This window comes from Streptomyces sp. NPDC029014 (assembly GCF_055564695.1).
Map to the genome: position 1 here is coordinate 1 of NZ_JBVHVT010000054.1, position 57,671 is coordinate 57,671.

The following is a 57,671-nucleotide window of genomic DNA, read 5'->3' on the forward strand; positions in this document are numbered from 1 at the left end:
GCCACCGCGTACACCGCCCGGTGCGGGGGCGGGCAGCCGTCCTGGCAGGCGCCGGCCGTCCAGTACGCCGACTACGCGCTGTGGCAGCGGCAGCTGCTCGGCGACCCCGCCGACCCCGACAGCCTCGCCGCCCGCCAACTCGCGTACTGGACCAAGAGCCTCACCGGCGCCCCCGAGGAACTCCGGCTCCCCTACGGCCGGTCCGGTTGCTCCGCCGTCTCCCACTGCGGCGACCACATCAGGGTGAGCATCGACGCCGCGTTGCACGCGCAGCTGGCCGAACTGGCCCGCACCACCGGGACCAGCATGTTCATGGTGCTGCACGCCGCCCTCGCCGCCGTGTTCACCGAGCTGGGCGCCGGTACCGACATCGTCGTCGGCATCCCCGTCGCCGGACGCACCGACCAGGCCCTCGACGACCTCGTGGGCTTCGTCGCCAACCTCCTGGTGCTGCGGACGGACACCTCCGGCGACCCCGCCTTCGGCGAGCTCCTGGAACAGGTCCGCGAGACCGCCCTCGGCGCCTACGCCCACCAGGACCTGCACTTCCTCCAGCTGGCGGAGGCGCTCGGCGCCCCCGGCGCCCTCTACCACGTCATGCTCATCCTGCAGAACACCCCCCAGGGCCACTTCGACCCGCCCGGACTGCACGTGAGCGAAGTCGACGTGGGGACCGGAACGGCCCATGACCCGCTCTGCATCGGCCTGACCGAACGAGAAGGGGCGGACGGGAGCCCGGCCGGCATGGACGGCCTGTTCCGCTTCAACACCGACCTGTTCGACCGGCGGACGATCAGCGACCTCTTCGCCCGCTGGGTGCGGCTGCTGGCCGCGGTCGCACGCTCCCCCCACCTGCCGATGAGCCGTCTCGACCACCGCTCGGCGCCGCTGCGCCCCCTCCCCTCCGAAAACCGGTGACCGCCGCCATGTCCCTGCTGGCACCCCTGCCCATCGCCGCCCCCGCCGCCACGGCCACGCCACGCCCTCCCGACGTCCGGGGAATGCTCCGCGCCCGATCAGTGATCCCCGGCAGACAGCGCTGGGACTTCCCGGAGGTCACGGGCAGGCCCTCCCTCGCCCGCCTGATCGAAGACCTCCTCGCCGCGGACGACGGGATCACCGGAGCACAGGTGAACCCGGTCACCGGCCGGCTGCTGGTGGTGCACGACCCCGGCATCGCCGCCCGGCACATCGCCCTGCGCGTGCACGTGGCCGTCGCCCGCGGCCTGATGCGGGCCGAGGCGCACGCCGCCCGCGGCTCCTCACACGACGGCACGGCGGGCCGGCCGGGGCCGGACGGACGCGCAGCGCCGGCCCGGCGCCGCGTCCCCTCCACGGTCGTGACCAAGGGCGCCGCCCTCGCGACCGTCGCCAGCGTCGCAGCCTTCGCCACGGCCGGGCTGAAGCTGCTCGCCCACCCCGTGGTCAGCCTGGGACTGGCCGCCACGGCGACGGCGATCGTGGTCAGACGGGCATGGCGGCAGTTCGACCGCGCACCACGACCGGAGGGCGCACCGGCGCGTGAGCGTCCGCTGCGGCGCATCATCGGCAAGCACAAGCGGCAGCTCCGCGCGGCGACGTTCCTCTCCGTACTGGCCCAGTTCGCGGAGATGGCGATGTACGCCCTGGTCCCCTCGATCATCCTGGTCCTGGCCCGGGGCGGAAGCACGACCCTGGCGCAGTGGGGCTTGGCGAGCACCGCGGCCCAGCTGTCGGCCCTCGCCGGCGCCGCCGGGCTGGCCTGCGCCGCCATGGCCGCCCTGGGCTACCAGGCCGACGTCAGCTGGCGACGGCTGGGGCAGGCCGTGGAGGACGACTGGCGCACGCGCACCTACGATCACGTACAGCGCCTGGCGCCGGCCGATCTGGAGAACGAGCGCACCAGCCGGATCACCTCGGTGCTGACCGAGGACATCGGCCAGATGGGCTCCTTCGTCAGCACCAACCTGCACGAGGTCGTCCAGCTCGCGACCAGTTTCGCGTTGCTCGTCCCCGTCTACCTGCTGCTCGCCCCGAAGATCGCCTGGGTCGCCTTCGCCCCGGTCCCGCTCGTCACCTGGCTGTCCTTCCGGTTCCACAAGCGCGCGATCGCCGACCACGGTGCCTCCGGCGAGCGGCGCGCCCGGCTGAACGGCCGCATGGCCGAGAACCTCCAGGCCCACACCACCATCAAGGCCGCCTGCGCCGAGGACCACGAGCGGGGGCGCGTCGCCGAGCTGAGCCGTGACTACCGCGAGCTCAACCGGTGCACCGACCGCAGCGCGGCGGCCCGCACCCAGGTCCTGCGGCTGTCCGCCTGCTCGGCGCTGGTCGGAACCCTCCTGCTGGGAGGCAAGGCCGTGCTGTCGGGCACGCTGTCCGGCGTGGCGTTCGGCCCGCTGATCGAAATGCCGGGCAACGCCCTCGCGAAGCTGAACCGCCTCGGCAGCGTCACCGACCAGTACCAGCGCACCCTCACGGCCCTGGACCGCGTGCAGTACCTGCACGACCTGCCGCAGGAGCGCGCCGCCGACGGAGGCCGCCCACTGCCCGCACAGCAGGTCAAGGGGAAGATCGAGCTGCGGAAGGTCGCGTTCGCCTACCCGGGACGCCCCCCGGCGCTGCGCGGCACCTCCCTGACCGTCGGCGCCGGCCAGACCATCGGCATCGTCGGCACGACCGGCGCGGGCAAGACCACCATCGCCAAACTGCTGATGCGGTTCCGCCACCCCAGCCAGGGCGGGGTACTGCTCGACGGCGCGGACGTCCGCACCCTCGCACTGCCCGATCTGCGCCGCACGATCGGCTACGTCTCCCAGGAGCCGTTCCTGTTCGACGCCACGATCGCGGAGAACATCCGCTACGGCACGTTCGACGCCACCGACGAGCAGCTCGCCGCCGCCGCCCGCACCGCAGGGGCGCACGACTTCATCGACGCACTGCCCCACGGCTACGACACTCCGGTCGGCGAACGCGGTGCCGCACTGTCCGGCGGGCAGCGCCAGCGCATCGCGCTGGCCCGGGCCGTCCTGCGCGACCCCCCGGTCGTGATCCTCGACGAGGCCACGTCCGCGGTCGACAACGAGACCGAGGCCGCCATCCAGGACGCCCTCCAGAAGTTCGGGGCCAACCGCACCCTGATCATCATCGCGCACCGGCTGTCCACCGTCCGGGGCTCCGACCGGATCTACGTCCTGGGCGCGGGCGGCCGGGTGACCGAGCAGGGGACCCACGGCGAACTCCTGGCGCGCGACGGCACGTACGCCGGCCTCTGGAGGCTCCAGGCCGGCCGGCTCGTATCCGCCTGACGCAAGACGTACCCCCATCGAACGGATGACCATGACCGCCGTGCACACCCACGAACCCCCACGGGCCGCCACGAGCTGGGACCCGCAGCTGTACCTGCGGTTCCCGGAACACCGGCTGCGGCCCGCACTGGAGCTGCTGGACCGGGTCCGGTTCGACGCTCCCCCCTCCGTCGTCTACGACATCGGGTGCGGTCCCGGCACCATCACCCGACTCCTGACCGAACGCTTCCCCGGCGCCGAGGTGCACGGTGTCGACAGCTCCGCGGACATGCTGCGGACGGCTGCCGAAACGGCGCCCGCGGCGTTCCTGCACCAGGAGGACATCGGCTCGTGGCGCCCCGGGCGCCGTCCCGACCTGCTGTTCGCCAACTCCCTGTTCCACCTGGTTCCCGACCACGGCGCCGTCCTGCGGCGCCTGGCCGGCGACCTCGCCCCCCGCGGTGCACTGGCCCTGCAGATGCCGGTCTTCCACCACGCGCCGTGGTTCCGCCTGATCCTGGAGACGCTGGAGGACGGCGGCCCGGGAGGAGCGCCGCTGGGTCCGCCCGGGCTGCGCGCGGCGCTCTCCCGGGTCCACACCCTGGACGCGGCGGGCTACTACGGCCTGCTCGCGGGTCCCGGCGTCGAACCGGACGTCTGGAGCACGGAGTACCTGCACGTGCTGAGCGGCCCCGACCCGGTGTGGAGCTGGGTCGAGGCCGCCGGTCTGCGGCCCGTCATCGACGGGTTGTCCGCCGCGGAGTTCGGTGCCTTCCGCAGCTCCTACCTGGACCGGTTGCGCGCGGCGTACCCGTCACTCCCCGACGGGCGCACGCTCTTCCCGTTCCGGCGCCTCTTCGTCGTCGCCCACCGTCACTGAACGGCGGGGACACCAGGACCGTCCGGGCCCAGGGCCCGGGAAACGGCGGCCTCCAGGCTCCGCGCCACCGTGTCCAGGGCCCCTGACCCGAGCTCCTTCATGAGGCACAGCCGCAGCACCTGCTCCCGTTCTCCGGGCCGGGAGCGGCCGGTGAGGGTGTTCCCGGAGACGTAGAGGCTGGTCAGCGGTGCCGAGGCGGCCTCGGCGAGGATCGATTCGAGCACCCGGCGGCCGGCGGCGTCCGCCGGGGCCCGGCTCCCGCTCCCGCCCCCGTCGGCGTCCACCGGACCGACCGCCAGGTTGATCATGTTCAGGTCCGGTGGGAAACAGCTGACGATCCGGGGGTCCGCGGCGGCCGTCCCGGAGGGCCGGGGCCGACGGGCCGGTGCGAACCGCTCGTGCAGGCGCTGCGCCGTTGCGATGCAGCCGCCCAGCAGGCGGCCGTAGCCGTCGGCGTGCAGCCCGATCTGCCGGTGCGCCGCCCAGACGGCCGCCGCCGCGGCTCCGGGGCGCGCCCCTTCGAGCGTGTGCGGACCGAAGGGGAGACGGCTGTCGTCCCCGTGGCCGAAGTACGCCGATTCCCGGGCCACGAGGGCGACGGCCCGCCGGTCGCGCAGCACCAGGCTGCCCGCGGGGTACGGGGTGTGTCCGCTCTTGTGCGGGTCCACGGTGACCGAGTCGGCCCCGGGGAGCGCCCGGAAGGCCGCGTGGACCTCCGGTTTCATGCGGGCGCCGCTGCCGTCCAGCGGCCGGTCGTCGTAGGGCGCCATCCCGCCGTCGGGTTCCAGCCACAGGCTGCGGCAGTACCCGCCGAAGGCGGCGTCGACGTGGACGTAGAACGACGCCCCGAAGCGCCGCTCGCACTCGGCCCGCAGCCGCAGAACGGCGTCCAGGTCGTCGACGGCGCCCTCTCCGCTGCTCCCGCACATGGCGATCACCGCCAGGATCGGCCGGCCCCGCTCCAGCAGGTCCCGCACGCGCCGACCGAGCGCGTGCACGTCCAGCCGGTGCTCCGGCGTCAGCCCCACCGGCTCCACGTCCTGCGGTCCCAGCCCGAGCAGGTCGGCGCACTTGTCCCAGGCGTAGTGGGCGCTGCGGGCGAGCAGGAGCGTGCCGGCGGTGTCCGCCTCACGCCGCCGTGCGGCGGCCAGCCGCGCGACCTCGGACAGGAGCCCGCGCCCGGCCAGGGCCTCGACGAGGTCGAGGACCCGGGGGACCGGCATGTTGGCCAGGACGACCGGGGGCACCCCGGCGACGAGGTCGCGGGCGGCGGGGTGGGCCGCCACCGCGGCGGGCACGCTGCGCAGGTTCCGCGCGATCCACACGGCCTCGTAGTTGGCGGCGTGACCGCCGGAGGACAGGTGCGCCCAACCGGTGCCCGGGGCGTACCCGATCAGACGGCACAGGTCCTCGGACACCTCGTGTTCGAGCTCCGTGGTGACCGGGGCGACTTCCGGTGTGACGTTGTTGGGGTTGTAGAGCATCGCGCAGAGGTGGGCCAGACTCGCCGCCACCGGGAGGTCCGTGGTCATGTGGGCCAGGTACAGCGGTGAGGGGAACGGGGTCGACTCCCGCGCGAGCCGCCCCGAGAGCTCGCGCACCAGGTCGCCGACCGTCTTCATGTTCTCGGGCGGCCCGGCGGAGCCGTGCCCGCCGGACCTGCCGTCGGGCACGGGCGGAGCCGGTGCGGCCGCTTGCGCACACCGGGTGTGCCAGCGGTAGTAGTCGTCGGTGACGTGCCGCAGCAGTTCGATGAACGTGTGGCGGTTGTCCGGGTGCGGGAACAAGCCCGCGTTGTCCGGGTGCGGGAACAGGCCCGCATCCGCGTGGGCGTGCCGCATCGGCTCCCCTCCGTCCGGATCGGCGGCTCAGCGCACCATGTGGGCGGCGATGCGGTCGAAGAGCAGGTCGAGCTGGTCCCACGCCTGGCCGCAGACCTGCCGCAGCCGGGCGTACTGCTCGGCGGACAGCCCGCGGAGGTGCTCGCGGCCGAGCTCCCGGTGGTCCTCGTCCACCTCCGAGTGCAGGTCGAAGTAGGAGCTGTCGGCCGCGGACTCCTCGGTGAAGGCCGCCCCGGTGCGCTCGCCGAACACCGCGCAGGACGACTCGATGACCATGTGGACGACCACGATCTTCGCCGCCTCGTCCGCGCCGTGCATCTGCATCACGAACCAGTTGCCGACGGCTTCCAGCATGGGGTCGTAGACCGTCTCGCTGATGCCGTTCTGCTCCTTCAGCAGCACGTCGTGGCCGAACTCCTCCCGCAGGTGGCCCGCGTACACCTCGCGCAGCTGCGGGTCGGAGCAGACCGCCTGCCGGGCGTAGAGCATGCGCTGGAAGTACACCGCCCAGACGTAGAGCGCGGAAACGAAGCGGTCGCGCATCTCGGGGTCCGCCCCCACCCGACCGCTGTCGAACAGGTCGAACATGTGGTGCTTGCCGAACGCGTCCAGCCGCTCTGCGTTGTACTGCTCCAGCTCGACCAGGGACGCGGCGGCGCCGGTGAACTCGACGCGCGGCGCCGACTCCTCCTCGTAGAGCCCGCTGCCCTCGAACTGCACCGACAGCCCCTGGAACTCCTCACCCGGCCTGGTGACGAAACCGTGCCGGGCGCCCGGGGGGACCACGACGGTGTCCCCCTCGGCGAGCTCCTCCTCCTGGTCCCCGAGGAGGCGCACCGAGCCCTTGCAGACCAGGATCATCGACTTGGTCGGATGCTGGTGGACGTCCAGCTGTTCGCCGTCGGCCAGGCGCACCCAGGCCAGCGACAACCGGCCCGCCTCCGGGACGAAGCCGGCCAGGAGGTCGTTGCGCCGGAAGTCGCGCTGCTCCCCGAGGTGGTGGGACTTCCCGTCGACCATGACGGAGGAGATCGCCCGGATGTCCTTGCGCCGGACGGTCACGACGTCGGTGTCCAGCTGTGGCCTGTCGATGGTGAGCGCGTCGGTCATTTTCTGCCTGCTTTCCTGTGGAGGGGGACAGGGGAATCAGAGGTGGGAATGTCGGTCGCTGCGCCGGACGGCGGAAAGTAGCAGAGCGTTTTCCTGCGGTGTTCCGACGGAGATCCGAAGGAATCCGCGCCAGCCTTCCGGCTCGGCGTGCACGGCGATGCGGGAGGCCTGCAGTTCCGCCAGGACGGCGTCCTGGTCGGCCACCCGGACGGTCACGAATCCGGCGTCGGCGAAAACGTCCCGTACACCCGGACAGTCGGCGAGCTCTTTCGCCAGCCGGTCGCGTTCCGTCACGCAGGAGGCCACCCGCGATACGAGCTGCGCGTGGTCGGCCAATTCTGCGGCGGCGGCCTCGGCCACCGGGCCGGGCACGGGAAACGGCGGCCGGACCCGGCGCACCGCCCCGACGAGGTCCGGTGCCCCGAGGACCGCTCCGAGCCGCAGCCCCGCCATGCCCAGCGCCTTCGACATGGACCTCACCGAGACCAGACCCGGACGGGAACCCAGCCGGTGGGCGAGCGAGGGCCGGCCGGTGAACTCGGCGTAGGTCTCGTCGACGATCACGATGCCGTCGAACCGGTCCAGCAGGAGGGCCAGGTCAGCGGCGTCCAGGCAGGTGCTGGTGGGGTTGTTGGGGTTGCAGAGGTAGATCCCCTTGACCGGGAGCGACAGCAGCCGATCGACGTCCAGCCGGTCGTAGCGCACACCACCCAGCGGCACCCGGTACCGCGTCACGCCGTGCAGCGCCGCGAACTGCTCGAAGGAGCCGAAGCTCGGCCACATGACCGCCACGGCGTCCCTGCCCGGCTCGAACAGCGCCCGCAGGAGGAGGTCCAGTGCCTCCGTGGCCCCACGGGTGATGGCGACGTCCGGCTGCAGGGGTCGACCGCCGCCGTCCTCCGCGCGGGGCGGGGACGGATCGAGGACCTCGAGCGCCGCCAGGTAGAGGGGTGCGAGGAAATCCGGCGAGTGTTCGGGATAACGGCGGTACCGCCCGGCGAAGGGGTTCTCGTTGGAGCGGAGGTCGACGAATCCGAGACTTTCCGGCCTGGGGCCGGACGGACCCAGTAACCCCATGGAAAGGACGGACTCCCTTGCCTGCCTGAGCATTCTACGAGGCATGGGGCAACCTATCTCGCATCACAGTGACGTCATGCTTCCCGATGGAGGAGGAATGGGGTGAGCAATTCCGTGCACGAATCCACGGTGGGACACCCCGCGGCGGGGGTGTTGCGCACAGTGTTACGGGTCGACGCCGAATTGTGCAACCTTCGCCCAACGCCCCTGCGCGGCCGCGAATATCCTAAAATCCTCCAGGATTTCATTTCGTGTGACGGGGAAAACGTTTCGGTCGACGGAATGCATTCCATGCATTCGGAAACGGCGCCGCAAAGGGAGTGCGTCGTGCCGGGCCGGAGCCGGCGGCCGGCGGCCGGCCCGCGCGGCTCCGCCGGGGCCGGGACGGGCTGCGGCGGTGGGCCCTCCCCGGCAGCACCTACCCTTGTTCCATGACCAGCAGCAGCGACCGGAGCACGGCAGTGGACGTCAAGGGAACATACGAGGTGCGCACCTACGGGTGCCAGATGAACGTGCACGACTCCGAGCGACTCTCCGGACTGCTGGAAGAGGCGGGCTACACCCGGGCCCCGGAGGGCTCGGACGGCGACGCAGACGTCGTGGTGTTCAACACCTGCGCCGTCCGGGAGAACGCCGACAACAAGCTCTACGGCAACCTCGGCCGGCTCGCCCCGATGAAGACCAAGCGCCCCGGCATGCAGATCGCCGTCGGCGGCTGCCTGGCGCAGAAGGACCGCGACACGATCGTCAAGAAGGCCCCGTGGGTCGACGTCGTCTTCGGTACCCACAACATCGGCAAGCTGCCCGTCCTGCTGGAGCGCGCCCGCATCCAGGAAGAGGCGCAGATCGAGATCGCCGAGTCGCTGGAGGCCTTCCCCTCCACGCTGCCGACCCGCCGCGAGTCCGCCTACGCCGCCTGGGTCTCGATCTCCGTCGGCTGCAACAACACCTGCACCTTCTGCATCGTCCCGGCCCTGCGCGGCAAGGAAGAGGACCGCCGCCCCGGCGACATCCTCGCCGAGATCGAGGCCCTGGTCGGCGAGGGCGTCTCCGAGATCACCCTGCTCGGCCAGAACGTCAACGCGTACGGATCCGACCTGGGCGACCGCGAGGCGTTCTCCAAGCTGCTGCGCGCCTGCGGGCAGATCGAGGGCCTGGAGCGGGTCCGCTTCACCTCCCCGCACCCGCGCGACTTCACGGACGACGTGATCGCGGCCATGGCCGAGACCCCGAACGTGATGCCGCAGCTGCACATGCCGCTCCAGTCCGGCTCGGACCGGGTCCTGAAGGCGATGCGCCGCTCGTACCGCCAGGAGCGCTTCCTCGGCATCATCGAGAAGGTCCGCGCCGCCATCCCGCACGCCGCGATCTCCACCGACATCATCGTGGGCTTCCCCGGCGAGACCGAGGAGGACTTCGAGCAGACCATGCACACGGTCCGCGAGGCGCGTTTCGCCAGCGCCTTCACCTTCCAGTACTCCAAGCGCCCCGGGACCCCGGCCGCCGACATGGAGGGACAGATCCCCAAGGAGGTCGTCCAGGACCGCTACATGCGCCTGGTGGCCCTCCAGGAGGAGATCTCCTGGGAGGAGAACAAGAAGCAGGTCGGCCGCACCCTGGAGGTCATGGTCGCGGAGGGCGAGGGCCGCAAGGACGGCGCCACGCACCGCCTGTCCGGCCGCGCCCCCGACAACCGCCTGGTCCACTTCACGAAGCCCGACGAGGACGTCCGCCCCGGCGACGTCGTCACCGTGGAGATCACCTACGCGGCCCCGCACCACCTCCTCGCCGAGGGCCCCACGCAGTCCGTGCGGCGCACCCGCGCCGGCGACGCCTGGGAGAAGCGCAACGCCGCCCCGGCGCAGCCGCAGGGCGTCATGCTCGGCATCCCCACGCTGGGCGTCCCCGCCCCGCTGCCGGCGTCGGCCCCGTCCTGCGGCGTCACCGGCTGAGCCCGTCTGCGCGGCAGCCGCCGGCAGCCGTCCCGCCGGGCCGTGGCGGGGCGCTGCCGACGGCTGGTGCCGTGCCGCACGTCGCGGGGTGGTGAACCTTTCCGGTCACAGCACTAGGCTGCGGATCATGCTCGTAGCCGCCGCCGTCTGCCCCGCCCCGCCGCTCCTCGTGCCCGAGGTCGCCGCGGGGGCCGCCGCCGAACTCGGCGACGCCCGCACCGCCTGTTCCGACGCCCTCGCGGTGCTCGCCGCATCCCGCCCCGACCTGCTCGTCGTCGTGGGCGCCGCCGCCGAGGAAGCGGAAGCCGGGGCCTACCGGCAGGGTGCCCGCGGCAGCTTCCGGCGCTTCGGCGTCGGGGTCGACGTACGCCTCGGAGACGGGGGACGGGACGGTGCTGCGGGCGCGCGGCAGCTGCCGCCGGCCCTGGCCGTCGGGGCCTGGCTCCTCGACCACGCACGCTGGGGCGCCGCTCCCCTGGAAGGGCTCGCCGTGCCCGAGGCCCTCGACACCGCCCGCTGCCTCGACGCGGGCCGTGAACTCGCCGCGCGCGCCGACCGCGTCGCCCTCCTCGTCATGGGTGACGGCAGCGCCTGCCGGACCGTGAAGGCCCCCGGCTACCTGGACGAGCGCGCCGCCCCCTTCGACGCCGGCGCCGCGCGCGCCCTCGCCGACGCCGACACCGCCGCGCTCGCCGCCCTCGACGCCGGCCTCGCCCGCGAACTCCAGGCCGCCGGCCGGGCCCCCTGGCAGGTGCTGGCCGGCGCGGCCGAGGGCGCCGGCCTGGGCGGGCGGCTGCTGTACGAGGACGCCCCGTACGGCGTCGGCTACTTCGTCGCCACCTGGTCCTAGCGGCCGCACCCGGCGCGGCCAGGCCGCGGCCGGGCCGCGCCGAACGCGGGGAAGGGGCGCCGGGCCCGTCGGCCCGCGCCCCTCACCGGGACCGCGGTCAGGAGGCGGGCGGCGGCGTCTGCCCGCCGGGGGCGTCCTTGTGCGCGATCTTGCCCAGGGCTTCCTTCGCCTTGCCCGTCCCGGACGCGAGCTTGTCGCTGTACTTGCCGTGCGTCTTCGAGTCCACGGCCTTCGCGACCTTGTCCAGACCCTCGCCGATCCTGCCCTCGTTCTTGTGGGCGAGGTCGCCGACCTTCTCCTTCGCCGGAGCGAGCTTGGCCTTCAGTGTGTCCAGCAGGCCCATGGATCACCTTCCCGTGGCGGTTGAAAAACCGGTCAAACACCCCCATCTTCATTGCTTCCAACGCTACTCGTGCGGGTGAAGTTCCGCCCGGACCGGCCGGGCCCGCGCCGGGCCCGGCCGCCCCGCGCCGGGCGCACTCCCGGCGGCAGCATGCCGCGGGAACGACCCCGCCCCCGCCCCGTCACGTAACCCGATCGGGTAGGAGCCGGACGGTTTGCGAGACTGGGGCGGTGAGCAAAGCAGCCCCCACCCCGCCGGTCATCGCCGTCGTCGGCCCCACCGCGGCCGGAAAGTCCGACCTGGGCGTGGCCCTGGCCCGCCATTTCGACGGCGAAGTCATCAACGCCGACTCCATGCAGCTCTACCGCGGGATGGACATCGGCACCGCCAAACTGACGGAAGAAGAACGCGGCGGGGTCCCGCACCACCTCCTGGACATCTGGGACGTGACCGAGACGGCGAGCGTCGCCGAATACCAGCGCCTGGCCCGCACCGAGATCGACGAGCTGCTCGCCCAGGGCCGCACCCCCGTCCTCGTCGGCGGATCCGGGCTGTACGTCCGCGGCGCCCTCGACGCCATGGAGTTCCCCGGCACCGACCCCGACGTCCGCGCCCGGCTGGAGGAGGAACTCGCCGAGCGCGGCCCCGGCGTCCTGCACGCCCGGCTCGCCGCCGCCGACCCGGCCGCGGCGCAGGCGATCCTGCCGAGCAACGGCCGCCGCATCGTCCGCGCCCTGGAGGTCATCGAGATCACCGGGAAGCCGTTCACCGCCAACCTGCCCGGCCACGAGTCCGTGTACGACACCGTCCAGATCGGCGTCGACGTGGCCCGCCCGGAGCTCGACGAGCGGATCGCGCGGCGCGTGGACCGGATGTGGGAGGACGGGCTCGTCGACGAGGTCCGGACCCTGGAGGCCCGCGGCCTGCGCGACGGGATCACCGCCTCCAGGGCGCTGGGCTACCAGCAGGTGCTGGCCGCCCTGGCCGGGGAGTGCACCGAGGACGAGGCCAGGGCCGAGACGGTCCGGGCCACCAAGCGGTTCGCCCGCCGTCAGGACTCCTGGTTCCGCCGCGACCCCCGCGTCCACTGGCTCAGCGGAGCCGTCGCGGACCGCCGGGAACTCCCCGGACTCGCGCAGTCGTTGGTCGAACGAGCGGTTACAGCCTGATCACGTGATGGCATCGGGACGCCCCGCGCGCGCGTTCGGAGCCCCGGGCCGTGCCATCATCAAATTCCGCGGGTGTGGTCACCGGCGGTGAACGGCAACGTGCGAAGTCCGAGTGGGGAGGGCGCGTGGCGATGGAGGCCGGCCCTCGTGACACCGGGCGGGACGGGACGCGGGGGACGACGGACCCGGCGGTCCTCGGCGAACCCGCCGTCCCCGAAGAGCTCGGGCTGCCCGCCGACCCTGCCCGGCTGACCTCCGACGGCCCCGACGTCTCCGGCTCCGCCGAGGGCGAGGACGCCGGCGGCCCCGAGTTCGAGGTCGAGCTGCGCCCGCAGCGCCGGCTGCGGATCTGGCAGATCGCCCCGATCGTGATGCTGGCCGCCGCAGGCTCCCTGATGTTCGCCTTCCCCCTCGCCTTCGAGTTCGGCGACGGCGGAGCCGTGGTCGCCATGCTCGGCTTCCTGATCAGCTGCTGCGCCGCCGGCTGGGGCATGATGGCCGCCCGCCGCGTCGGCTACACCTGGCCCGGGCTCCCGCCCCGGGGCAGCGGCCGCCGCCCCGACTGGCGCATGGCCGCGCTGTACGCCCTGGTCGTGCTGGCCGTCGTAGGCCTCGCGGTCTACCGGGTGGCCCGGCTCCGGTAGCGCCCGGCTCCCGTAGCGCCCGAGCGTCGTGTGGCGCCCGAGCGTCGTGTGGCGCCCGAGCGTCGTGTGGCGGCCGTGCCCGGCGGCCCGTGGGAAACCCCCCTCGGTACGATGGGCACGTGACGCAGACCAGCCTCTCCTTCCTCAAGGGCCACGGCACCGAGAACGACTTCGTGATCGTCCCGGACCCGGACAACACCGTCGACCTGTCCGCCGCAGCCGTCGTGAAGCTGTGCGACCGGCGCGCCGGGATCGGCGCGGACGGAGTGCTGCACGTCGTCCGGTCCGCCGCCCACCCCGAGGCCGCGCACCTGGCCGACGAGGCCGAGTGGTTCATGGACTACCGCAACAGCGACGGCTCCGTCGCCGAGATGTGCGGCAACGGCGTCCGCGTCTTCGCCCGCTACCTGCAGTACGCCGGCCACGTCGAACCCGGCGACCTCGCCGTCGCCACCCGCGGCGGCATCAAGCAGGTGCACCTCGACAAGAGCGGCGACGTCACCGTCTCCATGGGCCGCGCCGCCCTCCCGGAGGAGCAGGTCACCGTCGTCGTCGGCGAGCGCGCCTGGCCCGCCCGCAACGTGAACATGGGCAACCCGCACGCCGTCGCCTTCGTCGACAGCCTCGACCACGCCGGAAGGCTGCTGGACCCGCCCCAGTACAGCCCCGCCGAGGTCTACCCGGCCGGCGTCAACATCGAGTTCGTCATCGACCGCGGCCCCCGGCACGTCGCCATGCGCGTCCACGAGCGCGGCTCCGGCGAGACCCGCTCCTGCGGCACCGGCGCCTGCGCCGTCGCCGTGGCAGCCATCCGCCGCGACGGCGCCGACCCGGCCGTCAGCGGACAGCCCGTCACGTACACCGTGGACCTCCTCGGCGGCACCCTCCTGATCACCGAGCACCCCGACGGCCGGATCGACATGACCGGACCGGCCGTGATCGTGGCTGCGGGGGAGCTGGACCCCGCCTGGCTGACCGAAACGGTCTTCGCCTGAAGATTCCCTCTCATGGGTGATCCGTTTCACGCTCAGCGAGAGGCGGACTGCGCCACGTGGTGGGGCCGGTAGCATCAGACACCGGCCCTGAGGGCTCACCCCATGCCCACCGCAGCCGGTCGAAGCCGCCGGAGGTGCCCATGAGTGCAGAGGCCACGAACCCCGAAGCACGTCCCGAAGCGCGCCCCGAGCTCCGCAGACGGGGCCGGACCCGCATTGACCTGCGCCGACTCGGGCGTGCGGCCCTCCTCGGGCCAACGCCCCGGGACCGGCTGCCCGACGCCATCGGCCATGTGGCCGAGGCGCACCGCGCCCACCATCCCACCGCGGACCTGTCCGTCCTGCGCCGCGCGTACGTGCTCGCGGAGTCCTCGCACCGCGGCCAGATGCGCAAGAGCGGTGAGCCGTACATCACACACCCGCTCGCCGTCACCCTGATCCTCGCCGAACTCGGCGCCGAGACCACCACGTTGACGGCCTCCCTGCTCCACGACACCGTCGAGGACACCGACGTGACCCTCGATCAGGTCCGCGCCGAGTTCGGGGACGAGGTCTGCTTCATCGTCGACGGCGTCACCAAGGTCGAGAAGATCGACTACGGGGCGGCCGCCGAGCCCGAGACCTTCCGCAAGATGCTCGTCGCCACCGGCAACGACGTCCGCGTCATGTCCATCAAACTCGCCGACCGGCTGCACAACATGCGCACCCTCGGCGTGATGCGCCCCGAGAAACAGGCCCGCATCGCCAAGGTCACCCGGGACGTGCTCATCCCGCTCGCCGAACGGCTCGGCGTACAGGCCCTGAAGACCGAACTGGAAGACCTCGTCTTCGCGATCCTGCACCCCGAGGAGTACGAGCGCACCCGCGCCCTCATCGCGGCCCACGCCGGCGAGGCCGACCCGCTGCCCGGCATCGCCGAGTCCGTACGGGCCGTCCTGCGCGACGCCGGCATCGCCGCGGAGGTCCAGGTGCGGCCCCGACACTTCGTCTCCGTCCACCGCGTCGCCCTCAAACGCGGCGAGCTGCGCGGCTCCGACTTCGGCCGCGTCCTCGTCCTCGTCGGGGAGAACGCCGACTGCTACGGGGTGCTGGGGGAACTGCACACCTGCTTCACCCCGGTCATCTCGGAGTTCAAGGACTTCATCGCCGCCCCGAAGTTCAACCTCTACCAGTCCCTGCACACCGCCGTCGCCACCCCCGACGGGTACGTCGCCGAGGTCATCGTCCGCACCCGGCAGATGCACCGCGTCGCCGAAGCCGGGGTGGTCGCACTCGGCAACCCGTACGCCACCGCCGCCGCGGCCGCAGTGGTGGACGGCGGCGACGGCGACGAGGAACGCGTAGACCCCACCCGGCCCGGCTGGCTGGCGCGGCTGCTCGACTGGCAGCGCTCCGCCCCCGACCCCGACGCCTTCTGGAGCGGGCTGCGCGCCGAACTCGCCCAGGACCGGGAGATCACCGTCTTCCGCGCCGACGGCGGCACGCTGGGCCTGCCCGCCGGCGCCACCTGCATCGACGCCGCCTACGCCCAGTACGGGGAGACCGCCCACGGCTGTATCGGCGCCCGGGTCAACGGGCGCCTCGCCTCCCTGGGCACCCGGCTGTCCGACGGGGACACCGTGCAGCTGCTTCTCGCCCAGGACGCCTCCTCCGGTCCCGCCGCCGAATGGCTGGGACACGCCAAGACCCAGGCCGCCCGGATCGCCATCGGCAGCTGGCTCCGGGACCACCCCGACGGGGACACCCCCACCACCACCCCCGCCCGGGCCCCGCTGTCGGTGGTCGGGGCCCGGGGCGGCGGCGGCAACGCGGTGGCCGACCTGCCCGACGCCACCGTGCGGCTCGCCGGCTGCTGCACGCCCGTGCCGCCCGACGAGATCGCCGGCTTCGTCGTCCGGGGCGGGGCCGTCACCGTCCACCGCGTCGAGTGCGCCTCCGTGGCCCAGATGCGCTCGCTGGGCCGCACCTCGGTCGCCGTGCACTGGCGGGCCACCGCGGACTGCCGGGTCACCCTGACCGCGGAATCGTTCGGCCGCCCGCACCTGCTGGCCGACCTGACCGAGGCCATCGCCCGACAAGGGGTCGAGGTCGTCTCGGCGACCGTGGAACCGCCCGTCGAGCAGCGGGTCCGGCACAGCTACACCCTCCAGCTGCCGGACGCGTCCGTGCTGCCGGCGCTGATGCGGGCGATGCGGGACGTGCCGGGGGTCTACGACGTGGCCCGGGCGTAGGGCGGAGCCGGGAGCCGGGAGCCGGGAGCCAGGAGCTGGGGCCGGGGCGGGAGTCGGGGGCAGCGCGGGCCCGGGCCCGACGGGGCGCGACCGCCGGGCGGGGAGTCTGCCGCACGGCGGCCGGGCCGGCGCCGGAAGGTCCCGTTCGGGTGGACCCGTCGCGCGCCGTGCCCGGGCGGGTGGCGGGCGCTGGTATGCGGTGGGGGATGCAGCTCACCTCCCCGCGCCTGCGCGCCGCCCTGCTCGCCGCGGCCTCCCTCGCCCTCACCGCCGCCGCGCTGCCCCCGCCGCCGCTGGGCATCGGCGACGCGCTCTTCCCGCAGCTGGGCAACCCCGGGTACGACGTCCTCGCGTACGACCTGTCCCTCACCTACCGGGACAACTCGACCCCCCTCGACGCGGTCACGAAGATCGACGCCCGCGCCCAGGCGCCGCTGGAGCGGATCAACCTCGACTTCACCCACGGCACGGTCGCCTCCGCCGAGGTCAACGGGCAGCCGGCACGCTTCGAGAGCGCCGGGGAGGACCTCGTGCTCACCCCCGCCGCCCCGGTGGTCCCTGGCGTCCCGCTGCACATCACCGTCAGGCACACCAGCGACCCGCGCGGCATCGCCGACGGCGGCTGGGTGCCCACCGAGGACGGCCTCGCCATGGCCAACCAGGCCGACGCCGCCCACCGCGTCTTCCCGTGCAACGACCACCCCGCCGACAAGGCGTACTTCACCTTCCGGATCAACACCCCGGCCGGGCTCACGGCCGTCGCCAACGGCCTGCCGGGCGCCCTCCCGGCCCGCAGCGCGACGGGCGGGACCACGTGGACGTACCGGACCCTGCACCCCATGGCCACCGAGCTCGCCCAGGTGTCCATCGGCGACTCGGCCGTCGTCGAGCGCAACGGGCCGCACGGACTGCCCCTGCGCGACGTCGTCCCCGCCGCCGACCGAGAACGGCTCGAACCCTGGCTGAAGAAGACTCCAGGACACATCGAGTGGATGGAGAAGCGCGTCGGCCGCTACCCCTTCGAGACGTACGGGGTGCTGATCGCCAAGGCCCGGACCGGCTTCGAGCTGGAGACGCAGACCCTCTCCCTCTTCGAGAGCGGCATCTTCTCCGGCGAGGGCTACCCTGAGTGGTACGTCGAGGCCGTCATGGTCCACGAGCTCGCCCACCAGTGGTTCGGCAACAGCGTCACCCCGCGCACCTGGTCCGACCTCTGGCTCAACGAGGGACACGCCACCTGGTACGAGGCCCTGTACGCCGACGGCCTCGGCACGTACTCCCTGGAGCGGCGCATGCGCGAGGCGTACCAGCGCTCCGACCAGTGGCGCGCGGCCGGCGGGCCCCCGGCGGCGCCCAAGCCGGCCGCCCCCGGTGAGAAGATCGGACTCTTCCGGCCCGCCGTCTACGACGGGGCCGCCCTGATCCTCTACGCGCTGCGGCAGGAGATGGGCGCGGCCGCCTTCGAGCGGCTGGAGCGGCGCTGGGTCACCGAGCACCGGGACTCCGTCGCGGGCACGCAGGACTTCGTCCGCGCGGCCTCCGAGGTGGCCGGACGGGACCTGAAGGCCTTCCTGGAGCCCTGGCTGTACGGAAAGACGACGCCGGCGATGCCCGGCCATCCGGAATGGAGCGGACCGAAAAGCGTGTGACCCGGCGGGAGCGGGCATGTCACCATCGACAGGGCCGCCCGCCGGAGGGAATCTTCCGGTGACGCGACCCGTTGACCGTGACAGTACTGTGTGTCGCGTCGCGCGTGGCACGCACGGTCAGCGGAGCTGCGGCCAGGAGTGATGCCCCGGCCGGGCACTGCAGGCTGGCGGCCACCCGATGCGGGCCGTCTCGACACCGACGTAAGGATCCCATGACCTCCTCTTCTTCCCCTTCCCAGGACGCGCGGGACGCACAGGACGACGTGCGCGCCTCGCAGAGCTTCACCGAGGGCCTCCGGGCCGACGCCCTGATGGAAGAGGACGTCGCCTGGAGCCACGAGATCGACGGAGAGCGCGACGGCGACCAGTTCGACCGCTCGGAGCGCGCCGCACTGCGCCGCGTCGCCGGTCTCTCCACCGAGCTCGAAGACGTCACCGAGGTCGAGTACCGACAGCTGCGCCTCGAGCGCGTCGTGCTCGTCGGCGTGTGGACCTCCGGCACCGTGCAGGACGCCGAGAACTCCCTCGCGGAGCTCGCCGCCCTCGCCGAGACCGCCGGCGCCCTCGTGCTCGACGGCGTGATGCAGCGCCGCGACAAGCCCGACCCGGCCACCTTCATCGGCTCGGGCAAGGCCCAGGAGCTGCGCGACATCGTCCTCGAGAGCGGTGCCGACACCGTCGTCTGCGACGGTGAGCTCAGCCCCGGCCAGCTCATCGCCCTCGAAGACGTCGTCAAGGTCAAGGTCGTCGACCGCACGGCCCTGATCCTCGACATCTTCGCCCAGCACGCCAAGTCCCGAGAGGGCAAGGCACAGGTCGCCCTCGCGCAGATGCAGTACATGCTTCCGCGCCTGCGCGGCTGGGGCCAGTCGCTGTCCCGGCAGATGGGTGGCGGCGGCGGTGGTGGCATGGCCACCCGAGGCCCCGGTGAGACCAAGATCGAGACCGACCGGCGTCGGATCCGCGAGAAGATGGCGAAGATGCGCCGGGAGATCGCGGAGATGAAGACCGGCCGCGACGTCAAGCGGCAGGAGCGACGCCGCAACAAGGTTCCCTCCGTCGCCATCGCCGGCTACACCAACGCCGGCAAGTCCTCGCTGCTCAACCGCCTCACCGGCGCGGGCGTGCTCGTGGAGAACGCCCTGTTCGCCACCCTCGACCCGACCGTGCGCCGGGCCGAGACGCCGAGCGGCCGGGTCTACACCCTGGCCGACACGGTCGGCTTCGTCCGGCACCTGCCCCACCACCTGGTCGAGGCGTTCCGCTCCACGATGGAGGAGGTCGGCGACTCCGACCTCATCCTCCACATCGTGGACGGCTCGCACCCGGCCCCGGAGGAGCAGCTGGCGGCCGTGCGCGAGGTCATCCGCGAGGTCGGCGCGGTCGACGTGCCCGAGATCGTGGTGATCAACAAGGCCGACGCCGCGGACCCGCTGGTCCTCCAGCGACTGCTGCGCATCGAGCGGCACTCCATCGCCGTCTCGGCCCGCACCGGCCAGGGCATCGAGGAACTCCTGCGGCTCATCGACACCGAACTGCCGCGGCCCTCGGTCGAGGTGGAGGCCCTGGTGCCGTACACGCACGGCTCGCTGATCGCCAAGGCGCACGCCGAGGGCGAGGTGATCTCCGAGGAGCACACCCCGGAGGGCACCCTCGTGAAGGTCCGCGTCCACGAGCAGCTGGCGGCGGAGCTGTCCCCGTTCGTCCCCGCGAGCCGCTGACCGCGCGCACCCGCGCTGACACCGGAGCACGCAGCCGGCCCGACATCGGAGCCGGACAGGACCGGGGCCCCTGCACGATCACCGTGCAGGGGCCCCGGTCGTCCCGCGTCACGGGGACGCGCGGACTACTTGAACTTGGCGCTCACCGCGTCGAAGATCCCCTTGGCCTCGGGGCCGAGCCGCGGCCCGGCCAGCCAGCCCGCCTTCGCCGGGCCGATCGAGGTGTTCGAGATCAGCACCAGCTTGCCGTCGCTGCCCGTCGCCACCCAGCCGCCGCCGGAGGAGCCGCCCGTCATCGTGCAGCCGATGCGGTACATCACCGGGTCGTTAGCCTTCAGCGACAGCCGGCCCGGCTTGTCCGTGCACTGGAAGGCCTTCTGTCCGTCGAACGGGGCCGCCGCCGGGTAGCCCGTCGCCGTCATGCCCGCCACCTTCGGCACCGCCGGAGCGTTGAACTCCACCGGGAGCGCACCGCCGACCGTCTCCTCCAGGGACTTGCCGGTGCTCTTCTCCGGGGTCACGTGCAGCACCGCGAAGTCGTACGGGGCACCCGCACCGCCCGTCGGACCGCCCTGCGTGATCCACTGGTCCGAGGTCTGCGCCCAGTCGCTCCACCACACGCCGTACGGGGCCACCTCCTGCCGGGGCGCACCCTTGAGCTGCGCCGACGGCTTGCCCGCGTTGTTGTACGAGGGGACGAAGGCGATGTTGCGGTACCAGCCGCCCGCCTTGCCCGCGTGCACGCAGTGGCCCGCCGTCCACACCATGTTCGACTTGCCCGGGTGGGCCGGGTCCTTGACCACGGTCGCCGAGCACACCATCGAGCCCTCGGGGCCGTCGAAGAAGACCTTGCCGGAGTACGGGACGCTCGAGTGGTACGGCGTCGCGGCCGGCTTCGCCGCGACCGGGGCCGGGGTCGGGTCGGTGACGCCCTGGTCCTTGCCCGCGTCCGGGTCGATGGCCGGCGGCTGCGGGGTCTTGCCGGCCTCGCGCATGCGGTCCGGGTCCCACAGGCCCTCGATGACCGGGTTGATGTAGTCGCCCGCCTCGCGCAGCCAGTCCTCCTTGTTCCAGTTCTTCCACTCACCTCCCCGCCACTTCTCCAGGTCGATGCCGTGCTGCTTGAGTTTTTCCTTGAGCTGGTCGGGGATCTTTATCCCGTCGGCTCCTGCCGGGACGCTCGCCGCCACGGTCGGCTTGGCGTCTCCGCCGGCCTCACCGTCGCCGGGTCCGCAGGCGGCGGCGGTCATCGCGAGTGCCGCCGCGCACAGAATCGCGGTGACCGGTCGGTTCGGTCGCATGTCGTCAATCCCCCTGGTGGTTCCGGGCGTGGGAGGCGGCCGCGGTGGGGTGCGGGCCGCCAAACGTGCAGCACCCCACTATGCCGCTGCTGTTGGGGACGGCACAGCCCGGGCCCGCGGTTCCCGACGGCGCAGCCCCGGGGCCACCGCACGGCGCCGACCCCGTAAGGATCTTGGGCCCGCCCGTGTTCAGCCGCCGTCACCGTCGTTGGTACGTACGGGGGATGGGGCGCCGATCCCCTGTTCGAGGCGCAACCGGGAACAGCAGTCCGTGCGGGAGGTCCGACACTCGTGGCTTTGAGTGAGCATGGCGTGGCGTCGGGCACGCCGGCCGACCCCCCGCCCGTGCCCGCCCGGCCGGGCGCAGCCCCGGTGCAGGTCCCGGAACGAGGGGGAGCGGGGCGTCGCAGTGGCGGTGGTGGCGGTGGTGCGGAGGCGGCCGAGGGCATCCTGCGACGCCAGGCGGTACGGGAGTCGGCCGCCCGGACGTACGCGCACTCCCTGCCGGTCGTCCCGGTCCGCGCCCGCGGCCTCACCATCGAAGGCGCCGACGGACGCCGCTACCTCGACTGCCTGTCCGGCGCGGGCAGCCTCGCCCTCGGCCACAACCACCCGGTGGTCCTCGAAGCCATCCGGGGCGTCCTCGACTCCGGTGCCCCGCTGCACGTGCCGGACCTGGCGACCCCGGTCAAGGACGCCTTCACCAGCGAGCTGTTCGCCACCCTGCCCGCCGAACTGGCCGCCGACGCCCGCATCCAGTTCTGCGGGCCCACCGCCGTGGACGCCGTCGAGGCCGCGCTCAAGCTGGTCCGCACCGCGACCGGACGCTCCGGGCTGCTCGCGTTCACCGGAGCCGACCACGGCACCACCAGCAGGGCCCCCGACGCGCCGGTGACCCGGCTCCCGTACCCCCAGGAATTCCGCTGCCCGTTCGGCGTCGGAGGCGCCGAGGGGGCCCGGCTCGCCGCCCGCTGGACCGAGAGCCTGCTGGACGACCCCAAGGGCGGGGTCCCCGCCCCGGCCGGGATGATCGTCGAGCCGGTGCAGGGCGAGGGCGGCGTCCTGCCGGCCCCGGACCCCTGGCTGCGCCGCATGCGCGAGATCACCGAGGCGCGGGGGATCCCGCTGATCGCGGACGAGGTGCACACCGGTGTCGGCCGGACCGGGGCCTTCTGGGGCGTCGACCACGCGGGGGTCGTCCCGGACGTGATGGTCATGTCCAAGGCGATCGGCGGCAGCCTTCCGCTCGCGGTGCTCGTGTACCGCTCCGGCCTGGACGTCTGGGCGCCCGGCGCCCACGCCGCGACCTTCCGCGGCAACCAGCTGGCCATGGCCGCCGGCACGGCCACCCTGGCCTTCGTACGCCGGAACGGTCTGGCCGAGCGCGCCGGGGCCCTCGGCGCACGGATGCTGACCGCCCTGCGCGGCCTCGCCGCCGACCACCCGTGCGTCGGGGACGTCCGCGGCCGCGGCCTGATGATCGGCGTCGAACTCGTCGACCCGGAAACCCGCGCCGCCGCCCCCGACTTCGCCGCGGCCGTCCGGCAGGAGTGCCTCAGGCGAGGCCTGATCGTCGACCTCGGCGGCCGCCACTCCGGCGTGGTGCGGCTCCTGCCGCCGCTGACCCTCACCGACGAGCAGGCCGGAGCCGTCCTCGACCGCCTCGCCGACGCGATCCCCGCCGCCGCATCCCGCCGCCCCCACTGACCCCGAAGGACCCCCGTGCCCGACCCCACCCCGGCTCCTCCGGAACCCACCGGATCCGATCCCACTCCCGGTCAGCCGCCCACCGCCCAACAGGCCGTACGAGACGCCGCCCCACCGCCAACTCCCGCGCAGCCCACCGAACCCAATCCCGCCCCCGGCCACCCACCCCTGCAGCCCGCCACCCACCCCTTCGCGCCGGCCCCCACCACCCAGCCCGCGCCAGCCCCGGAGCCCCCCAAACCGGCCCCCACGCCCGACCGCCCGCCCCTAACCCACCGGGCCGCGCCACCCTCCGTCCAGCCCGCGCCAACTGCCGCGCAGCCCGTCCCAGCGCCGGAGCCCCCCGGACAGGACTCCACTCCCGTCCGCCCGCCCCTGCTGCCGCTAGGCCACCTGGCTGCGCCACCCTCCGTCCAGCCCGCGCCAAGTGCCGCGCAGCCCGTCCCAGCGCCGGAGCCACCCCAACGGGACTCCACTCCCGTCCGCCCGCCCCTGCCAACCACCCACCTGAGCACCCCGGACCCCGGCCCGGGCGGATCCCCCGCGCGCGGCATTGGCCAGCCCACCGAACACCTGCCAACCCCCCAACAGCCCACGCAGCCACCCAAGGCGACCAAGTCGGGCTCCACGCCGGAGCGGTCGGCGCGAGGCGCTGGCCAGCACACACCGCACCTCCCGACCGCCCACCAGCCCGCCCCGGCGTCCAAGCCGACCGCGCCGAGCCCTACGGCCGGAACCTCATACCTCCCGCACACCACCCCGGCGTTCGAGCCGACCGAGCCGACCGGGCCGAGCCCGGCGGCCCCGGCCCCACACCTCCCGCCCGCCGAGCCTGCGCCGGAGTCCACGTCCGACAGGGACCCCAGGCAGCTTGGGCAGCAGCACCATCCGGCGGTCGGGCAGTCGAAACCGGCAGACGACCCGGCGGATCCGAGCGCCACACCGGCGCTCCCGCACGTGCCGCTCGTGGGCCCGGAGCGCCGGCCAACCGTCGCCGGGGGCGCGGGGCAACCCGGGCAGCTCACCCAGGCGGCGGCCCGGGAACACACGGCGGTGGCCGAGTCGGCAGGGGCGGGGTCCCCGGCCCGGACCTCGCACCCCGCATCCACGGAGCGCCCTCCGGTTGCCCGACCGGCCTACCCGCCCGCCGCGCAGGGCTCCGGACCGGGAGCGCCACACCCGCACCCGCCAGCAGACGTCCCGTTGGACGGCCGAGGCGAGTCCGCCAGCACCGGAACCCCGGCCCACGGCTCCGATCATCCGCCCTCCATCCACGCGGCCCGGCCCCCTGACGCCGGACATCCCGTGGATACCGCGAACCCGGTTGCCGCAGCGGGAGAGCGCGGGCACCACCCCCTTGCCACCCCGTCCCGCACCTTCGCCGGGCACATGCCCGCGCCCGGAGCACCCCACCGGCCCGGAGGAGCCCCGCAGGACGGCCCGGCCAGCTCCGCCGGATCGGGCAGCGGGCCGGAACGTCCGACGGGAGCGTCAGGTGCACCAGCGGCCGACCAGGCGCGCCACCCTGCACCCGCCGCGCCCCGGACCGCGGCTTCGGCAGTCCCAGGCGCGGAGCCGGGGTGCCATGAACCGGCGCAGCACGGCGCGCAGGCCAGCCCTGCAGGCACGTCAACCGAGCTGCATGGCGCAGCAGCCCGGGCAGCAGCCACACCAGGCTCCGCTGGCTCAGGGACCCCGGCGCAGGAGGTTCCGACCGCGGGTCCGCCGGCGTCCGGGCCCGGCGCCCCACCTCCCGAGCCCCAGCGCCCGGTAGCGACCGAGGCTCCGCCAACCGGCCGGGCTACGGGGCCGACGGCCGGCGCCAGGGCCGAGGCCGGCACCGGAAACCCCGCACCGGATCCAGCCCCACTCACCCGCCGCCAGCCGGCGCCGCAGCCCTGCCCGCAGCCGGCGCCCCAGGCATCCCCGGACCCGGCCTCTCTCGCCCACCCGCAGCCGACGCCCCAGGCCTCCCCAGATCCGGCCCCACTTGCCCGCCCGCAGCCGGCGCCCCAGGCCCACCCGCAGCCGGCCTCGCAGTCTTGCCCGGACCCGGCCCCCTCCGCCCACCCGCAGCCGACGCCGCAGACCCGCCCGCGACCCGCCCCGCAGGCCTACCCGGATCCGGCCCCGCCGCCCCGTCCGCAGTCGGGGCGCGGTGGTTCTACCCGGCCGAGCGACGGCGCAGGCAGCGGCTCGGGCGGCGCAGGCAGTGGCAGTTCCACCGGGGGCGGCGCGGCCGGCCCGCACCCGCCGACTCCGCCGCGGCTCCCGGCCGCCGGGGCCTCCGCCGGGGCCTGGGTCCCCCGCCAGAACCACGGCGTGTTCCGCACCCGCGGGGGCTCCGCGGGCCCGGCCGTGCCCGAACCCCTGATGCTGCCCGACCTGCTGGACCACCCCGACCCGGCCACCGCCGCCGAGGCCGCGACGGTGGAGAACCTCTTGCGCTGCTGGGTCCGCGAGAACGGCATCGGCCGCCCCGACGGGCCCGCCGGCACCCTGTTGCGCATCCCCCTTCCCGCGTCCGGCACCGCTCTGCTCGTCGCCGTCCGCTACTGGTCCCCTTCCGGCTGGCACCGCTTCGCGCCCGCCCGGCTCGAAGGCGCCCCCGCCCACGCCCCGGCGTTGGACGCCGTCACCCTCGCCTCGCTCATCTCCCGCGAGGGCAGTCCCGTCGGCCCCTTCGGCCGGGGCGGCACCGACCTCGTCCGCCGGGTCGCCGACTCGGTGCGCTGGACCGCGGAGTTCATCGCCGACCGGCGCGCACGGCCCACTCCGCCCGCCCCCGTCGCCGGTGACCTCTTCCTCACCGCCGAACAGTCCCTCCTCCTCGGCCACCCCCTCCAACCCGATCCGAACAGCCGCGACGGACTCTCCGAAACCGAAGCGCGCCGCTACTCACCCGAACTGCACGGCTCCTTCCCCCTGCACTGGTTCGCCGTAGCCCCCGCCGTCCTTGCCACCGACTCCGCCTGGACCGAGCGCGGCCGCCCGGTGACCGCGGCCCGGCTCCTCGGCCGGCTCGCCGCCGGACTCCCGCTGCCCGACGGCACGACCCCCCTTCCCGTCCACCCCTGGCAGGCCCGCGACCTGCTCCAGCGCCCAGCCGTCGCCGCCCTCCGCGACGCAGGGCTCCTGCACGACCTCGGCCCGCACGGCGAGCCCTGGTACGCCACCTCCTCCCTCCGCACCGTCCACCGCCCCGGCGCCCCCGCGATGCTCAAGCTCTCCCTGGGCCTGCGCATCGCCAACTCCCGCCGGGAGAACCCCCGGAAGGAGTTCCGCCGCGGCATCGAGGTGCACCGGCTGCTCCGCACCGGCCTCACGGAACAGTGGCGGGTGACCCACCCCGGCTTCGACATCGTGCGCGATCCCGCCTGGGCCGCCGTCGACGCCCCGGACGGCAGCCCCGTCCCCGGACTCGACGTCGTACTGCGCCACAACCCCTTCCGCTCCCGTGACGACGTGCTGTCCGTCGCCGCTCTCACCGCGCCCCGCCCCTGGCCGGGCCGGACCACCATGCGGTCACGGCTCGTCGAGACCGTCTCCCGCCTCGCCGCCGCCACCGGACGCCCGAACTCCGCCGTCGCCACAGAGTGGTTCCTGCGCTACCTCGACCACGTCGTCCTGCCCGTCCTCTCCTTCGACGCGCTCGCCGGCATCGTCCTCGAAGCGCACCGGCAGAACACGCTGGTCCGGCTCGACCCGGCCGGCTGGCCCGCCGGCGGCCGCTACCGCGGCAACCAGGGCTACTGCTTCCGCGCCTCCCGCCGCGCCGAACTCGAACGCCGGGTCCCCGGCATCGGCACCGGCGGCGACACCTTCGTCTCCGACGCCGTCGCCGACGAACGCTTCACCCAGTGCTTGGGCATCGACAACGTGCTCGGCCTGATCGGGGCCTTCGGCTCCCAGGGGCTCGCCGACGAACGCGTCCTGCTGGCCGCTTTCCGCCGCTTCCTGGGGAAGGCCTCCGGCCTCGGCCCGCTGCCCGCGCGGCTGCTCGACTCACCCACCCTGCGCTGTGAGGCGAACCTGCTGACCCGCCGGGGCAACCTCGACGAGCTCGTCGGCCCCATCGACTCCCGTTCCGTCTACGTCACCATCACCAACCCCCTCCACGATTGAGCCCAATGGCCTCCACCGAAACCCGAACCGAAACCCGAGCCGACGCCCGAACCGAAACGCCCGTCCTCGCCGGGCCCACCACCACCGCGCACTCCGCCGCCTCCCGCTTCGCGGTGCGGCGGCTGCCGTTGCTCGCTGAAGCCGAGCTGCTCGACTCCCCGACCGGATGGGGCAGCGTCACCACGCCGGCGGGGGCCTTCCGCCTGGAATCCGTCCGCCTCGGTAGTGACCTGGAGCTGCTCACCCGGTGGATGAACGACCCCGAGGCCGCCGCCCACTGGGCGCTCGCCGGGCCCACCTCCGTCACTGCCGCACATCTGCGGGCCCAGCTCGACGGCGACGGGAGCAGCACCCCTTGCATCGGCTACCTCGACGATGTACCGATGAGCTACTGGGAGGTCTACCGGGCCGACCTCGCCCCGCTCGCTCGCCACTACCGGGCGCGCTCTCACGACACGGGTATCCACCTGCTCATCGGGGACGGCACGAACCGCGGCCGCGGTCTGGGAGCGACCCTCCTGCGCGCCGTCGCCAACTGGGTGCTCGACAACCGCCCGCGATGCACCCGCGTCATCGCCGAACCGGACGTTCGCAGCACCCCCTCCGTGTCGGCCTTCCTGGCCTCCGGTTTCCGCTGTTCCACCGAGATCGACCTCCCTGGGAAGCGCGCCGTCCTGATGATCCGGGAGCGGGCGCTGCGCAACCTCATCTAGCGGCGCCCTCGTGCTCCTCTGCAGTCCTTTCACCCCGAAAAACTCTGCGCTGCGCAGCAAGGTTCCCGTGGGTCGGAGGTTCACCCGAGAGAGTGAGGAAGCCGCTCACCAGCCCCCGACCTTCGCCCCCGACGTTCACCGCCGCGTCCTCTGCCATCCCGCCGCCCCGTGGATCCGGCAGGCCCTTGTATCGGCCATGCGTCCTCGCCGTGGCCGTCACTGTCGGTGGCGCCCCGTAGGGTGGTAGGTGCTATGACGAAGCCCTCCCTCACCGACCTGCTGCACGCCGCCGTCTCCGCCGTCGGCGGCACGGAGCGGCCCGGCCAGGTCGCCATGGCCGAAGCCGTCGCCGAAGCGATCGACGACAACACGCACCGGCTCATCCAGGCCGGCACCGGCACCGGCAAGTCCCTCGGCTATCTGGTGCCGGCCCTCGCTCACGGCGAGCGCGTGGTCGTCGCCACGGCCACCCTGGCGCTCCAGCGGCAGCTGGTCGAGCGCGATCTGCCGCGGACGGTGGAGGCGCTGCACCCGCAGCTGCGCCGCCGCCCCCAGTTCGCCATGCTCAAGGGCCGCTCCAACTACCTGTGCCTGCACCGGCTGCACGAGGGCGCGCCGCAGGACGAGGAGGAGGGCCTCTTCGATCAGTTCGAGGCCGCCGCCCCCACCAGCAAGCTCGGACAGGACCTGCTGCGCCTGCGCGACTGGGCCGACGAGACGGAGACGGGCGACCGCGACGACCTGACGCCCGGCGTCTCCGACCGTGCATGGAGCCAGGTCTCGGTCTCCTCCCGCGAGTGCCTCGGGGCGTCGAAGTGCGCGTACGGCGCCGAGTGCTTCGCCGAGGCCGCCCGCGAGCGGGCCAAGCTCGCCGACGTGGTGGTCACCAACCACGCGCTGCTGGCCATCGACGCGATCGAGGGCGCCCCCGTCCTGCCGCAGCACGAGGTGCTGATCGTGGACGAGGCCCACGAGCTGGTCTCCCGCGTGACCGGGGTCGCCACCGGCGAGCTCACTCCCGGCCAGGTCAACCGCGCCGTGAAGCGTGCCGCGAAGCTGGTCGACGAGAAGACCGCCGATTCCCTGCAGACCGCTTCGGAGACCTTCGAGCGGGTCATGGAGCTGGCCCTCCCCGGCCGGCTGGAGGAGATCCCGGAGGACCTCGGATACGCGCTGACCGCCCTGCGGGACGCCGCGCGCAACGTGATCTCCGCGATCGGAGCGACCAGGGACAAGTCCGTCCACGACGAGGACGCGGTCCGCAAGCAGGCCCTCGCCTCCGTGGAGAACGTCCACGCGGTGGCGGAGCGGATCATCGCCGGCTCCGAGTACGACGTCGTCTGGTACGAGCGCCACGACCGCTTCGGCGCCACCCTCCGCGTGGCCCCCATGTCGGTCTCCGGGCTGCTGCGCGAGAAGTTGTTCGAGGACCGCTCCGTGGTCCTGACCTCCGCGACCCTCAAGCTCGGCGGGGACTTCAACGGGGTCGCGGCCTCCCTCGGGCTGTCCCCCGAGGGCGTGGAGGGCGACGATGCTCCGGTCTGGAAGGGTCTGGACGTCGGCTCGCCGTTCGACTACCCGAAGCAGGGCATCCTCTACGTGGCCAAGCACCTGGCGACGCCCGGCCGCGAGGGCACCCGCGGCGACATGATGGACGAGTTGGCCGAGCTGATCGAGGCGGCCGGCGGCCGCACCCTCGGCCTGTTCTCCTCCATGCGCGGCGCCAAGGCGGCCGCCGAGGAGCTCCGCGGCCGGCTCGACCACCCGATCCTGCTGCAGGGAGAGGAAACCCTGGGCGAGCTGATCAAGACGTTCGCCGCCGACCCGAAGACCTGCCTGTTCGGGACGCTGTCCCTGTGGCAGGGCGTGGACGTGCCCGGCCCGAGCTGCCAGCTCGTGATCATGGATCGGATTCCGTTCCCGCGCCCCGACGACCCGCTGATGAGCGCCCGGCAGAAGTCGGTCGAGGAGCACGGGGGCAACGGGTTCATGGCGGTCGCCGCCACCCACGCCGCGCTGCTGATGGCCCAGGGCGCGGGCCGGCTCGTGCGGGCGTCCGGTGACCGGGGCATCGTCGCGGTCCTGGACCCCCGGCTGGCCACGGCCCGCTACGGCAGCTTTTTGAAGGCCTCGCTGCCGGATTTCTGGTACACCACGGACCGCAACCAGGTCCGCCGCTCCCTGGCAGCCATCGACGCGGCCGCCAAGGCGGACGGGAAGTAGACGACGGCCGCCCGACGGAGGGGGCGGCGAAGCGGCCGGACACGACGAAGCCGTCGGCGCCCCACCCGAACCCGAAACGAACTCGAATCGGGCCGAGGGTCGGGGTGTCGACGGCCGTGAGCTCGGCGGCTGCAAGCGCAGCGCGTCCGAAGGCTCTGCGCCGGCAAGGGGTCCGAGACAGCTCCCGGCAAGGGGTCCGAGACAGCTCCCGGCAAGGGATGCGAGACAGCTCCGGGACCGGCGCAGTGAGTCCCGGAGCTGGACAGGGGGCGCGGGGGGCTCAGACCCGGCGCAGGACGGCGACGACCTTGCCGAGGATGGTGGCCTCGTCGCCGGGGATCGGCTGGTACGCCGCGTTGTGCGGGAGGAGCCAGACATGGCCGTCCTCGCGCTTGAACCGCTTGACCGTGGCCTCGCCGTCGAGCATCGCGGCGACGATGTCGCCGTTCTCGGCGACCGGCTGGCGGCGGACGGTGACCCAGTCGCCGTCGCAGATGGCGGCTTCGATCATCGAGTCGCCGACGACCTTGAGGACGAACAGCTCACCGTCCCCGACGAGCTGGCGGGGGAGGGGGAACACGTCCTCCACCGACTCCTCGGCGAGGATCGGGCCGCCGGCCGCGATCCGTCCGACCAGGGGAACGTACGAGGCGGCGGGCTTGCCGGTGGTGTCGGTGGGCTGCGAGCTGGGCTGGTCGGAGGCGCGGACCTCGTACGCCCGGGGCCGGTGCGGGTCGCGGCGCAGGAACCCCTTGCGCTCCAGGGCCATCAGCTGGTGGGCGACGGACGAGGTGCTGGACAGGCCCACTGCCTGGCCGATCTCCCGCATCGACGGCGGGTAGCCCCGCCGCTGCACGGAGTCGCGGATGACTTCGATGACCCGCCGCTGCCGGTCCGTGAGCCCGGAGCTGTCGGCGCGGATGCCTGGGGGGCGCCCTGGCAGCGAGCGTGCGGGCCGGACGGACTCCGCCTCCGGGTTCAGGCTTGCTTCGTTCATGGCGTGCACCGGGTCGAGTCGGCTCTGGGAGCGGTTCTGGGCAGTGATGGCGGCACTGTCTGCGGTCGTGGTCACGTCGGCGGCCCCTCTCGAAATGTTCTCCCTAGCTGGACAACGGTAGTTGCTTTCGAAAGGTTGCGCCAAACACACGTTCGAGTGAAAAATCGCAGATCGCCCGCCGTGGCCACATCCGGAGGTGTATGGCAAATGCGTGGAGGTGGACGCTCCACCGAACGCGGGTTCGGTTCCGCGTCCGCTGTTCACGGTACCCTTCCCGCGCGGATCGGCACCTTCCGGTCCCTGGTCAGTGTGGCACCGTGCACCCCTTCCACCTGGTCATCGGCCCGCGACACGCGGTAGTGGAGTCAATCCGCCGCAACCCCATATCTAGTGGTCGGATGAGCCAGCTCACCCACAACTTGTGTTTCAGCGGGCTCACGAGGCCTCCGGAATCGCATATGCTTGTGGCTGCTCCGCGAGCCCCCAGAGGGCGAGCCCCTGTCGTCCAGGGGTGGGCGGGGCGATTCAGTCGTGCCGAGAGGGAGGGTGAAGGATCCATGCACTGCCCCTTCTGCAGGCACCCCGACAGCCGCGTCGTCGACAGCCGCACCACCGACGACGGCACGTCGATCCGTAGACGCCGTCAGTGCCCGGACTGCTCCCGTCGTTTCACGACGGTGGAGACGGCCTCGCTGATGGTGATCAAGCGCAGCGGCGTCACCGAACCCTTCAGTCGCACCAAGGTCATCTCCGGCGTGCGCAAGGCGTGCCAGGGGCGGCCCGTCACCGAGGACGCCCTCGCCAAGCTCGGCCAGCGGGTCGAGGAAGCGGTGCGCGCCACCGGCAGCGCCGAGCTGACCACCCACGACGTGGGTCTGGCCATACTCGGCCCGCTCCAGGAGCTCGATCTGGTCGCGTACCTGCGGTTCGCGTCCGTGTACAAAGCGTTCGACACCCTTGAAGACTTCGAGACCGCCATCGCCGAACTGCGCGACCGGCGGCCTCGCTCCGAAGAGTGCGAGTCCGCAGGGGCCGTCCCGGTCCCCGTGCCCGCCTCCGCCACCGACTGATTGGACGGCCGCGCGCCCGGCGCGGTCCGTCTGTTCGGCCTGGCGCCTTTCCCCGGTGGTAGCCGGGGAACTCCCGGCGTAGCCGGGAGCGAAGAAACGTAACAAGACACAGCACTGTGCCGCGGAATATCGCTGGCACTTTAGGGCGTTTTTGCCCGCATATGGGAGGCAGGCGGCATGACAGAGACGGCGAGCAGCTCGGCACGTGGTTCCCGCACCAAGGGGACCAAGGCGACCAAGGGCGGCCTGCGGATCGAGCGCATCCACACCACCCCGGGCGTGCACCCGTACGACGAGGTGAGCTGGGAGCTCCGTGACGTCGTCATGACCAACTGGCGCGACGGCTCGGTCAACTTCGAGCAGCGCGGCGTCGAGTTCCCCGACTTCTGGTCGGTGAACGCGGTCAACATCGTCACCAGCAAGTACTTCCGCGGCGCCGTCGGCACCCCGCAGCGTGAGACCGGCCTGAAGCAGCTCATCGACCGCATCGTCAAGACGTACACGAAGGCCGGCGAGGACTACGGCTACTTCGCGTCCCCCGCCGACGCGGAGATCTTCGAGCACGAGCTGACCTACGCCCTCCTGCACCAGATCTTCAGCTTCAACTCCCCGGTGTGGTTCAACGTCGGCACGCCCCAGCCGCAGCAGGTCTCCGCCTGCTTCATCCTGTCCGTCGACGACTCCATGGAGTCGATCCTCGACTGGTACAAGGAAGAGGGCATGATCTTCAAGGGCGGCTCCGGTGCCGGCCTGAACCTCTCCCGCATCCGCTCCTCCAAGGAACTCCTCTCCTCCGGCGGCAACGCCTCCGGCCCGGTCTCCTTCATGCGCGGCGCCGACGCGTCCGCCGGAACGATCAAGTCGGGCGGCGCCACCCGCCGCGCGGCCAAGATGGTCGTCCTGGACGTGGACCACCCCGACGTCGAGGACTTCATCGCCACCAAGGTGAAGGAAGAGGAGAAGATCCGCGCCCTGCGCGACGCGGGCTTCGACATGGACCTGGGCGGCGACGACATCACGTCCGTCCAGTACCAGAACGCCAACAACTCCGTCCGCGTGAACGACGAGTTCATGGCGGCCGTCGAGAACGGCACCGAGTTCGGCCTGCGCGCCCGTATGACCGGCGAGGTCATCGAGAAGATCGACGCCAAGGCGCTCTTCCGCAAGCTCGCCGAGGCGGCGTGGGCCTGTGCCGACCCCGGCATCCAGTACGACGGTGTGATCAACCGCTGGCACACCTGCCCCGAGTCCGGCCGCATCACCGCGTCGAACCCGTGCAGCGAGTACATGCACCTGGACAACACGTCCTGCAACCTCGCCTCGCTGAACCTGATGAAGTTCCTGAACGACGACGGCAAGGGCAACCAGTCCTTCGACGCCGCCCGCTTCGCCAAGGTCGTCGAGCTCGTCATCACCGCGATGGACATCTCCATCTGCTTCGCGGACTTCCCGACGCAGAAGATCGGCGAGAACACCCGCGCCTACCGCCAGCTCGGCATCGGCTACGCCAACCTCGGCGCCCTGCTGATGGCGACCGGCCACGCGTACGACTCGGACGGCGGCCGCACGCTCGCCGCCTCCATCACCTCGCTGATGACCGGCACCGCGTACAAGCGCTCCGCCGAGCTGGCCGCCATCGTCGGCCCGTACGACGGCTACGCCCGCAACGCCGACGCCCACAAGCGCGTCATGAAGCAGCACGCGGACGCCAACACCGCCGCGCCGCGCACCGAGGACCTCGACAACGCGATCTGGGCCGCGGCCACCGAGGCCTGGCAGGACGTCCTGCGCCTCGGCGAGAAGAACGGCTTCCGCAACTCCCAGGCCTCCGTCCTCGCGCCGACCGGCACCATCGGTCTCGCGATGTCCTGCGACACCACCGGTGTCGAGCCGGACCTGGCCCTGGTCAAGTTCAAGAAGCTCGTCGGCGGCGGCTCCATGCAGATCGTCAACGGCACCGTCCCGCAGGCCCTGCGCCGCCTGGGTTACCAGGAGGAGCAGATCGAGGCGATCGTCGCCCACATCGCCGAGCACGGCAACGTGATCGACGCCCCCGGTCTGAAGACCGAGCACTACGAGGTCTTCGACTGCGCCATGGGCGAGCGCGCCATCTCCCCGATGGGCCACGTCCGCATGATGGCCGCGATCCAGCCGTGGATCTCCGGCGCCATCTCCAAGACGGTCAACATGCCGGAGACGGCCACCGTCGAGGAGGTCGAGGAGATCTACTTCGAGGCCTGGAAGCTCGGCGTCAAGGCCCTCGCGATCTACCGCGACAACTGCAAGGTCGGCCAGCCCCTCTCCGCCAAGAAGAAGGAGCAGGAGAAGGTCGAGGTCACCGAGAAGGCCGAGGACACCATCCGCGCCGCGGTCGAGAAGGTCATCGAGTACCGCCCGGTCCGCAAGCGCCTGCCCAAGGGCCGCCCGGGCATCACCACCTCCTTCACGGTCGGTGGCGCCGAGGGCTACATGACCGCCAACTCCTACCCCGACGACGGCCTGGGCGAGGTCTTCCTGAAGATGTCCAAGCAGGGCTCCACCCTCGCGGGCATGATGGACGCCTTCTCCATCGCCGTCTCGGTCGGCCTGCAGTACGGCGTCCCGCTGGAGACCTACGTCTCGAAGTTCACCAACATGCGCTTCGAGCCCGCCGGCATGACGGACGACCCGGACGTGCGGATGGCGCAGTCGATCGTCGACTACATCTTCCGCCGCCTGGCCCTCGACTTCCTGCCGTTCGAGACCCGCTCCGCCCTCGGCATCCACACCGCCGAGGAGCGCCAGCGCCACCTGGAGACCGGCTCGTACGAGCCCCTCGAGGAGGAGATCGACACGGAGTCCCTGGCCCAGTCCGCCCCGCTGGCGTCCGTTCCCGCGGCCCCGAAGGCGCAGGCCGTGACCGTCCCGGCGCCGAAGACGGCCCACTCCAGCGCCGAGCTGGTCGAGATGCAGCTCGGCGTCTCCGCCGACGCCCCGCTCTGCTTCTCCTGCGGTACGAAGATGCAGCGCGCCGGCTCCTGCTACATCTGCGAGGGCTGCGGCTCCACCAGCGGCTGCAGCTGATACCGGGCGGAACCGCGTCGGATGCACCGTCCGACGCAGTTCCGCGCGGGTAGCTGACCAGCAGCTCACGAAGGGGACCGGCCAGAGGCCGGTCCCCTTCGTGGATCCCCGTCAGTGGGGGATGCGGCGGGCGGGGCGGGTGGTGATCTCGTCGCGGAACTCGGCGATCCGCGAGCTGACCTGTCGGATCAGCTGGGTGTCCTCGATCCGGTCCAGGTAGAGGCAGCGGGCCGCCAGGCCCGGCAGGTCGAAGACGAAGCACAGCGACATCAGCGGATTGACGAACAGCTCGCTGTTCCTGGTCCGGTCCGTGAAGCGCACGTCGCCGAAATCACCGCGCACGGCCGCCGCGATCGACCCGTTCACGATGCTCGGGCGGTCGGGGGTCTGGTCCTGGGCGTGGGCCACCGCGTCCAGGTAGAGGGCGCCCTCACGGGTGGCCCGCGGGATCGAGAACGCGCCCAGGTACGCTCCGTCGCGGTCCAGCGCCGCGATGTTCTCCAGGACCAGGGCGTGGCTCACCCCGTGGTAGGCGTCCACGCCGAAGCCGACCGACACCACGAGCCTTTCCGCAACGCCGTCCAGCGCGGCCAGCGCCGCGACGCTGGCCAGGTCCTCCTCCGGGGTGCCCAGTCCGGCCTCGTCCCCCCGCATCAGGATGTCCGTGCCGCCGTCGACGAGGACGACCGCATCGATGCCGAGCCGGTCGATCAGCGTCCGGTAGGCGGCGCGCAGGGGCTGCACCCCGAGCTGGGGGAAGGCGTGGACGGTGGCCGGATAGCCGTGCAGTGCCAGCCACCGGGCCAGGGTCCGCTCCGGGAAGTAGGCCTGGTGGGGCGCGGTGTCGGGGGTGATGGCCGCGACGTCCGGCGCGACCCAGGAATCGAGGGGCAGTCCGGCGAGCGCACTGAAGGACAGGTTGGCCAGATGGACGCGCTTGCCCTGGTGGAGGAGCGAAAGGGCGATCGGAAGTCCCGAATAGACGTCGAAGCCCCCGCCGGCTCCGGCGACCAGGACGTTCTCGGCGTCGGCGAGGCGGGCGAAGAGGGGGTTGGTGTGCAGGGCCGTCATGCTGATCATTGTGCGAGCGCGGCGCACGGGCGCCACGGACTTTTCGGGGCCGCGAGGCCGGAAACGGGGGAGCATCATGTGGAGTGGTGACCGGCTGGATCTCGGGGCGTACCTCGCGCGGATCGGATACGACGGACCCGTCGCGCAAGACGGGGAACTCCGGCCCGACCTCGCGACGTTGTACGCAGTGCACCGGGCCCACACCGGTGCCATAGCCTTCGAGAGCCTGGACGTGCTGTTCGGCCGTCCCGTCGAGCTGGACGTCAAGGCCATCGAGGACAAGCTCGTTCACGGCCGCCGCGGCGGCTACTGCTACGAGCAGAACTCGCTGCTGGCCGCTGCCCTGGAGCGGATCGGCTTCGAGGTGTCCGGGCGCGGCGCCCGCAACCGCACCCGTGGCGATGTCCTCCTCCCGGTGACGCACGCCGTCCTCGTCGTCACCGTCGAGGATCAACCCTGGCTGTGCGACGTCGGGTTCGGCCATCAGGGCCCGCTCGAACCGGTCCCGCTGGCACGGCCCGGAGTCGAGGTGCCGCAAGGTGACTGGACCTATGGCGTCCGTGAGGAGGAGGACGGCATCCTCGCCCTGTCCCTGCTGCGCGGGGACACCTGGCGCGATCTGTACGCCTTCTCCCCGCAGCGCTACCACCCCGTCGACTACGTCCTGTTGAACCACTACAGCTCCACCCACCCCCGGTCCGCGTTCGTCGGACAGCTCATCGTGCAGAAGCCGGGCAACGCCGTCCGCACCGCGCTCGTCGGGCGGGAACTCACCCGCCTCCACCCGGACGGGAGCAGCGAACGCCGGTCCGTTTCCCCCGACGAACTGCCCGCCGTACTCGACCGCGAGTTCGGACTTCGTCTCGGTGAGCGAGATGTGGAGGAGCTGGACCGGGTGAACCGCGCCGGGGACTGACCCGGGCCGCGCCGGGCCCGTACCATGACGCCGTGCTGGTCAAGTGGATTCGCTGCACGGTGACGGACCGACGCGGGTTCGAGCGCGGGCAGCGCAAATGGGCGGGGCTGCCGGGGGAGCCGGGATTCCGGGGACAGGGCGGCGGTTGGAGCCGGGGGAGGCAGGGGGTCGCGCATGTTTTCGCGTTCTGGGAGAGCCGTTCCTTCTACGACTCGTTCATGGCCCGCTCGCACGACCGCCTGGCCGCGGCCCAGACCGGCACGTACACCAATGCGCGGGTCAGCCTCTTCGACTACCGCTTCGACGTGAAGACCGGCTTCGAGCCGCGCTTCACCGATGCCGACGTCGTCCGCGTGGCCCACACCCGGGTGCGCGAGGGCCGCGTGGACCACTTCGCGCTCATGCAGGAGAAGGTGTGGAATCCGGCCATGGCCGGGTCCCCCGGAATGATCCGCGGTCTGTTCGGGGAGGCCCCGGGCCGTGAGTTCCTGGTGCTGTCGATGTGGCAGGCGGCCGCCGAGCACGGCAAGTACCGCCAGGAGAGGGTCGAACGACTCTCCCTGCGCGCCCAGACCGAGGCCGACGTCGAGGCGCTCACCGGAGACGTCGTCGACCTCGAAGCGTCCTGGACCGTATGACCGTACGAAGATCGGACGGGTGGACCGGCGCGCCCGGGTGTCGGGCGCGCCGCAGGCCGCATAGGGTCGAGGAATGGCAAGACCACGGCGCATCGTCCTCGTCCGGCACGGGGAATCCGAGGGCAACGTCGACGACACCGTGTACGAGCGGGAGCCCGACCACGCCCTCCGGATGACCGCGCTGGGACACCAGCAGGCCACGGAGGCCGGTGCGCGGCTGCGCGAGCTCTTCGGCGACGAGCGCGTCAGCGCGTACGTGTCCCCGTACCGCCGGACCCTGCAGACCTTCCGGGACCTGAAGCTGGACCCGGCGCAGGTCCGGGTGCGCGAGGAGCCGCGGCTGCGCGAGCAGGACTGGGGAAACTGGCAGGACCGCGAGGACGTCCGCCTGCAGAAGGCCTACCGGGACGCGTACGGCCACTTCTTCTACCGCTTCGCGCAGGGCGAGTCCGGAGCGGACGTCTACGATCGCGTCGGTTCCTTCCTGGAAAGCCTCTACCGCAGCTTCGAGGCCCCCGACCACCCGCCCAACGTGCTCCTGGTGACGCACGGGCTGACCATGCGGCTGTTCTGCATGCGCTGGTTCCACTGGTCGGTGGCCGAATTCGAATGCCTCTCCAATCCCGGCAACGGCGACCACCGGGTGCTCATGCTGGGCCCCGGCGGCCGCTACCGCCTGGACCGCCCGTTTGAGCGGTGGACCACACCCGAGCCTTATGACCTGGACGGCTAAAGTGACGCGCGATGACCGCTGACTCCTCTTCCGAACGGCGCCTCGTACGCGCCATGGCCAGCCTCCGTGGGCTGGCTCTGGGGGACTCCCTGGGCTCCCAGTACTTCGTCCCCGTCAACTACCCCCTGCTCAAGCGCCGGGAACTGCCCGCCGGCACCGGGTCCTGGCAGTGGACCGACGACACCGAGATGGCCTGCTCCGTGGTCGCGGTCCTCGCCGAACACGGCCGCATCGACCAGGACGCCCTCGCCAACTCCTTCGCCCACCACCACGACTTCGACCGCGGTTACGGTCCCGCGGTGAACCGGATGCTGCGCCTGATCCGGGAGGGCGAGGACTGGCGGACCCTCGCCGCCGCCCTCTTCAACGGGCAGGGCTCGTGGGGCAACGGCGCGGCCATGCGCATCGCGCCCCTGGGCGCCTGGTACGCCGACGACCCGGAGCAGGCGACCCACCAGGCGGAGATCTCCGCCTACACCACCCACCAGCACCGCGAGGCGGTGTGCGGGGCGATGGCCGTAGCCGCGGCAGCCGCACTGGCCGCGGATCCGCTGGGCCCGCCGACCGCCGCCGACCTGCTGGACAACGTCATCGCCCTGGTGCCGCGCAGCGCCGTCGGTGCCGGGCTGCGGCGGGCGCGGGACATGCTGGACTATGGCGACGCGACGACGGTGGCTGCCGTCCTGGGCTGCGGGCGCCGCACCAGCGCGCACGACACCGTGCCGTTCGCCCTCTGGTCGGCGGCGCGCTCGCTGCACGACTTCGAGCAGGCGTTCTGGACCACCGCGCAGGTGGGCGGGGACGTCGACACGACCTGCGCGATCGTCGGCGGGGTGCTCGGCGGGCGCGGTGAGGAGGTGCTGCCGGCAGCCTGGCTGGCGCGTACCGAAGCCCTCCCCGCGTGGCTTCCCCAGGCGCCGGCGCACTAGTCGGCCCCGGTCGACCGCTTCCCGTGCGACAGCCGGGCAGGGGGCGGGGCGGTTTCCTCCGAGGCGGGGGGAGGGGATGTGCCGGTGCAGCAGGCCGGAGCATCCGCCGCCCTGGCCCGTACCCGCTCCGAGATTGTCACGGTCCTGCCACAGGCGTCCGTCGACCCCGGTAAAGCCGCACGTCACAGGCCTAACCTGTGCGCTTCGCCGTCTCCGCAGCACAGCGGGGGCGGTCGACAGGGAGGGGAGCCCGATGGCAGAGAACGCCGACGCGGCCGCAGCGGGAGCGGCGGGAGCAGTGTCCGGAGAGAGCCACGCGGAAGCGGCGCCCGGGCCCGCGAACGCGCCCGCGGGAAGTGTGAGCGCGCAGGCGGCATCCGGAGGCGTCAACCCGCAACAGGAGAAGCCGAGTCCGGTGGCGGGCGGGCTCGGAGTCGCAGCCGTGGGTGCACCCCCGCAGGGCTCCGCCGGCCCGCCCCCGGGGTGGGACCCCACCGCCTGGCAGCAGTACCGGACCCGGCAGGACCGCAAACGCAGCGGCGCCTGGTCCATCGCCCCGCTCCCCTGGGCCGTGGCCGCCCAGCCCGCGGCGGCGGCGCCCGTCTCCACCGCCGTACTGGCCTCCGCCCTCGCTGCCGGCATCGCCGCCGCCCTGTTCCTCGGCGACGGCCTCGGCCCGGGCCTGCTGCTCGTCGCCCTGCCGGCGATGGTGGCCGCGTACACCGCCGCTCGCACGGCCGGCCGTACCGCCCGCCCGTGGACCACGGCCTGGGCGCTCGGCTGCGTGGCCCTCCTCGCCGTCCCCGCACTGCGCGACTCCGGGTGGCCCATCACCCTCGCGCTGCTCGGCGCCCTCCTCGCGGGTGCGCTCGCCCTGCACGGCAGCCGCACCTGGCACGGCACCCTGCTCAGCCCGCTCGGCCTCGTCGACGGGACCGTGACCGGGATCCGCTGGACGTGGGCCGGTCTGCGTTCGCGGAGCAGCGGGGTCGACCGGGGCCGCTGGCTGCCCGTGCTCAAGGCGGCCGGTGTGGCCGTGGTCCTGCTGGTGCTGTTCGGCGCTCTTTTCGCGTCCGCGGACGCGGCCTTCGCGGACCTGCTGGGCGGGCTCATCCCCGACGTCTCGATCGGCGACGGCCCGGTGCGGCTGCTGCTCTTCCTGCTGGCGGCCGTCGTCGCGCTCGGCCTCGCCCGCACTGCTGCGGCGCCGTCACGCTGGGACCGGATCGAGATATCCGCCGGCAAGCCCCGCTCCCGCGTCGAGTGGGCGCTCCCGCTCATCGTGCTGAACCTGCTCTTCGCCGGCTTCAACGCCGTCCAACTCGCCGTGCTCTTCGGTGGGTACGACAAGGTCCTGCGCAGCACCGGGCTCACCTACTCCGAGTACGCCCGCCAGGGCTTCTGGCAGCTGCTCTGGGCGACCCTGCTCACCCTCGCCGTGATCGCGCTCGCGCTGCGCTGGGCCCCGCGCTCCGGCCCCGCAGACCAGCGCCTCGTCCGCGCCGTCCTCGGTACGCTGTGCGCGCTGACCCTGGTGGTCGTCGCCTCCGCGCTGCGCCGCATGGACCTGTACGTGGATGCGTACGGCCTGACCCGGCTGCGGGTGTCGGTGGCCGCGATGGAGCTCTGGCTCGGTGTGGTCATCGTGCTGATCATGGCTGCCGGGGTGTTCGGCGCGCGCTGGCTGCCGCGGGCGGTCGTCGGCAGCGCCGCGGCCGCCGCCCTCGCGTTCGGACTGGCCTCCCCGGACGCCCTGGTGGCCGAGAAGAACACGAACCGCTTCCAGCAGACCGGCAAGATCGATCTGGCCTACTTCCGCTTCTTGTCGGCGGATGCGGTGCCCGCCCTGGACCGGCTGCCCGAACCCCACCGCTCCTGCGCCCTGCGCGAGATCAACGACGAGCTGGCGCGCGCCGGCCAGGTGCCGTGGTACGCGATGAGCCTCGACGGGTACCGGGCCCGGAAGATCCTCGACGACCGTCCGGTGACCGCCCCGTACGAGGTGTGCCACCGCCTCGGCGGGTTCGCGAGCCGCTCCGAGTAGGAGACGCACCACACGGTACGAGAGCCCGGGCCCGGGACGGCATCCCGTACCCGGGCTCCGTGCGGTCGACGGCCGTGAGCGATGCTTCACGAATGCGATGTTCCGTCCGAGTGCCGGCTCCGTGGCCCGGTCCGGGCGGGACGGGCGTACGGCGGATCACTGCTGGTCAGGAAGCGCGTACCGGAGGTATCGAGCGGGGTTGCAGGGGTGCGGACGTTCGGGCTCCGTTTCGTTGGCAGGGGTGCTGCGGCGAAACCGGCGTACCGGACGAAGGGTGTGCGGGAGCGAACGTGAGGGGGTGTGACATCGCGGAACCGACCGTCCGGTCGGTCGTGTTGGGGTCGCGATGGGGGCCTTCGGGCGAGCCGCCGCGCCGACTCCACCCGGGCCGGGGTGTGCAGGCGGCCCGGGGCGGCGTAATCTTGCTGGCGCCATGGCCTACGAAGCACCCACCCACACCGTCGAACGCTCCCTCCGCGCAACCACCGGCGCCAAGGTCATCGCCGGGGTCGACGAAGTCGGACGAGGGGCCTGGGCCGGTCCGGTCACCGTGTGCGCGGCGATCACCGGACTGCGCCGACCGCCCGAAGGGCTCACCGATTCCAAGCTCCTCACGCACAAGCGGCGCGACGCCCTCCTCGACATCCTGGAGGCGTGGGTCACCTCGTACGCCCTGGGGCACGCCTCCCCGGAGGAGATCGACGAACTCGGGATGACGGCCGCGCTGCGGCTCGCCGCGGAACGCGCCCTGGAGGCGCTGCCCGTGCGGCCGGATGCGGTGATCCTCGACGGCAAGCACGACTACCTCGGCACCCCCTGGCAGGTCCGTACGGTGATCAAGGGCGACCAGTCCTGCGTTGCCGTCGCCGCGGCATCGGTCATCGCCAAGGTCAGGCGCGACCGGATGATGGCCGAACTCGCCGTGCAGGGCGGCGGCTTCGAGGCCTACGCCTTCGGAGACAATGCCGGATACCCCTCGCCCGTACACCGGGCCGCGCTCGCGGAGCTGGGGCCCACCCCGTACCACCGGCTCTCGTGGTCGTACCTCGACGCACTGCCCCAGTGGCGCCACCTGAAGAAGGTGCGCCGCAGCGAGGAAGCGATGGAGCTGGAAAACGGAGGCCAACTCGGCTTCGATTTCTGATCGCACCCAAGTGCCCCCCACCGATACGTTTCGTACCGGTGTTTGATAGATATCAACTCATGCCTCTCATCCCCGAGGAGCCTCAGATTCACGAGAGTGCCCAGGGTCCCCGCGTAACGCCGGCCGCGAGCCGCGCCGCGCAGACCCCCCGCCCCGTACCTGGTCCGCGTCCCGCCGCCGTACCGCGGCCCGGACGCCCCGGTCCCGCCGCCCGGCCCGCGCCGCCCGCGCAGCGTGCACCGCAGGCCGCTCCCGCAGCCGGGCCCGTTTCCCCCACCCCCACCGCACCGTCCGTGTCCACGGCGGTGCCGCAGATCCAGCTGATCCCGGCCTCCGCCGAGGGCGCGCTGGACGCTGCCGAAGAGGCCGTCGACCTGCTGCTCGACACCGGGCGCGCGCCCGGTGACATCCTGGTGCTCACCACGGGTGAACTGCACCCGTGGGCCGCGCACGAACTGTCCTTCGGTGAGGCCGCGTACTGGGCCCTGCACGACGCCGCGGACGACGTGTTCTACGCGGACGCGGCGCAGGTCGAGCGTGCCGCCGTTCGTCCCGTCGTGGTCTTCGCGGCCAACGGCGGACTCACGGAGGCTGCCGCTGCCACCCTGCCGGTCGCGCTTGCGCGGGCCGGTGCGCTGCTGATCGTCTGCGGTGACCCGCAGCGGATCAACTCGGTGCTGGGCGTGGGCGTCTGACGCCCCGTACCCCGGTACGGGCGAGGGGCGGGGCTGGCCTACGCCGGCCCCGCTGAAGCCCGCTCCCCGAAGCGTCGTACGCCCACCCGGGTGTACGGCCTTGAGGGTTGCCCGCACGCGGTTCCACGCATGTGAGACCGCGGATGCGGGGGATCGGCCGTCGGTCGGACCGCGGGCAGGCGCCGCCGGACCGCGGACCGGCGGAGACGGGTCAGCGTGCGGCAGTGCGGCGCAGGGCCTCGGCCGCGCCGCCGCCGGTGCTCAGGTTCAGCGTGGGGAACTCGCCCACGGTGTCGCCGAGCCGCTCCGGCCGCGACTCCGAGCTGGGGCTCCGGCCGCCCCGGCCCTCGCCGAGCACCTGCCAGCCGTTGCGGGTCAGCGTGATGTACGCGCCGCAACGCAGGCCGTGCAGGGTGCAGGCGTCCCGCAGACCCCACATCCAGGCGCCGTCCTCCTCGGTCCACCGCTCGTCGCCGTCCCGGCAGTACATCAGCACGGCCGTGCGGACCGGGGTGCGGCGCCGCAGGTCGTGGGGGATCACCCGGCGCAGGGCGGCCAGCAGTGCGTTGCGGTACTCCCAGCCGTCGGCCGATGCGGTCCGCTGGACGAACGACGCGCTCGCGACGAGCCGTTCCTCGGGGTCGAGGACGGCGATCACCGCGGTCGACGGCCTGGGGTTGTGCCGGGAGTGCAGGCCGCTGACGACCTCGCGGGGATTGCTCAGCAGGGGGATGCCCGCCGCCGTCCACTCTGCGGGTTCCAGCAGTCTCCCGTGCCGGCTACCGCCGCGGGCCGCCGGTCCCAGTGACGATGTGGAGGGCGGGGCGAATCCGAAGGTCACGGTCCTCCCTTCGGGTACACGCCCGCGGACGGGCACAGCTGGGGTGCGGGCGCGCCGCAGCACGACCCAATGAGTGCCGTCGAGCCGAGCGGGAGCTCCCCCGATTCTCGCGTGGTGCGCGAGCGCGCGGCAATGAGCAATTGACGCCGCCGACCGGAATTCGCCTGTATGCCGCTCATATCCTTGCCCCGCCGCGCCGACGGCGACCCATCCGGCTACGGCTGAACCGCGAGTACCAGCGGAAACACCTCCTTCGCGCCTTCCTGACGGAGCAGTCGGGCGGCCACCGCGAGCGTCCAGCCGGTCTCCGCCCGGTCGTCGACGAGGAGCACGGGGCCGGCCGCCGCAGCCAACTCCGCGGCCAACTGCGCGGGGACTTCCAGGGCCCGGTGGAGGCCGCGCACCCGCTGGGCGCTGTTGGAGGAGGGCAGACCGAACTCCGGGACCTGGTCGGTGTAGGCCAGGGCCCCGAGCAGCGGGAGCCGGCCGACCTCCGCGATGCGCGCGGCCAGCGAGCCGACCAGCTGCGGGCGGCTGCGCGAGGGCAGGGACACCACTCCCACCGGCCGGGAGGGCGCACCCGGGGCCCCCGAGGCCCAGCCGCCCGGGCCCCGGGCCCAGTCGGCGAGAACCGCCACCACGGCCTGCGCCACGTCGTCCGGGAGCGGCTGGTCCGGGGCCCCCGTGCTGAGCATGGGGCGCAGCCGGTTGCCCCAGCCGATGTCGGAGAGCCGGCCGAGCGCCCGCCCGGGAGCGGCCTGTTCCCCGGCGGGGATGCGCCCCTTGAGGTCGACGCCGACGGCCGCCAGCCCGGTCGGCCACATCCGGCGCGGCTCCAGTTCCACCCCGGGACGGCCGAGCTCGCCCCGGGCGGTGTCCAGGGCAGCGCCGGAGACGTCCGCCGTGAAGCGGGCCCCGGCGCAGTTGTCACAGCGGCCGCACGGCGCCGCCGCCTCGTCGTCCAACTGCCGGCGCAGGAACTCCATGCGGCACCCCGTGGTCGCCGCGTAGTCCCGCATGGCCTGCTGCTCGGCGGCGCGCTGGCGGGCCACCCAGGCGTAGCGCTCGGCGTCGTACACCCACGCCTCGCCCGTCGAAGTCCAACCGCCCTTCACGCGGTGCACCGCACCGTCGACGTCCAAGACCTTGAGCATCGTCTCCAGGCGGGTGCGCCGCAGGTCCACCAGTGGCTCCAGGGCGGGCAGCGACAGCGGCCGGCCCGCCCCGGCCAGCACGTCCAGGGTGCGGCGCACCTGCTCCTCCGGCGGGAAGGCCACCGAGGCGAAGTACTGCCAGATGGCTTCGTCCTCGCGGCCCGGCAGCAGCAGCACCTCCGCGTGCTCCACGCCGCGGCCGGCACGGCCGACCTGCTGGTAGTACGCGATGGGCGAGGACGGCGAGCCCAGGTGCACGACGAAGCCCAGGTCGGGCTTGTCGAAGCCCATGCCCAGGGCCGAGGTCGCCACCAGGGCCTTGACCCGGTTGGCCTGCAGGTCGTCCTCGGCCTGCAGGCGGTCGGCGTTCTCCGTCTTGCCGGTGTACGAGGCCACCGTGTGCCCGCGGTGGCGCAGGTACGTGGTGACCTCCTCGGCCGCGGCCACCGTCAGCGTGTAGATGATCCCGGAACCGGGCAGCTCGCCCAGGTGGTCGGCGAGCCAGGCCAGCCGGTGCGCCGCGTCGGGCAGGGTCAGCACGGCCAGGCTCAGGCTCTCCCGGTCCAGCGGGCCGCGCAGCACCAGAGCGTCGCTCCCGGCCCCCGTGCCCAGCTGCTCGGCGACGTCGGCGGTCACCCGGGCGTTGGCCGTGGCGGTCGTCGCCAGCACCGGGACGCCGGGTGGCAGGTCGGCCAACATCGTGCGCAGCCGCCGGTAGTCGGGGCGGAAGTCGTGCCCCCAGTCGGAGATGCAATGGGCCTCGTCCACCACCAGCAGTCCGGTCGCTGCGGCCAGCTTGGGCAGGACCTGGTCGCGGAAGTCGGGGTTGTTGAGCCGCTCGGGGCTCACCAGCAACACATCCACCTCGCCGGCCGCCACCTCGGCCTGGATCCCCTCCCACTCCTCCGGGTTGGCCGAGTTGATGGTGTGGGCGCGGATGCCGGCGCGGGCCGCCGCCTCGACCTGATTGCGCATCAGCGCGAGCAGCGGGGAGACGATCACGGTGGGCCCGGAGCCGGCGGCCCGCAGCAGCGAGGTGGCGACGAAGTACACCGCGGACTTGCCCCAGCCGGTGCGCTGCACCACCAGGGCGCGCCGCTTGTGCGCGACCAGCGCTTCGATCGCGAGCCACTGGTCCTCGCGCAGTCGGGCGGCGCCCGTGGTGTCACCCACGAGACGGGCCAGTACGGAGTCGGCCGAGGACCTCAGGTCTGCGTTCATGCCCCCATGCAACCCGATGCCTCCGACATCGCGCCAACGGCGACCCGCACCTGTGGATGTTGAATCATCAACCGTTATCCACAGGGCTTTCGGGATCGGACCTTGCGCGGGACCGTCAGGGCATGACGAACGACCACGCTTCGCGCACCCCGTCCGGCCGGCCCTCCATCAGCCCGTCCGGAGCTCCCACCGACCCCCAGATCACGCTGCGCAGCCCCGCCGAACTGGCGGACGCGCTGCCCTACCTGGTCGGGTTCCATCCCACCGACTCCCTCGTCATGGTCGCCGTGCACGGCGAGGGCGGGCGCTTCGGCGGCCGGCTCCGACTCGGCATCCCCGCCGCGCCCGCCGAATGGGAGGACACCGCCCGGCTCGTCGCCGAATGCCTCGTCCAGGGCAGCGAACGGCGCGCCGGCAAGCCCGACGGCATCATCCTGTTCCTGTGCCAGGACCCGCGCGTCGGCGAGAGCGGCCAGCGGGTGATGACCCGGCTGCGGCCCCTGGCCCAGCGGATCAGGCTGGCCTGCGGCGCGCTCGACGTACCCGTCCTGGAAGCCCTGTGCCTCTCCGGCGGCCGCTACTGGTCCTACTGCTGTCCCGACGAGCGCTGCTGCCCGGCCGAGGGCAGCGTCCTGGCGGCCCCCGGCACCTCGGTGGCAGCCGCCGCCGCCACCTTCGCGGGCCTACGGATCCGCGGCTCCCTGCGGGAGATCGAGGCGCGCCTCGCACCGCTGCACGGAGCCACCGCACGGGAGATGGAGCGCGCGCTCGACCAGGCCGCCGCCACCCTCGTACCGAAGATCCTCGACGGGGCGAGCCGCAAGGACATCGGCACCGAGACCATCACGCTGGCCCGCACCCTCATGCGGCGCCTCACCCTCGCCCCGCCCGTCGAGGGCGGACCGGGGGCCGACGACTGGGACGACGCCCTGCTCGGGCACGACGAGGCCGCGACCCTCATCCTCGGCCTCCAGGACCGCGAAACGCGGGACATCGCCGCCGAGTGGATGGAGGACGAGGAAGCCGCTCCCGCGCTGCGCCTGTGGCGGGCCCTGGCCAGGCGCTGCGTCGGCGCCTACGGCGAGCACGCGGCCGCCCCGCTCACCCTCGCCGGCTGGGTCTCCTGGTCCACCGGGGACGAGCCGACCGCCCGCATCGCCCTGGGGCTCGCCCTACAGGCAGACGCCGACTACCGCTTCGCCCAACTGCTCCACCACGCCTGCAACGAGGGCATCGACCCGGAGGGGCTGCGGGCCTGCCTGCGGGCCGAACGGCGGCGCAGGGAACCCCGCCGCAAGCGCACAGCGGCCCTCACCCGCCCGCCGGGCCGCAAGGACCGGGGAGGCCGTCGCGAGGGCCGCCGCACCACCGGGAGCGACCGGTGAGCCGGGGCCTGCCCCGGGCGTGCACCGTGACCCGGGCGGGGGCGAGGGCGTTCCCCAGGAGGGTGACGGGGGCCCGGCCCCGCCGCCCCGCGGAACCGACCGGAGCGCAGCGCGTCCAGACAAGGCGGACCATGGCCACCTCTGCAATCCCAGCCCCCAGACCCGAGCTGCCGCCCGTACACGGGGCCGTCATCTGCGTATCGGCGCCCTGCCTGGTCATCTCGCCCGAGCACGGCCAGCTCACCGGCCGCGGGATCGACGGGATCTACCGGTCGGGGCGGCGGCTCCTGTCCCGCTGCGTGCTCAGGGTCGGCGGCCGGGAACCGGTCGCGGTCCAGGGGCGCAGCCTCGGCGCCGACCGGGCCTCCTTCACCGCGACCGTCCGCACCGGCACCGAGGCCGGACCCGATCCCGACATCGGCGTCGAACGGGTGCGGCACGCGGACGGCACCGAGCGGATCACCCTGCGCAGCTTCACCGTCCGCCCGGTCCGCCTGTCCGTGGAGGTCCTGCTCGGCACGGACCTCGCCGAACTCGCCGCGGTGGCCGCCGGCCGGGCCGGACCGGAACTGCCCGCCGGGGTGCACGCCGCCGGGCTGCGCTGGAGCACGGGCGACGCCCAGGCCGTCACCGCTGCCGAACCGGCCCCCGACGACGCGCTCGCCTCCGCGGGGCTGCTGCGGTGGCAGCTCGAACTGGCGCCGGGGGAATCCCGGACCATCGAACTGCGGACCACGGCCGCCCGCACCTCCCGGGCACCGGCCGGACAGGTCGCCAACCCGCTGTCCGACGCCCGGGCCGAGTGCGACGACCCGCGGGCCGGGGCCTGGTTCCGGACCAGTGTCGAGGACCTCGGCGCGCTGCTCCTGCGGGACCACGAGGAGCCGGCCGACGCCTTCGCCGCCGCCGGCGTGCCGTGGCGGCTCGGCCTGGCCCCCGCGGAATCCCTGTGGGCCGCCAGGATGGCGCTGCCGCTCGGGACCGGGCTCGCCGCGGCCACCCTGCGCACCCTGGCCCGCAGCCAGACCGGCGGCCCCGGCCCCGACGCCGGGAAGATCCCCGGCCCGCTGCGCGGCGCGGGCCCGCAGCTCCCGCCGGGCTGCACCGGCACCGAGGCCACGCTCGCCTTCCCCGCGGTACTGGCCGAGGCGCGGCGGTGGGGGCTGCCCGAGGACGAGGTGGCCCGACTGCTCCCGGCCGCGGAGCAGTGCCTGGGTTGGCTGCGCGCAGCCCTCGGCGAGGACGGGTTCGTCGCCGATCCGGATCCGGGGCCGCGCCGCTGCGAGACCCAGGCGCACGCCCACCGCGCCGCCCTCCTCGGCGCCGACCTGCTGGACGGGTGCGGGCGGGACGGCGCGCAGGAGTGGCGCGACCGGGCGGAGGCACTGCGCAACCGCTTCCGGGACCGCTTCTGGATCGACGGCCCCGACGGCGGCAGGCCGGCCGCCGCCCTGCACCCCGACGGGCGGCCGCTGCCCCGGCTCACCGGAGCCTGCGTGCACCTCTTCGACACCGGCCTGCTCGGAGGCGGGCTGTTCGCCCCCGGCCTGCTGGACCGCATCCGCGCCGAACAACTCGTCCGGCTCCTCGCAGCACCCGCCATGGACTCCGGGTGGGGGCTGCGGAGCATGGCCTCGCGGGAGCCCGGACACAACCCCTTCGGCCACCGCGCCGGCTCGGTACGGGCGTACGAGAGCGCCGTGGCGGTCGCAGGCCTGGCCCAGGCGGGCTTCGCGGAGCAGGCCGCCGCACTGCTGCGGGGGCTGCTGGACGCCGCGGAGAGCTTCGGGTTCAGGCTGCCGGAGATGTACGCGGCCGAGCAGCGCACCGCGGGCAGCGCGCCGCTCCCGCACCCGGCGGCCTGCCGTCCGGCGGCGGTGTCCGCGGCGGCGGGGGTCCACGTCCTGGCCGCGCTCGCCGGCATCCGACCCGATGCCCCGGCCGGCACGGTCGCCCTCGTCCCGTTGCCCGGCGCCCCACTCGGCGCCCTGCGGCTGTCCGGCCTGCGGGTGGCGGGCGAGCCGTTCGCCCTGCGGATCAGCAGGCTCGGCCTCGGCATGGTGGAGGAGGCGGCCGATGCGCTTCAACTGGGCGGGTAGGCTGCCCGTCGTCGTCTTCAGGATCACGAAAGCCCTGTTTATCGTCAGGAAGACGACTATGATCGCGGCATGTCTCCCTACGACCCGTCGGCCTATCCGCCGTTCGCCGTCACCGTCGACCTGGTCGTGCTCACCGTACGGCGCCATGCTCTCTGCGCACTCGTCGTCCGGCGCGGCGAGCAGCCGTTCCAGGGACGCTGGGCCCTGCCCGGCGGCTTCGTACGCGGAGACGAGGACCTGGCGGCCGCCGCGGCCCGGGAGCTCTCCGAGGAGACCGGGCTGTGCGCGCACGACCCCGCCGAGCCGGGCGCGGGCAACGGCGCCCACCTGGAGCAGCTCGCGACGTACGGGGACCCGAAGCGGGATCCGCGGATGCGCGTGGTCAGCGTCGCGCACCTCGTCCTGGCTCCGGACCTGCCCGCGCCCCGGGCCGGCGGAGACGCCAACAGTGCGCGCTGGGCCCCCGTCGACGAGCTCCTGGCAGCCGAGGAGGAAGTGTCCTCCGGACTCGCCTTCGACCACACCCGGATCCTCGCCGACGGTGTGGAGCGGGCCCGATCGAAGATCGAGTACTCCTCCCTGGCCACCGCCTTCTGCCCGCCCGAGTTCACCGTCGGCGAGCTGCGCCGGGTCTACGAGGCCGTGTGGGGCGTGGCCCTCGACCCCCGCAACTTCCACCGCAAGGTCACCGGGACCCCCGGGTTCCTCGTGCCCGCCGGAGGGACGACGACCCGTCAGGGCGGGCGGCCCGCCCAGCTGTTCCGGGCCGGCGGTGCCACGCTGCTCAACCCGCCGATGCTGCGGCCGGAAGCCTGAGTTTCCGGTCGGGGAACCGACAACTCCGCTGCCGACACGGGTGCGCACACGCCCAAGATGCGGCGAAAATCGGACATATCTCGTTATCTTGTATGGGGTATTGACCCTGCCGCAGAGCGGTCTCACCCCCGCGAGAGAAGCGATGCTCCAGGCCATCGGACTCACCAGCACTCCCCGTCGAGACCTCCCGCCCCGCGTGGACGACCTCACCTTCGAGGCCCACCCGGGTGCCGTCACCGCCCTTCTCGGCGAACCGGGTTCGGGCAAGACCACTGCCCTGCGCCTCATGCTGGAGCTCGAACCGGGCCGCGGAATCACCTACTTCCGGGGGCGCCCGCTGCACCAGATCCCGCATCCCGGCCGAGAGGTCGGCGTCCTGCTCGGCGACGTGCCCGGCAACCCCTCGCGGACGGTCCGCGGCCAGCTGCGGATGCTGTGCGCGGCCGCCGGGGTGCCCGCCTCCCGCGCCGATACCGCCCTGGAGGTCGTCGGTGTCGCGGGCCTGCGCGACCAGCGGCTCGGCTCCCTCTCGCGCGGAATGGAACGCCGCGTGGCCCTGGCCGCGGCCCTGCTCGCAGACCCGTGCACCCTGCTCCTCGACGAGCCCTCCGCAGGACTCTCGCCCCGCGACCGCGACTGGCTCCACGGCCTGCTGCGCGGCCACGCCGCCCTCGGCGGGGCGGTCCTGTTCACCACCGACGACGCGAAAGAGGCCGCACGCTGCGCGGACCGGGTCGTCAGCATCGCCGCCGGCCGGCTCGTCGCCGACCAGGACGCCGCTGCGTTCGCCCGCACCCGGCTGCGGCCGCGGGTCGCCGTGCGCACCCCGCACGCCGCCCGTCTGGCCGACGTCCTCGGTCGCGAGGCCCGGGACGCACAGCGCGCGGTGGAGATCGTCGAGGAGAGCGGCAACCTCCTGTCCGTGTACGGGACGAACTGCGCCGAGGTCGGTGAGGCGGCCTTCCGCCACGACGTCCTGGTCCACCGGCTCGCCGACGAGACGGGCGACGCCAGCACCCTCGTCGCGCCGGAGGAGGCGCCGGTTCCGCAGGCCCGGTCCGCGTCCGACGCCGAGGTCGAGGCCTCCGCCGAAGCGGCCGCAACCGCTGACCGTTCCTCCCCCGGAGCGGCGGCCCCGTCCCCGGCCGGGAACCGGCACCCGCGGCCCCCCGCCCGGCCGTCGGCCTCGCCGGTGCGCAGGGTGGGCGGCCCGCTGCGGCCCCTGCGCTACGAACTGCTGCGCGTCTGCGGAACCGCCACGCCCGCCCTCGTCGCCGGCCTCGTCGTCGCCGTCTCCGTCCTGACCGCCCTGGTACTGGCGCGCTCCGGCCACGCCCCGCAGAACCGCGTGCTGGCCGCCTGGCCCGAGCTGCTGCCCCTGCCGCCCGCGGCCCTCGGGGCCGGCCTGCTCGGTGCCCTGGCATTCGGCGAGGAGTACCGCTACCCCGCGCTCGCCGCCCATCGCGGCACGGTGCCGCGCCGGGTAGGACTGCTCGCGGCCAAGCTCGCCGTGTGCGCAGCCCTCGCCCTGCTGCTCGGCGCGCTCGCCGTGGCCGCCGATGCCGCGGCCCTGCACCTCGTCTTCGGCAGCGGACCGCGGGGCACCCCCGACCGGTGGGTCTCCGCGGTCGTGAGCTGGGCCGGTCTGCTGGTCGGGTGCGCCTGGGCCGGGGTGCTGGCCTCCGGGGTCTTCCGGTCGGCGACCGCCGGCCTGGCCGCAGTGCTCGCCGTCCCCATGGGGGTGGTGCCGCTGGTGCGCGAGGTGCTGGAGGGGCCGTCTGTCCATCCGGTGGCCGGGGTCGCGGTCCGGCTGCGCGGGCTGGCCTGGGCGCAGTGGCCCCCGGAGGCCGACCGCCTGGTCCTGGGGGCCCTCCGGGTGATGGCCCAACCCGTGGGCACCGCATTGGTGTTGTCGTTGATGGTCCTGTTGTGCGCCTATGGGTTCACAGGACTGCGCGGTCGAGTGCGTTGGTGATCGATGTGGTCCCGTTCGCGGCCGCCGGACGACCGGAGACGCCCACATCAGGTGAACGGGACCGCAACTCCCCATGAAAAGCCCGGTTCTTTACGATAAGTCGTCAATTGCGCAGGTGACGCCTATCACCCTTTCGTGTGCTTTTCACCAAAGACCTCAAGGGTCATGAAGGTGCGGCCGACAAAGGATTCGTGAGTACCCTTGCGCACACCATGATGACCGCCGCCCGCCATGCCGACTCCGGCCTCGTCGGCCCGGGCGAACTGGAACGCTATCCCTACGCGGAGTCCTCCGGGACCGACCGCGTCGGAACGCCCCACTGGGACGGCGCCGACGTCGAGTTGAGCCGGGTCGGGCGCCGCGCGGCCGGCAGCCGAGGCCGCGGACTGCACGGCCAACTCGTACAGCAGCTCGGCCAGATGATCGTCTCCGGCGACCTGGGGGCGGACCGCCCGCTCGTCCCCGAGGAGATCGGCCAGCGCTTCGAGGTCTCCCGCACGGTCGTCCGCGAATCGCTGCGCGTGCTGGAGGCCAAGGGCCTCGTCAGCGCCCGCCCCAACGTCGGCACCCGGGTCCGCCCCGTCGCCGACTGGAACCTCCTCGACCCCGACATCATCGAGTGGCGCGCCTTCGGCCCCCAGCGCGAGGACCAGCGCCGCGAACTCAACGAGCTCCGCTGGACCATCGAGCCCCTCGCCGCCCGGCTCGCCGCGGGGCACGGCCGCGCGGACGTCCAGCAGCGCCTGGCCGACATGGTCGAGATCATGGGCCACGCCCTCGGGCAGGGCGACGCGATCACCTTCGCGCGCGCCGACAACGAGTTCCACGCCCTCCTCATCCAGGTCGCGGGCAACCGCATGCTGGAGCACCTCTCCGGCATCGTCTCCGCCGCCCTCCAGGTCTCCGGCAGCCCCACGACCACCTGCGACCGCCCCAGCGAGACCTGCGTCGCGCACCACGCGCGGCTCGTGGAGGCCCTCGCCTCGGGGGACGCGGCCGGTGCCGAGAGCGCGATGCGCCAGCTGCTGACGGTGCACCCCGAGGTCGAGCGCGTGGTGCCCGCCCCGCGCGAGCACTGACGGAGCGGCGGACAGGAGGCACGGAGGTACTCGCACAGGTCGCCGGACCCGGCCGGGTCCGGCGACACCAGCGTGAGCGGCCTTGCGGAGCCGGCCTTCCGCGACGCCCGGATCCGGCCCCCACCGGGCCCTTTCCGGCCGTTTTGCGACGGTGCCCCCACTGCCTGCAGACCCCGTCTGACCTGCGAATACGTCCTCCAGGGTGCGCCTTTTGGCCCCCGTGTGTGACTTGGGCCACGAAGATTGGGGCGTAACGCTCTGCGAAGTCAAGCGATGACCTAGAGAGGTGATGGCCGACGGAGGGAAGACAGCAGCCCTTGCGGGTGCTGTGCAGCTCCCCGGCCCCTGCCCGCGCCCCCGGCCCATCCCCAGTCGGTGGTCGTCGGCTCCGGTCCAGCACCATCCGGCCGGGGTCGGAAGCCGTTCCCATCGTTCCGAGAGGTTGTTCGTGTCGGCCAGCACATCCCGTACGCTCCCGCCGGAGATCGCCGATTCCGAGTCCGTGATGGCGCTCATCGAGCGGGGCAAGGCCGAGGGGCAGATCGCCGGCGATGACGTGCGTCGGGCCTTCGAGGCTGACCAGATTCCTGCGACCCAGTGGAAGAATGTTCTGCGCAGCCTCAACCAGATCCTCGAGGAAGAGGGTGTGACGCTGATGGTCAGTGCCGCGGAGTCGCCCAAGCGCACCACCCGCAAGAGCGTCGCAGCGAAGACCCCGGCCAAGCGGGCGGCCACGAAGACCGCCGCGACGAAGACGACGGCTGCGCGGACCGTCGCCGCCGCGGCACCGGCGGCCGAGACGGCGGACCCGGAGCCCGCGGACGCGTCGGCCCAGGAGTCCGCAGCCGAGTCCGCCGCGAAGAAGACGGCGGCCAAGAAGACGGCGGCGAAGAAGACCGCGGCCAAGAAGGCCGCGCCCGCCGCCAAGAAGACGGCCGCGAAGAAGACGGCTGCCAAGAAGGACACCGGCGAGATCGCCGAGGAAGACCTCATCGAAGAGGGGCCCGGCGAGGTCAAGGGCGACGTCGAGGAAGAGGAGGAGGGCGGCGAGAGCAAGGGCTTCGTCATCTCCGACGACGAGGACGACGCCCCGGCCCAGCAGGTCGCCGTGGCCGGCGCCACCGCCGACCCCGTCAAGGACTACCTCAAGCAGATCGGCAAGGTCCCGCTGCTCAACGCCGAGCAGGAGGTGGAGCTCGCCAAGCGGATCGAGGCGGGGCTGTTCGCCGAGGACAAGCTCGCCACCTCGGACAAGCTGGCGCCCAAGCTCAAGCGCGAGCTGGAGATCATCGCCGAGGACGGCCGCCGGGCCAAGAACCACCTGCTGGAGGCCAACCTCCGCCTAGTGGTCTCGCTCGCCAAGCGCTACACCGGCCGCGGCATGCTCTTCCTGGACCTGATCCAGGAGGGCAACCTGGGTCTGATCCGCGCGGTCGAGAAGTTCGACTACACCAAGGGCTACAAGTTCTCCACCTACGCGACGTGGTGGATCCGCCAGGCGATCACGCGCGCCATGGCCGACCAGGCCCGCACGATCCGCATCCCCGTCCACATGGTCGAGGTGATCAACAAGCTCGCCCGCGTGCAGCGGCAGATGCTCCAGGACCTGGGTCGCGAGCCCACCCCGGAGGAGCTGGCCAAGGAACTCGACATGACCCCCGAGAAGGTCATCGAGGTCCAGAAGTACGGCCGCGAGCCGATCTCCCTGCACACCCCGCTCGGTGAGGACGGCGACAGCGAGTTCGGCGACCTCATCGAGGACTCCGAGGCGGTCGTCCCGGCCGACGCGGTCAGCTTCACGCTCCTGCAGGAGCAGCTGCACTCGGTGCTCGACACCCTCAGCGAACGCGAGGCCGGCGTCGTCTCCATGCGCTTCGGCCTCACCGACGGCCAGCCCAAGACCCTCGACGAGATCGGCAAGGTCTACGGCGTCACGCGCGAGCGCATCCGCCAGATCGAGTCGAAGACGATGTCGAAGCTGCGCCACCCGTCGCGCTCCCAGGTGCTGCGCGACTACCTGGACTGACCTGACCGTGCCGGCGGTGGCCGCGCGCGGGTGCGCACGGCCACCGGGCATCCCACTCTGGGTGGAGTCATCCACACTCAGAGTCAGGAGGCCCGATGCGTCGACCCTTTTCCCGTGCTCTGGCGGGTGCGCTGGCGCTGGCGGCGGGGGCGGCCGCGGCACCGCTGGCCCGTGCACCCCAGGCCGCCGCGGACAGTGTGGTCATCGGCGGCAGGCCGGTGAAGGTGGCCGACAGCCCCTGGGTGGTGGCCCTGGCCAGCCGTGACCGGTTCGGAGGTATGCGCGGCGGTCAGTTCTGCGGCGGCGTCCTCGTGGGACCGACCCGGGTGGTCACCGCGGCCCACTGCCTCAGCCCCGAGGTCCTCGGCGGCCCGGTCGACACCGTTCCCGACCTCCGCGTGATCACCGGCCGCACGCAGTTGCGGGCGGCCGAGGGCAGGGAGATCACGGTGCGCGCGGCCCGGGTCAACCCGGACTACGACCCGCACAGCAACACCGGGGACGTCGCCGTGCTGGAACTCGACGAAGCCGTGCCCGCAGGTTCCGTGCTGCCGCTGGCCGAGAAGGGGCATCCGGGCTACGCCGAGGGCAGTGAGGCCGTCATCTACGGATGGGGCGACACGAGCGGTTTCGGTGACTACGCGTACGCGCTGCGCGCCGCCCGGGTGACGGTGCTGGCGGACGAGGTGTGTCTGCGCGCTTACCCGGGGGACGCGGACGGCCAGTACCGCCCGGAGTCCATGGTCTGCGCCGGCCACCGCAGCGGGGGCCGGGACGCCTGCCAGGGCGACAGCGGCGGTCCGCTCGTCGCGCAGGGGCGGCTCATCGGGGTGGTGTCGTGGGGGCGGGGCTGTGGCCGGGCGGACAGTCCGGGGGTCTACACGCGTATCGCGGCCTTCGCCGGCTTCGTGACGGCCCCCGAGACGGCCCTACGGCCGGCCGCCGGTCGGGAGGTCCGATGGGGCGGGGCAAAGCGCTACACGCCGACCGCAAGGGCTCTTACGGGCCCTTCGCGGGGAGCGGAGGGAGCGGCACACCGGGCCGCTGTGGCCTCAGGTGTCCCGGCAGGAGCACCGTCGGCCCTTTCGGGGGCTGTTTTCAGCCATGATCGGCAAGAGGGCCCCGGTACGGCCGACGCGCCGCAGGGGCCGTGAACGCGAGCTCGTACGGGCCGTAAACGCAAGGACGGGCGGCGCTTCTGGGTCTCAGAAGTACCGCCCGTCGACCGGCTCGGGCCGGTCCAGGCTCGTCGGATGCGAGGGACAGGCTGGTTTAGCGGTCCTCGGTGTCGGCGTGCGCCGCCGGGGCGGACGTCAGCCGCTCGGTCTCATCCTGTATTTCCGCGGCGATCTTCTTGAGTTCCGGCTCGAACTTACGTCCGTGGTGGGCGCAGAAGAGCAGTTCACCGCCGCTCAGCAGGACGACGCGCAGATATGCCTGGGCGCCGCAACGGTCGCATCGGTCAGCGGCCGTCAGCGGGGTCGCGGGTGTCAGAACAGTAGTCACGTCGCCTCTTCTCTCAGCTCGACGAGCTGTCGTACCAGGGTCAACATCCAACCAGGCCGAAAACGTTCCCGCTCGCGGCTTTTCCTCGAAACTTCCTTCCGAAGCTGGCCGGCTGCTGCCGGTTGGCGGCGAAGGAGCCGTATTGCGTTGCTTTACGGTTTCGCGTTGTCAGTCGTTCGCTTGTCGCAGTTCGTCTGTCGCAGTCGTCCTCCCCGGCGCGAGTGCCGGTTGTGCATGAGGACGTGCCCGAACCCTAAATGGTTCATGCCTGGAAGGGAACGTGATGTTTGCTTCACCCCCTTGGGGGATCGAACACCCGTACGGATCTGCACTAGGCTGATCCTGGGCGAGGGTGGCGTTGCATCCGCTCTACCAGGCCTCGGTACCCTTCGACGGGCAACCGAGCCACCCTGCGCCCCGATCGGGCCAGGAAAGAAATTCAGCGAGGAGCGAACTGCGTGACCGCCGACAC

At 72.9% G+C, this 57,671-nt stretch carries 41 protein-coding genes and 1 pseudogene (1 of these 42 running past the window's edge); 32 read left to right on the forward strand and 10 right to left on the reverse strand.

Annotated elements, in window-relative coordinates:
* The 3 genes from ACZ4VL_RS26620 to ACZ4VL_RS26630 form a co-directional block, all read left to right on the forward strand.
* Positions 1-918: condensation domain-containing protein (locus tag ACZ4VL_RS26620; protein ID WP_468204642.1), on the forward strand; the 918-nt coding region annotated here is incomplete at its 5' end.
* Positions 915-3,287: an ATP-binding cassette domain-containing protein gene (locus ACZ4VL_RS26625; protein ID WP_468204643.1), complete on the forward strand. Its 2,373-nt coding sequence runs from the start codon at positions 915-917 to the stop codon at positions 3,285-3,287. The genes ACZ4VL_RS26620 and ACZ4VL_RS26625, both read left to right, overlap by 4 nt.
* A 25-nt stretch (positions 3,288-3,312) precedes the next feature.
* Positions 3,313-4,146: a methyltransferase domain-containing protein gene (locus ACZ4VL_RS26630; RefSeq protein WP_468204645.1), complete on the forward strand. Its 834-nt coding sequence runs from the start codon at positions 3,313-3,315 to the stop codon at positions 4,144-4,146.
* Here the strand turns inward: ACZ4VL_RS26630 and ACZ4VL_RS26635 are convergent.
* Genes ACZ4VL_RS26635 through ACZ4VL_RS26645 form a run of 3 tightly spaced genes read right to left on the reverse strand, consistent with a single transcriptional unit; the run spans position 4,140 to position 8,174 of the window.
* Positions 4,140-5,987, reverse strand: a complete 1,848-nt coding sequence (locus ACZ4VL_RS26635) for a pyridoxal phosphate-dependent decarboxylase family protein (protein ID WP_468204647.1) — start codon at positions 5,985-5,987, stop codon at positions 4,140-4,142. The genes ACZ4VL_RS26630 and ACZ4VL_RS26635 overlap by 7 nt on opposite strands.
* Before the next feature lie 27 nt (positions 5,988-6,014).
* Positions 6,015-7,097 (reverse strand): cupin domain-containing protein, encoded by a 1,083-nt coding sequence (locus ACZ4VL_RS26640; RefSeq protein ID WP_468204649.1) that lies wholly within the window; start codon positions 7,095-7,097, stop codon positions 6,015-6,017.
* 36 nt (positions 7,098-7,133) lie between these two features.
* On the reverse strand, positions 7,134-8,174 hold the full coding sequence (locus ACZ4VL_RS26645) for an aminotransferase class I/II-fold pyridoxal phosphate-dependent enzyme (protein WP_468204651.1): 1,041 nt from the start codon (positions 8,172-8,174) through the stop codon (positions 7,134-7,136).
* Positions 8,175-8,605: 431 nt separating this feature from the next.
* Here ACZ4VL_RS26645 and miaB point away from each other — a divergent pair, with 431 nt between their 5' ends.
* Together miaB and ACZ4VL_RS26655 are read left to right on the forward strand one after the other, a co-directional pair.
* Complete coding sequence (miaB, locus tag ACZ4VL_RS26650; protein WP_404242637.1) at positions 8,606-10,126, forward strand: tRNA (N6-isopentenyl adenosine(37)-C2)-methylthiotransferase MiaB; 1,521 nt, start codon at positions 8,606-8,608, stop codon at positions 10,124-10,126.
* Between the two features lie 127 nt (positions 10,127-10,253).
* Positions 10,254-10,976, forward strand: a complete 723-nt coding sequence (locus tag ACZ4VL_RS26655) for a class III extradiol ring-cleavage dioxygenase family protein (protein ID WP_468204654.1) — start codon at positions 10,254-10,256, stop codon at positions 10,974-10,976.
* Between the two features lie 97 nt (positions 10,977-11,073).
* Here ACZ4VL_RS26655 and ACZ4VL_RS26660 read toward each other — a convergent pair whose 3' ends face one another.
* Positions 11,074-11,319, reverse strand: coding sequence for an antitoxin (locus ACZ4VL_RS26660; protein ID WP_468204656.1), 246 nt, complete (start codon positions 11,317-11,319; stop codon positions 11,074-11,076).
* Between the two features lie 230 nt (positions 11,320-11,549).
* Here ACZ4VL_RS26660 and miaA point away from each other — a divergent pair, with 230 nt between their 5' ends.
* From miaA to hflX, 6 genes are all read left to right on the forward strand, one after another.
* Positions 11,550-12,488 carry a tRNA (adenosine(37)-N6)-dimethylallyltransferase MiaA gene (gene miaA, locus ACZ4VL_RS26665; protein ID WP_468204658.1) on the forward strand — a complete coding sequence of 313 codons (939 nt, stop codon included), beginning with the start codon at positions 11,550-11,552 and terminating at the stop codon, positions 12,486-12,488.
* A 131-nt stretch (positions 12,489-12,619) separates the two neighbouring features.
* Positions 12,620-13,132 carry a hypothetical protein gene (locus ACZ4VL_RS26670; protein ID WP_468204707.1) on the forward strand — a complete coding sequence of 171 codons (513 nt, stop codon included), beginning with the start codon at positions 12,620-12,622 and terminating at the stop codon, positions 13,130-13,132.
* Between the two features lie 119 nt (positions 13,133-13,251).
* Positions 13,252-14,127, forward strand: a complete 876-nt coding sequence (gene dapF / locus ACZ4VL_RS26675) for a diaminopimelate epimerase (RefSeq protein WP_468204660.1) — start codon at positions 13,252-13,254, stop codon at positions 14,125-14,127.
* A gap of 140 nt (positions 14,128-14,267) precedes the next feature.
* The gene (locus ACZ4VL_RS26680; protein ID WP_468204662.1) at positions 14,268-16,358 is read left to right on the forward strand and encodes a RelA/SpoT family protein; all 2,091 of its coding nucleotides are present in this window, start codon (positions 14,268-14,270) and stop codon (positions 16,356-16,358) included.
* 206 nt (positions 16,359-16,564) lie between these two features.
* Positions 16,565-18,007, forward strand: coding sequence for a M1 family metallopeptidase (locus ACZ4VL_RS26685; protein ID WP_468204664.1), 1,443 nt, complete (start codon positions 16,565-16,567; stop codon positions 18,005-18,007).
* 212 nt (positions 18,008-18,219) lie between these two features.
* Positions 18,220-19,728, forward strand: coding sequence for a GTPase HflX (hflX, locus tag ACZ4VL_RS26690; protein ID WP_468204666.1), 1,509 nt, complete (start codon positions 18,220-18,222; stop codon positions 19,726-19,728).
* 125 nt (positions 19,729-19,853) lie between these two features.
* Here hflX and ACZ4VL_RS26695 read toward each other — a convergent pair whose 3' ends face one another.
* The gene (locus ACZ4VL_RS26695; RefSeq protein ID WP_468204668.1) at positions 19,854-21,029 is read right to left on the reverse strand and encodes a trypsin-like serine peptidase; all 1,176 of its coding nucleotides are present in this window, start codon (positions 21,027-21,029) and stop codon (positions 19,854-19,856) included.
* Between the two features lie 447 nt (positions 21,030-21,476).
* Here ACZ4VL_RS26695 and ACZ4VL_RS26700 point away from each other — a divergent pair, with 447 nt between their 5' ends.
* The 4 genes from ACZ4VL_RS26700 to ACZ4VL_RS26715 all read left to right on the forward strand — a co-directional run bounded on the left by ACZ4VL_RS26700 (position 21,477) and on the right by ACZ4VL_RS26715 (position 29,797).
* Positions 21,477-22,736 (forward strand): diaminobutyrate--2-oxoglutarate transaminase family protein, encoded by a 1,260-nt coding sequence (locus ACZ4VL_RS26700; RefSeq protein WP_468204709.1) that lies wholly within the window; start codon positions 21,477-21,479, stop codon positions 22,734-22,736.
* Positions 22,737-25,109: 2,373 nt separating this feature from the next.
* A complete protein-coding gene (locus tag ACZ4VL_RS26705) occupies positions 25,110-26,861 on the forward strand; it encodes an IucA/IucC family protein (RefSeq protein ID WP_468204711.1) in 1,752 nt (583 codons plus the stop codon).
* A 5-nt stretch (positions 26,862-26,866) separates the two neighbouring features.
* Complete coding sequence (locus ACZ4VL_RS26710; protein WP_468204670.1) at positions 26,867-27,574, forward strand: GNAT family N-acetyltransferase; 708 nt, start codon at positions 26,867-26,869, stop codon at positions 27,572-27,574.
* Between the two features lie 252 nt (positions 27,575-27,826).
* Positions 27,827-29,797: an ATP-dependent DNA helicase gene (locus ACZ4VL_RS26715; protein WP_468204671.1), complete on the forward strand. Its 1,971-nt coding sequence runs from the start codon at positions 27,827-27,829 to the stop codon at positions 29,795-29,797.
* A gap of 280 nt (positions 29,798-30,077) precedes the next feature.
* Here the strand turns inward: ACZ4VL_RS26715 and lexA are convergent, their stop codons facing one another.
* Positions 30,078-30,869 carry a transcriptional repressor LexA gene (lexA, locus tag ACZ4VL_RS26720; protein ID WP_179174036.1) on the reverse strand — a complete coding sequence of 264 codons (792 nt, stop codon included), beginning with the start codon at positions 30,867-30,869 and terminating at the stop codon, positions 30,078-30,080.
* Positions 30,870-31,351: 482 nt separating this feature from the next.
* Between lexA and nrdR the strand changes: the two genes are divergently transcribed.
* Both nrdR and ACZ4VL_RS26730 read left to right on the forward strand, forming a co-directional pair.
* The gene (gene nrdR, locus ACZ4VL_RS26725) at positions 31,352-31,864 is read left to right on the forward strand and encodes a transcriptional regulator NrdR (protein ID WP_385844016.1); all 513 of its coding nucleotides are present in this window, start codon (positions 31,352-31,354) and stop codon (positions 31,862-31,864) included.
* Positions 31,865-32,041: 177 nt separating this feature from the next.
* Entirely contained in the window at positions 32,042-34,927 is a 2,886-nt protein-coding gene (locus ACZ4VL_RS26730; protein ID WP_468204674.1) for a vitamin B12-dependent ribonucleotide reductase, read from the forward strand.
* A 111-nt stretch (positions 34,928-35,038) separates the two neighbouring features.
* Here ACZ4VL_RS26730 and ACZ4VL_RS26735 read toward each other — a convergent pair whose 3' ends face one another.
* Entirely contained in the window at positions 35,039-35,998 is a 960-nt protein-coding gene (locus ACZ4VL_RS26735; RefSeq protein ID WP_468204676.1) for a DUF1152 domain-containing protein, read from the reverse strand.
* Positions 35,999-36,074: 76 nt separating this feature from the next.
* Here ACZ4VL_RS26735 and ACZ4VL_RS26740 point away from each other — a divergent pair, with 76 nt between their 5' ends.
* From ACZ4VL_RS26740 to ACZ4VL_RS26770, 7 genes are all read left to right on the forward strand, one after another.
* Positions 36,075-36,914, forward strand: a complete 840-nt coding sequence (locus ACZ4VL_RS26740) for an arylamine N-acetyltransferase family protein (protein ID WP_468204678.1) — start codon at positions 36,075-36,077, stop codon at positions 36,912-36,914.
* A 32-nt stretch (positions 36,915-36,946) separates the two neighbouring features.
* Positions 36,947-37,552 (forward strand): YdbC family protein, encoded by a 606-nt coding sequence (locus ACZ4VL_RS26745; protein ID WP_468204680.1) that lies wholly within the window; start codon positions 36,947-36,949, stop codon positions 37,550-37,552.
* A 73-nt stretch (positions 37,553-37,625) separates the two neighbouring features.
* Positions 37,626-38,285, forward strand: coding sequence for a histidine phosphatase family protein (locus ACZ4VL_RS26750; protein ID WP_361093916.1), 660 nt, complete (start codon positions 37,626-37,628; stop codon positions 38,283-38,285).
* 11 nt (positions 38,286-38,296) lie between these two features.
* Positions 38,297-39,214, forward strand: a complete 918-nt coding sequence (locus ACZ4VL_RS26755) for an ADP-ribosylglycohydrolase family protein (protein ID WP_468204682.1) — start codon at positions 38,297-38,299, stop codon at positions 39,212-39,214.
* 253 nt (positions 39,215-39,467) lie between these two features.
* Positions 39,468-41,258, forward strand: a complete 1,791-nt coding sequence (locus tag ACZ4VL_RS26760) for a DUF4153 domain-containing protein (RefSeq protein WP_468204684.1) — start codon at positions 39,468-39,470, stop codon at positions 41,256-41,258.
* Between the two features lie 433 nt (positions 41,259-41,691).
* Positions 41,692-42,402 (forward strand): ribonuclease HII, encoded by a 711-nt coding sequence (locus ACZ4VL_RS26765; RefSeq protein ID WP_468204686.1) that lies wholly within the window; start codon positions 41,692-41,694, stop codon positions 42,400-42,402.
* A gap of 59 nt (positions 42,403-42,461) precedes the next feature.
* Complete coding sequence (locus tag ACZ4VL_RS26770; RefSeq protein WP_468204688.1) at positions 42,462-43,097, forward strand: hypothetical protein; 636 nt, start codon at positions 42,462-42,464, stop codon at positions 43,095-43,097.
* A 211-nt stretch (positions 43,098-43,308) separates the two neighbouring features.
* Here the strand turns inward: ACZ4VL_RS26770 and ACZ4VL_RS26775 are convergent, their stop codons facing one another.
* Both ACZ4VL_RS26775 and ACZ4VL_RS26780 read right to left on the reverse strand, forming a co-directional pair.
* Positions 43,309-43,938 carry a hypothetical protein gene (locus tag ACZ4VL_RS26775; protein WP_468204690.1) on the reverse strand — a complete coding sequence of 210 codons (630 nt, stop codon included), beginning with the start codon at positions 43,936-43,938 and terminating at the stop codon, positions 43,309-43,311.
* A gap of 215 nt (positions 43,939-44,153) precedes the next feature.
* Positions 44,154-46,313, reverse strand: a complete 2,160-nt coding sequence (locus ACZ4VL_RS26780; protein WP_468204692.1) for a DEAD/DEAH box helicase — start codon at positions 46,311-46,313, stop codon at positions 44,154-44,156.
* A 122-nt stretch (positions 46,314-46,435) separates the two neighbouring features.
* Here ACZ4VL_RS26780 and ACZ4VL_RS26785 point away from each other — a divergent pair, with 122 nt between their 5' ends.
* From ACZ4VL_RS26785 to ACZ4VL_RS26815, 7 genes and pseudogenes are all read left to right on the forward strand, one after another.
* On the forward strand, positions 46,436-47,698 hold the full coding sequence (locus tag ACZ4VL_RS26785; protein ID WP_468204694.1) for a DUF4192 domain-containing protein: 1,263 nt from the start codon (positions 46,436-46,438) through the stop codon (positions 47,696-47,698).
* 131 nt (positions 47,699-47,829) lie between these two features.
* Positions 47,830-49,797 (forward strand): amylo-alpha-1,6-glucosidase, encoded by a 1,968-nt coding sequence (locus tag ACZ4VL_RS26790; RefSeq protein ID WP_468204696.1) that lies wholly within the window; start codon positions 47,830-47,832, stop codon positions 49,795-49,797.
* A gap of 69 nt (positions 49,798-49,866) precedes the next feature.
* The gene (locus ACZ4VL_RS26795) at positions 49,867-50,613 is read left to right on the forward strand and encodes an NUDIX hydrolase (RefSeq protein WP_468204698.1); all 747 of its coding nucleotides are present in this window, start codon (positions 49,867-49,869) and stop codon (positions 50,611-50,613) included.
* 142 nt (positions 50,614-50,755) lie between these two features.
* Complete coding sequence (locus ACZ4VL_RS26800; protein ID WP_468204713.1) at positions 50,756-52,588, forward strand: ATP-binding cassette domain-containing protein; 1,833 nt, start codon at positions 50,756-50,758, stop codon at positions 52,586-52,588.
* Between the two features lie 137 nt (positions 52,589-52,725).
* Entirely contained in the window at positions 52,726-53,667 is a 942-nt protein-coding gene (locus ACZ4VL_RS26805; protein ID WP_468204700.1) for a FadR/GntR family transcriptional regulator, read from the forward strand.
* A gap of 442 nt (positions 53,668-54,109) precedes the next feature.
* The gene (locus ACZ4VL_RS26810) at positions 54,110-55,693 is read left to right on the forward strand and encodes an RNA polymerase sigma factor (RefSeq protein WP_468204702.1); all 1,584 of its coding nucleotides are present in this window, start codon (positions 54,110-54,112) and stop codon (positions 55,691-55,693) included.
* Positions 55,694-55,788: 95 nt separating this feature from the next.
* A pseudogene (locus tag ACZ4VL_RS26815) lies at positions 55,789-56,589 on the forward strand (S1 family peptidase); the annotation flags it as partial.
* A gap of 376 nt (positions 56,590-56,965) precedes the next feature.
* Here the strand turns inward: ACZ4VL_RS26815 and ACZ4VL_RS26820 are convergent.
* Complete coding sequence (locus ACZ4VL_RS26820) at positions 56,966-57,199, reverse strand: DUF7455 domain-containing protein (protein ID WP_114054552.1); 234 nt, start codon at positions 57,197-57,199, stop codon at positions 56,966-56,968.
* A 458-nt stretch (positions 57,200-57,657) separates the two neighbouring features.
* Here ACZ4VL_RS26820 and ACZ4VL_RS26825 point away from each other — a divergent pair, with 458 nt between their 5' ends.
* Positions 57,658-57,671, forward strand: partial view of a DNA gyrase/topoisomerase IV subunit B gene (locus ACZ4VL_RS26825; RefSeq protein ID WP_468204704.1) — the start only. Its footprint extends 2,107 nt past the window's final position; 14 of the gene's 2,121 nt are visible here — the first part of the coding sequence; it begins with the start codon at positions 57,658-57,660; its stop codon lies beyond the right edge, outside the window.

Coding starts and splice junctions, on each gene's coding strand:
- ACZ4VL_RS26630 (WP_468204645.1), top strand. CDS start 3,313: ATGACCATGACCGCCGTGCACACCCACGAACCCCCACGGGCCGCCACG.
- ACZ4VL_RS26635 (WP_468204647.1), bottom strand. CDS start 5,987: ATGCGGCACGCCCACGCGGATGCGGGCCTGTTCCCGCACCCGGACAAC.
- ACZ4VL_RS26640 (WP_468204649.1), bottom strand. CDS start 7,097: ATGACCGACGCGCTCACCATCGACAGGCCACAGCTGGACACCGACGTC.
- ACZ4VL_RS26645 (WP_468204651.1), bottom strand. CDS start 8,174: ATGGGGTTACTGGGTCCGTCCGGCCCCAGGCCGGAAAGTCTCGGATTC.
- miaB (WP_404242637.1), top strand. CDS start 8,606: ATGACCAGCAGCAGCGACCGGAGCACGGCAGTGGACGTCAAGGGAACA.
- ACZ4VL_RS26655 (WP_468204654.1), top strand. CDS start 10,254: ATGCTCGTAGCCGCCGCCGTCTGCCCCGCCCCGCCGCTCCTCGTGCCC.
- ACZ4VL_RS26660 (WP_468204656.1), bottom strand. CDS start 11,319: ATGGGCCTGCTGGACACACTGAAGGCCAAGCTCGCTCCGGCGAAGGAG.
- ACZ4VL_RS26670 (WP_468204707.1), top strand. CDS start 12,620: ATGGAGGCCGGCCCTCGTGACACCGGGCGGGACGGGACGCGGGGGACG.
- ACZ4VL_RS26680 (WP_468204662.1), top strand. CDS start 14,268: ATGAGTGCAGAGGCCACGAACCCCGAAGCACGTCCCGAAGCGCGCCCC.
- ACZ4VL_RS26685 (WP_468204664.1), top strand. CDS start 16,565: ATGCAGCTCACCTCCCCGCGCCTGCGCGCCGCCCTGCTCGCCGCGGCC.
- hflX (WP_468204666.1), top strand. CDS start 18,220: ATGACCTCCTCTTCTTCCCCTTCCCAGGACGCGCGGGACGCACAGGAC.
- ACZ4VL_RS26695 (WP_468204668.1), bottom strand. CDS start 21,029: ATGCGACCGAACCGACCGGTCACCGCGATTCTGTGCGCGGCGGCACTC.
- ACZ4VL_RS26705 (WP_468204711.1), top strand. CDS start 25,110: ATGCTGCCCGACCTGCTGGACCACCCCGACCCGGCCACCGCCGCCGAG.
- ACZ4VL_RS26710 (WP_468204670.1), top strand. CDS start 26,867: ATGGCCTCCACCGAAACCCGAACCGAAACCCGAGCCGACGCCCGAACC.
- ACZ4VL_RS26715 (WP_468204671.1), top strand. CDS start 27,827: ATGACGAAGCCCTCCCTCACCGACCTGCTGCACGCCGCCGTCTCCGCC.
- nrdR (WP_385844016.1), top strand. CDS start 31,352: ATGCACTGCCCCTTCTGCAGGCACCCCGACAGCCGCGTCGTCGACAGC.
- ACZ4VL_RS26730 (WP_468204674.1), top strand. CDS start 32,042: ATGACAGAGACGGCGAGCAGCTCGGCACGTGGTTCCCGCACCAAGGGG.
- ACZ4VL_RS26735 (WP_468204676.1), bottom strand. CDS start 35,998: ATGACGGCCCTGCACACCAACCCCCTCTTCGCCCGCCTCGCCGACGCC.
- ACZ4VL_RS26740 (WP_468204678.1), top strand. CDS start 36,075: ATGTGGAGTGGTGACCGGCTGGATCTCGGGGCGTACCTCGCGCGGATC.
- ACZ4VL_RS26750 (WP_361093916.1), top strand. CDS start 37,626: ATGGCAAGACCACGGCGCATCGTCCTCGTCCGGCACGGGGAATCCGAG.
- ACZ4VL_RS26755 (WP_468204682.1), top strand. CDS start 38,297: ATGACCGCTGACTCCTCTTCCGAACGGCGCCTCGTACGCGCCATGGCC.
- ACZ4VL_RS26760 (WP_468204684.1), top strand. CDS start 39,468: ATGGCAGAGAACGCCGACGCGGCCGCAGCGGGAGCGGCGGGAGCAGTG.
- ACZ4VL_RS26765 (WP_468204686.1), top strand. CDS start 41,692: ATGGCCTACGAAGCACCCACCCACACCGTCGAACGCTCCCTCCGCGCA.
- ACZ4VL_RS26770 (WP_468204688.1), top strand. CDS start 42,462: ATGCCTCTCATCCCCGAGGAGCCTCAGATTCACGAGAGTGCCCAGGGT.
- ACZ4VL_RS26780 (WP_468204692.1), bottom strand. CDS start 46,313: ATGAACGCAGACCTGAGGTCCTCGGCCGACTCCGTACTGGCCCGTCTC.
- ACZ4VL_RS26785 (WP_468204694.1), top strand. CDS start 46,436: ATGACGAACGACCACGCTTCGCGCACCCCGTCCGGCCGGCCCTCCATC.
- ACZ4VL_RS26790 (WP_468204696.1), top strand. CDS start 47,830: ATGGCCACCTCTGCAATCCCAGCCCCCAGACCCGAGCTGCCGCCCGTA.
- ACZ4VL_RS26795 (WP_468204698.1), top strand. CDS start 49,867: ATGTCTCCCTACGACCCGTCGGCCTATCCGCCGTTCGCCGTCACCGTC.
- ACZ4VL_RS26800 (WP_468204713.1), top strand. CDS start 50,756: ATGCTCCAGGCCATCGGACTCACCAGCACTCCCCGTCGAGACCTCCCG.